Here is a 42,362-nt window from a genome sequence, read left to right on the forward strand (position 1 = left end):
ACACTGGTCGAATCCGTCTTCAATCAGGTGAAGAAGCGTGATCCATATCAGGCAGAGTTCCACCAGGCCGTTCAAGAGGTTCTGGCATCACTGGAACCGGCTATCGCTCGCCGCCCAGAATTCGCTGAGGCCGCCCTACTTGAGCGTATGGTCGAGCCGGAACGTACTGTCACCTTTCGCGTGCCGTGGGTCGACGACACAGGCCAGGTCCACGTCAACCGCGGTTTCAGGGTCCAGTTCAACTCGGCTCTAGGGCCATATAAGGGTGGTTTGCGATTCCACCCCACTGTCAATTTGGGCATTATCAAATTCCTTGGCTTTGAGCAGGTCTTCAAAAACTCGCTGACCACACTGGCCATGGGCGGTGGCAAAGGCGGCAGTGACTTTGACCCCCACGGTCGCTCAGACCTTGAGGTTATGCGCTTCTGCCAGTCCTTTATGACCGAGCTTTGGCGTCATATTGGACCCGAAACCGACGTGCCGGCTGGTGACATTGGTGTCGGTGCACGCGAGGTTGGTTACATGTTTGGCCAGTACAAGCGCCTGGTCAATCGCTTCCAGGCCGGTGTGCTGACCGGCAAAGGCCTGAACTGGGGCGGCTCGTTGGCGCGCAAGGAATCAACTGGCTACGGCACCGTTATCTTCGCCCAAGAGATGCTGCGTCAGCGCGGCGAATCGATGGATGGCCAGCGGGTGACCATATCCGGTTCAGGTAATGTCGCCATTTATGCCACCCAGAAGGCCCAAGCCCTAGGTGCCTTTGTCCAGGCCGTGTCTGATTCTTCTGGCTATGTCGTTGACACGGCCGGAATCGATGTTGAGCTCCTCCAACAGATTAAGGAAGTTGAGCGTCTGCGGGTTTCGGATTACGCCGAGCGGCGCGGAGGCTCGGCCACGTTTGTGGCCAAGGGCAACATTTGGGAGCTGGAGACCACAGTGGCGTTGCCTTGCGCCACTGAGAACGAGCTTCACACGGCCGATGCCGGTGCTCTAGTTAAAGGTGGCGTCAAGATTGTGGCTGAGGGAGCCAATATGCCTTGTACCCCTGGCGCCATCGCGGCCTTCCAGGAGGCCAAGGTTGGGTTTGGTCCGGGCAAGGCAGCCAACGCCGGCGGAGTGTCCACTTCAGGGCTGGAAATGCAGCAGAACGCTTCGCGCGATTCGTGGAGCTTCGAGAAAACCGAAGCCCGCTTGACCGAAATCATGGTCAACATTCACAACGCCTGCTTGGCTACTGCTGACGAATACGGCCATCCGGGCGACTACGTGGTTGGCGCCAACATCGCTGGTTTCCTAAAGGTGGCCGACACCATGATGGACCAGGGTTTGATCTAGTTTGCTCGGCTAGCTGCCAGCTCAAGGCGTCTGGGGCTGTGAGTCGGCTGTTGATGGGCGTGTCGCACGCCATTTTGTGGCCTGTGGTGCTAGCTTCGCCCCAGGCGTGAACCACATGCCTGGGCAGCTTCCCCCTGTTCCGGGTAGCTCCCCCCTATCTGGTGGATGGAGTTTGATTATGAAAAAGAGGCGTATTGCCGCAAGTCTTGGAGCCTTAGCTATTGGCCTTGCCGGAACCGCCGTTGTTGGCAGCGCAACCCATGCGGCGGGCCCAATTGGCACTTTCACGGCGGCTTGGTCCGCCGGCAACGTTGTACTAGGTGAGGAATTCAACGTGCTGGGTCAGTGCACAGCAAACGACCCGGCCCTCGACCCGGTTCAATTTGTGCAAATCGAGGTGTCGAATCTCAACTACCCGTGGGATCAATGGAAAGAGGTTGTCACCACGGACGCCGGCGGCTTCTGGGTTTCTTCTAGTTTGTCTAGTCCGGGCGAGGCGAGCTGGGATGGATGGGCCTTCTGCTACACCTACAACGGCTATGTCGAGGGCATCAGTCTTCCCAGTGTTGACGTGGTAGAGGTCTGGGCAACCGTCAACGGCTACAATCCCGCAACCGTGGCGGCTGGCTCCAGTGTGACGGTCCAAGGAGGTGGCTTCCTGCCGGGCGAGACGGTTGATGCCACGCTCAATTCGCAGCCCGTCTTCCTTGGCTCTGGTCCCGCACCCAATCCGAAGATGACTGTGACGATCCCGGCCAGCACCCCGCTGGGCGCGCACACCATTGTGCTCCAAGGTGCCAACTCAGGGCGGACAGCCAGCGTCAAGGTAAATGTAATTGCCGGCGGCAGGCTGCCGGTCATCGAGACTGGCATTGGACTGTAGATACCCAGAAGCCGGTGCTTGACACCAGTCAGGCCTAGATCGGTCAGAGATACAGGCGTAGCGGGCGCAAACGCGACCGGCTTTTGATGTGGCGGACACCTTGACGGACCAAGGTTTGATCTGATCTGCACCTATGGTGGTCGGCTCGAATCGATTGAGCCAAAGTCCTAATCTGCGTGGGCGAGTTGGTTCCCGTAGAAGGGCCGGAGATGCTAAATTCGTCTTTGGCATGGACCATACCACCATGAGTAGATGGAGAATGAGAATGATCAAGAGGCGCATCGCCGCGAGTCTTGGTGCCCTGGCCATTGGGTTGGCCGGAGCCGTTGCAGTTGGGAGCGCGGCCCAGGCGGCAGGCCCAATCCTCAGCTTCACGGCAGACGTCACCGCCACCAATGTCGCGACCTACGAGGACTTCGTAGTGTTTGGTGAATGCGTCGCGGCCGATCCGGTCAACGACCCGATTGTCAACGTTTATGTTGAGGTCTGGAACGTTGACGATCCAACCGACAATTACACCGCCGATCTGATGCCCGACGCTACCGGCTTCTGGGCGTCAGCCAATTTGTACTCCACCGGTCCGGCCGACTTCACCGGCTACGCCGTCTGTGTGACCTATTCGGGCTACTACGAGCCCATCTTCCTCCCAAATATCTCGGTGGTAGAGGTTTGGGCAACCGTCAATGGCTACAACCCGGTCACTGTAGTTGTCGGCTCCACCGTTGTCGTTGAGGGTGGCGGCTTCGTGCAGGGCGAAACCGTCGATGCCACGCTCAATTCGCAGCCCGTCTTCCTTGGTTCCGGCCCCGCGCCAAATCCGAAGATGACGGTCACCATTCCTGCCAGCACTCCGTTGGGCGCGCACACCATTGTGCTTCAAGGTGCCTTGTCGGGTCGGGCGGCTGTAGTCGATGTCAACGTGGTTGCGGGCGGCAGGCTGCCGGTCATTGAAACTGGCATCTAGTTAGTCGCGAAGAACCGGTGCTTGTCACCGGGCAGACGTGAATCGGTTGGGTTCCGCGGGCGCCAGCCCGCGCCAACCGCTCCCATAGATAAGAGTGCTCATGTCTGGATCACGGCGCCCAGCGGCGTGGGCGGTGGTGTGTGCCATCTCGGCCATCACCACCGCCGGCTTGCTGGGCGCTTCTGTATTTGCGGCATCGGGCGCAGACGTCTCCATGGCCTTGCCGCCGGCGAAGTCGTGGCCGGCGCCCACGCCCAGCCCCATACCCAGCCCCACCGCCGAGGTGGCCCAAGCCGAACCTACCCACGTAGCGATCCCCGCCATTGGCGTTGACGCCGATGTAAAGGAGTTCACGCTTGAGGACGCCGCCGGTTCTTCCTCCCGCCGGACCGGCACCTCCTGCTTGGTTGACGGCCTGATTATCTGCATTAATCCACCGCTGTTTGACCTGGCCTATTGGATGAGGGCCGGCGCGGGGGGCATAGCCTACGGCGACATGCCCGGCACAGAGGCGCAGGGCAACGTCTACCTGATTGCGCATGCCTCTCACCAAGTCGAGGCCGTCTTCACTGACCTCTACCAGCTTGCGGTGGGCGACGAGATCGCCGTTACCAACGAAAACGGCGAACTGACCTACCAGGTCCAAGAGGTGGTCCAGGTTGGTAAGGATTCCTTCACCACCATGCCCCAGGCGCTTGAGCAGGTCCCCGGCAGGCTGCTGCTGGTGACCTGCTACTACGGGCCGTCGGCGGAATTCCAGGGTGGCTCGGCCGCGGCCAACGTGGTAGTCGTGGCCCAGTTGACGGAAGGAAAACCGGTTGACTCCTGAGACCGAATCCACCCCTGAGGAGACCAAAGAGGCTGCGCCTAGGAAAGCGGGCCAGCTGTGGGCCCCAACCGAGGCTGCCCCTGTGCAGAACGACGAAACCTCTAAACCCGAAGAGACTGTAATCAATTCGGGACCCGAAGAAACCGAAAAGGGCTCTAGATCCGGGGAAGGCGACGAGGCTGACGAAGCCGACAAGACCAAGGAAGCCTCGAGAAGCGAAAATACCGACAAGACTGCCGACCCTGAGGAACCCACCGAAGGGCCGGAACCAGAGGAACCCAAGGAAGACTCAGAACCTGCAAAGACCGGCGACGACTCCGAAACTCAGGAGAAAGGCGAGGCTACCCCTGACCAGGGCGCCGGAGCCGCCCCGGCGAAAACAGATGAGCCTCCGAATGCTCCTTACGACTGCCGGCGCCCCCGCGCCAGCACTATGGCCAAGCGGCTGGTGGCAATGGCATCGCTGATCCCGGTGCTGCTGGCAGCGGACCTGTTGGCAATGGTCAATAGCATCGAGCGGCTCGACACCCCCAAGCCATTCACCCAGTCCCAATCCAAAACTTGGGTCATCATTGGCTCAGACGACCGGTCCTACCAGCCTGATGCCGGCGAGGGTCCTTCCTACATGCTTGGGCCTCGCGTTGGAGGGCAGCGGGCCGACGTGGTGATCGCAGTTCGCGTCGACCAGAACGGTGTGCGAGCCCTGTCGATTCCACGCGACCTGTTCTTGGAGCCAGCACCGGCCTATATGCCGCAGCGGCTGACAACTTTGCTGAATGAGGGCCCGGCGGCCGTGACCTCGGCCTTGTGCCTTGACCTGGGTATCCCGGCTGACCATCTGGTGATTGTCCGGCTCGAAGGCTTCGTCAAACTGATTGACCTGATTGGCGGCATCGACATCGAAGTGCCTTACCCGATCCGCGACGAAAACAGCGGCCTGGACATCGCTCAGTCCGGTCGGGTCCACCTTGACGGCCGGGCCGCCTTGGCCTTTGTCCGCTCCCGGCATGCGGAACAAAAGATCGACGGGGAGTGGGTCCAGGATGACGAGACAACCGGCGCCTCTCAGCGAGCCGCCTCGGCCGGCACGGTGTTAAGCGCGGCGGCCTCAAAGGCGGCCAGCATTCGCGATCCACTGGTACTCCACGCTCTGGCCAGGGAGGCGGCCAAGAGCACGGCGCTCGATTCGCGTACCTCGCTCTTCGACCTGCGTGACCTGACCATGCTGCGCGGCGTCAACATCCCGACCTTGCCGGTAGACACGGGTGACTCGGAGCTTCTCTTCAAGACCAACGACTCTACCTTCAACACTCTGACCAAGATGGGCTACCAGCGCGGCGGCTGCTCCATGACGGGGGTAGAACCGCCATCGACCGAACCACCACCCACCGAATCACCGGCCTTAGGGAATGAGTGACCTATCCCCAGCGGCTGCCAGAAATCGGCAGTCACTGCCTGGCAGCTGCCTAAGGCGGGTGCCGATTGCGCGCAGCCGCTGACAGACGCACACCCCCGGGGGAGCCTGGTTTGCCCCCAAACCCATTGCCTTAGATGCCTCGAGGCCAAATGCCCGCGACATCTCGCCGCGTTGCGGCCCCAGACAAATGAGGCAACAATTGAGCTTGGCTGCTTCGATGTGAGGCGCTGGGACCGGTAGGGGGATCGATGGCCACCTTCAAGAAGCCTTGTATACATTGCGGCACCTTGGTGGATGGCGATGCCAGGTACTGCCCAACATGCGCCTCGTCGACCCCATTCGCCCACCACTGTCCCTCCTGTCTCAGGGAAGTCACACCCGCCCAGGCGGTTTGCTCTGGTTGTGGCCGGCAGCTTCGTGTGGCCTGCCCGGCCTGTGGGGTGGCCACCTTTGTAGCTGAGGCCGCCTGCCAGTCTTGCGGCGCCACGCTGATGGTGACCTGCCCCAACCGCCGCTGCGGCCAACCGCAATTCTTCGAAAACACCAAATGCACCGCTTGCGGCAAGAAGATCAAACTGAAGTGAGGAGAGCGCCATGCTGAGGGCTTTTACCAGGAACTACGAGGACAACTCGACCGAGGCCGGCTTCGAGTTTACGTTCTACTGCGATAACTGCCACGACGGCTTCAAGTCAAGCTTCATCGAGTCGGAAACTGCCAAAAAGGGCAAGGGCCTGCGGGCTTTGACCCAGGGTGCTGGCATTGTTGGCAGTTTCCTCGGTGGCCGGGCCTCAAGCGCCGGCTGGGCGGCCGAGCGCGGTGGCTCGGTCCTATCCGAGCGCTTCAACGGCATGAGCCCTGAATGGCACAAGGAGCATGAGAACGCCTTTGGCATGGGCCAAAACGAGGCCCAGCAGCACTTCCACCGCTGCCACAACTGCAGCACCTATGTTTGCGACGCCTGCTACAACGAAGACGCTGGGCTCTGCATCAAATGTGCGCCGCGCCAAGAGGTTTATGTTGCTCAGGCCCACGCCGGTGCCATGAGGCGCAACATCGACCAGGCTGCCGAATCAGCCCAAGTCTGGTCCGGCACAATCGAATCGAAGACCACGGTTTGCCCCAGTTGCGGCAAGCCGGCCGGCAGTGGCAAGTTCTGCAACAACTGCGGAGCTTCGATGGCCCTGTCGAGCTGCCCCAAATGTGGAGCCGAAGTGGCCCTGGGCGTGGCTTTCTGCGGCTCATGCGGCACGTCTATGCAGCAGGCCGCCGCGCCGCCGGCGCCGCCGCCCGGCCAGTGCGGCAATTGCGGCCAGCAGAACCAGCCTGGTGGCCGCTTCTGTGGCGGCTGCGGTGCCCCACTGGCCGGCTAAGCCGCCTGGGAAGTTGAACCGACAGTCGGGCTAGTTGGACCAGGAGAACAGCGCAGATGACGATAGTTGTCGATGGCGAACCCATCGAATTGGACCAGGTAGCTACCGGAGCCAGCCTGTATGACGGCCGCAAGGACGTGGTGGTAGTTCGGGTCAACGGAGAGCTGAAGGATCTGGACCAACCCATCATTGACGGTTCGACCGTTGAGGCTGTCACCCTGGCCGAGCCGGACGGCCTTATGGTGCTGAGGCATTCCGCCGCCCACCTGCTGGCCCAAGCCGTCCAACAGATCAACCCCGAAGCCAACTTGGGTATTGGCCCGCCCATCACCGACGGTTTCTACTACGACTTCGAGGTCCAAGAACCGTTCACCCCTGAAGACCTCAAGCAGCTCGAGAAGGTCATGACCCGCCTGGCCGCCCAGGGGCAGACCTTTGCCCGCCGCGTCGTCAGCGACGACCAGGCCAAAGAAGAACTCTCTAACGAGCCCTACAAACTTGAGCTGATTGGTCTCAAAGGCGGCGCAGACCAGGGTGCCTCGCAGGAAGCCGCTGAAGGCGCCGCCGTCGAAGTGGGCGAAGGCGAGCTGACTATCTATGACAACGTTAATCGCCAGGGCCAAACCGTTTGGAAGGATCTGTGCCGCGGGCCGCACATCCCTACTAGCCAGCTGCTGAAAAAGGGCACTTTCAAGCTGATGCGGTCAGCTGCCGCCTACTGGCGCGGTTCGGAGGAAAACCCGCAGCTGCAGCGCATTTACGGCACGGCTTGGGCTAGCCAAGAAGACCTAAAGGCCCACACCGAACGCCTGGCGGAAGCCGAGCGCCGCGACCACAGGAAACTGGGCCAAGAGCTCGACTTATTCTCCTTCCCCGAAGAAATCGGTTCCGGCCTGCCCGTTTTCCATCCCAAAGGCGGCATCATCCGCCAGGAGATGGAGGACTACTCGCGCCGCCGCCACGTCGAAGCCAACTACGACTTTGTTTATACCCCACATATCACCAAACAGCGGCTGTTCCAGATCTCCGGGCACCTCGACTGGTTTGCCGACGGCATGTATCCGCCCATGCACTTGGACGAAGAACGCAACCAAGACGGCTCAATTCGCCGCCAGGGGCAGAACTATTACCTAAAACCGATGAACTGCCCCATGCACAACTTGATCTTCGCCTCGCGCGGCCGGTCCTACAGGGAGCTACCGCTCAGGCTGTTCGAGTTCGGCACGGTTTATCGCTACGAGAAATCCGGTGTGGTCCACGGGCTAACCAGGGCCCGCGGTTTTTCCCAAGATGACGCCCACATTTACTGCACTAAAGAACAAGCCCGCGACGAGCTGGCCTCGCTATTGACCTTCGTAATAGACCTGCTGGCGGACTACGGCCTAGACGACTTCTATCTGGAATTATCCTCACGCGACCCGGACCATTCGGTTGGCAGCGACGAGGTCTGGGACGAGGCCATGCAGACCCTGGAAGAAGTCGGCCGGGCCAGCGGGCTCGATCTAGTGCCGGATCCAGGCGGGGCGGCCTTCTACGGCCCCAAGATCTCCGTCCAAACCCGCGACGCCATTGGCCGGACCTGGCAAATCTCCACCATCCAACTCGACTTCAATATGCCGGAACTCTTTGGCCTGGAATACACCGCGGCCGACGGCTCACGCCAGCGTCCAGTCATGATCCACCGCGCCCTATTCGGCTCGATTGAGCGCTTCTTCGCCATTTTGACCGAGCACTACGCCGGCGCCTTCCCACCCTGGCTGGCCCCAGTCCAAGTCCGCGGCATCCCGGTGGCGGGCGAATTCGAACCCCACCTGGACCAGGTTCTGGACCAGCTCAAGCTGCGCGGTGTGCGCGTCGAAATGGATCGCTCCGATGACCGCTTCGGCAAGAAGATCCGCACCGCCGCCACCGAAAAGGTGCCGTTTGTCCTGATCGCCGGGGCCGATGACGTAGCCGCCAAAGCGGTTTCCTTCCGTTTCAGGGACGGCCGACAAGACAACCAAGTGCCGATCGATCAAGCCATTGAGCGGGTCTGCCAGGTTATCCAGAACCGAGAGCGTGATGCCTGAGACCGAGGACAGCGCCAAGTTTGCCGGCCAGGTCGACGGTTATGACCGGCTCTGGGTGCCGCATCGCATGACCTATGTGGCCGGTCCCAACCGGCCCAAGGACCAAGGCGAACATGACTGCCCGTTCTGCGCCGCGCCTGGTCAAGACGACGAGGTCGCCCTGGTGGTGGCCCGCGGCGAGCGTGTCTTCGCTTTGCTCAACCTTTACCCCTACAACTCCGGCCACGTCTTGATTTGCCCCTACCGCCATGTGCCGGACCTGACCGACTTGACCACCGACGAGGCCAACGAGCTAATGGCCTTTAGCCAACAGGCCGTCAAAGCCCTCCAAGCCACCCGTCAACCCCAAGGCTTCAACTTGGGACTCAACTTGGGGGCGGTGGCGGGGGCCGGCCTGGCCGCCCATTTGCATTTGCATGTGGTGCCACGCTGGCGTGGTGACGCCAATTTCATGCCGATCGTGGCCCAGGTCAGGGCGCTACCAGAACTGCTTGGCACCACCAGGGAAGCGCTGGCCCGTGAGTGGGGCGCTTGATGCTTGGGCTCAACGGCCGCCAGGTCGCCAAGGTAGTTTTCACCCCACCGGCAAAAGTTCTAGTCAAAGTGGGCATCACACCCAATTGGGTCACCGCCATTGGCACGCTGGCAACTTGCGGCGTGGCCCTGGGTCTCTACCCAACCGGCCACCTTTGGCTCGCTTCAGTCCTGCTGGGCGCGCTGATCTGCACCGACGCCCTGGACGGCACTATGGCCCGCCTAACCGGGACAACCTCCAAATGGGGCGCCTTCCTTGACTCGACCTTGGACCGGGTGGCCGATGCCGCCATTTTTGGCGGCCTGACTATCTATCTGGCTAGACAGGGTGACCTTTGGGGGACCGTGGCCGGGGTGGGCTGCCTGGCCCTGGGTGCGGTGGTGCCCTACGCCCGGGCCAAAGCCGAAGCGCTTGGCCTAAGCGCCGCCATCGGCCTAGCCGAACGGAGCGACCGGCTGATAGTCGCCCTGGTGACAGCCTTTATCACCGGGCTGGGCGCGCCCCGCCTAGTTCTGGTGATTGGTTTGGGTCTGCTCGCACTGGCCTCGGCCATTACCATTTGCCAGCGCGCCTGGGTGGTTTACGCCCAGGTCAAACGGGCCAGCGCCACGCCAGGCCAGAGCCAGGCGCCATGAACCTGACGGCCTTGGCATGGCGGGTGGTACCGCGCCTGCCCCAGCGTTTGGCCGCCGGGATCTTCAACCTGGCGGCCGATCTATCTTGGGCCGTCCGCTCCAAGAACTGCCGGCGACTGACCGCCAACCTGGCTCGGGTCAGGCCGGAAATGAACCACCGACAAATTAGGCGGCTGACCCGCCGGGGGCTGCGCCGCACTTTGAAGTACTACCGCGAGGCCTTTTGCCTAGGCAGGTACTCCCAGGGGCAAATCGACCGCCTGGTCCACCTCGAGGACCACGACCGGGTGGTCAAAATGCTGGGGCAGCCGCCGCAGGGCATTTTGGCCATGGGCCATATGGGCAACTGGGACGCCGCCGGCGCCTGGTCCGCCGTCAACCTGGCACCGGTCATCACCGTGGGCGAGCATGTCCAACCGGAGCGTCTGTTTCAAGAGTTTATGGCCATGCGGGCGCGGATCGGAATGACCGTCATCCCATTCGAAAAGGGCCAATCCGCCTACCACCAGCTACTGGCCAAAGCCCAGGTCGAAACCCCCTACATTATGCCGCTGCTGGCAGACCGCGACCTGTCCTCCTCTGGCGTCGAAGTCGACATGTTTGGCCGCAAGATGCTGGTCGGGGCTGGCCCGGCGGTTTTGGCAATTGACACCGGGCGGCCGTTGCTGCCGGTCTCAATGCACAGCCGGGGCCGCAACTACGTGCTGCGCATTCACCTGGCCATCGAACCCAAAGCCGGTCTCAGCCGCTCAGAACAGGTTCAATACCTGTCTCAGGCCTGGGCCAGTGTCCTGGCCAAAGAGATCTACGACCACCCGGCCGATTGGCATATGTACCAGAAGGTCTTCGTCGAGGATCTGGACCCGGCCCGCCTGGCCAAAGTCCGCCAGCTGGCGAGAGGTGTCAACGATGGCGGTGAACCAGCATGAGGATTGGACTGGTTTGCCCCTACTCCTTTGACGTGCCCGGTGGTGTCCAATTCCATATCCGCGACCTGGCCCAAGAGCTGATCGCCCGCCGCCATGAGGTCTCCGTCCTGGCCCCGGCCGAAGAAACCACCCCGGTGCCTGATTACGTCGTTCCAACCGGTCGCACGGTGCCGATCCACTACAACGGTTCGGTTGCTCGCCTCAGCTTTGGCCCGGTCACGGCCGCCCGGACCCGGCGCTGGGTGGCGGAAGGCAATTTCGACTTGCTCCATGTCCACGAACCGATCACGCCGTCGGTGTCAATGCTGGCGCTGATCAACGCCCAGGGTCCCATCGTGGCCACCTTCCATTCCTCCCAGCTGCGCTCACGCGCCCTCAAAGCGGCCTTTCCCCTGGTCCGGGCGGCCCTGGAAAAGCTGGTTGGCGTTATCGCGGTCAGCGAAGACGCCCGGCGCACGGTGGTCGACCATCTGGGCACCGATGCCATCATCATCCCCAACGGTGTCTACGTCGATCACTTCCAGGGCCCGGCCGACCCACGCTGGCAGGGCACCAAGGAACAGCCGGTGATCGCTTTCCTGGGCCGTCTCGATGAGCCGCGCAAGGGCCTAGCCGTGCTTGAAGGCGCTATTGGCCCTGTGCTTGAGACCTTCCCAGAGGCCCGCTTCGTCGTGGCTGGTAACGGTGACGCGGCGGCCTCAGCTGCGCGCCTGGGCGACCAGGCCCGGGCGGTCGAGTACCTCGGGCCCATCAGCGAGCCAGACAAGGTCGCGCTGCTGTCCCACTGCTCGGCCTATGTGGCGCCGCAGACCGGCGGGGAGTCCTTCGGCATTGTGTTGGTCGAGGCGATGAGCGCCGGTGCGCCGGTGGTGGCCTCCGACTTGGGCGCGTTTAGCCGCGTGGCCGATGCCGGCGCCTTGGCCCGCCTGTTCCCGGTCGGGGATTCGATCGGTTTAGCTGAGGCGCTAATCGACACTTTGACCCAGGTGGAGCAGACCGACGCTATGCGCCGGGCTGCTCAGGTCGCCGCCCACCGCTACGACTGGTCGGTTGTGACCGATTCAATTCTGACGCTTTACGATGTCGCCACTTCGTCTGGTGCCGGCGCGGTCAAGGCCGCGCCGCGGCGCGAGACCTGGGGGAGGATCTAGATGGGCCACGACATCACCGTGATTGTCTTGATTGTGCTGTTAGTGGGCGCCATCGGGGTGACCACCGTCTACTTCGCGGCTTCCCGCATTGACCGGCTGCACCGACGGCTGGACCGAGCCTGGGACACTATGGCGATCCAGCTGACTCGGCGGGCCTCAGTGGCAGCCCACTTGGCTCTGATTGGCATATGGGATCCGGTGACTTCAATTGTGGTGTCCGCCGCCGCCCAGGAGGCTCTGGAAGCGCCACCAGATGACACCGCCCATTCGGAGCTGTCAGCCGTCCTGCGCCAAGCCTTGGGCGAAGACGAGAATGTCAACCAGGACTTGTCGAACCGGGATAAGGCCGAATGGCTGTCACTGCTTTGGGGTGTTTGGTACCGCGCCCAGCTGGCCCGGCGCTTTTACAATGAGGCCGTCTCGATGACCGTGCGTCTACGCTCCCGCCGCGCCGCCCGGTTGTTTCACCTAGCTGGACGGGTGCCCATGCCAGTGACCTGCGATATCGATGACGCTGCTCCACCTGCCCTGGAACAAGCAGCCGCCTCCAACCCCTAACCACTCCCTGACTAGCCATTTTCCCGCCAGGTTGAGCTTTGGCATGACCCCAACAACCCCCAACACTCGCGAGGTCGAGCTTCGGCATAACCCCCAATACTCGCGAGGTCGAGCTTCGGCATAACCCCCAATACTCGCGAGGTCGAGCTTCGGCATAACCCCCAATACTCGCGAGGTTGGGCTTTGGCATGAAGGGCCGGGGCGGGTCTCGGCGCGGCTGTTTCGGCGCCGCGCCTTGGACGGGCCAGCGGCGCTTGGCAGCGGTGGCCTAAGATTGGACGGCCTGAAGTTGGAAGACGTCTAGGGGGTAGTTGAGCAATGTCGGGTCACTCGAAGTGGGCTACCACCAAGCACAAGAAGGCTGCGATTGACGCCAAGCGGGGCAAGCTGTTCGCCAAGCTGATCAAGAACGTTGAAGTGGCCGCTAGGACCGGTGGGGGCGATCCGGCCGCCAACCCGACTTTGTATGACGCTATCCAGAAGGCCAAGAAATCCTCGGTGCCGAATGACAATATTGACCGGGCTGTCAAACGCGGTTCGGGGGCAGAGGCCGGCGGGGCCGAATACGCCTCGATCATGTATGAGGGTTATGGCCCCGGGGGTGTGGCCGTACTGGTCGAAGCTTTGACTGACAACCGCAACCGGGCCAGTTCTGATATCCGCCTCGCCCTGAGCCGCAACGGCGGCTCACTGGCGAACCCAGGCTCGGTCAGTTATTTGTTCAGCCGCAAAGGTGTCATCGAGGTGCCACCGGCCGAGGGCCTAGATGAAGACACCGTCCTAGACGCCGTGCTAGACGCCGGCGCGGAGGAAGTCACCGCCGGCGAAGGCGGCTTTGAGATCGTCACCGCCCCGGAGGATTTGGTCACCGCCCGCCAGGCGCTGCTGCAAGCCGGCATTGACTACGACTCGGCCGAGGTTTCATTCGTACCCAGTGTCGAAGTCGCCCTCGAGCTCGAAGGCGTCAAGAAGATCCTGCGCCTGGTCGACACGCTGGAAGACAGCGATGACGTCCAAAACGTCTACACCAACTTCGACGCCAGCGACGAGGTGCTAGCCCAGGCCATGGAGGACTGAGATCCAAGGTGCGGGTGTTGGGGATCGATCCGGGTTTGACGCGCTGCGGTTATGGTGTGGTTGACGCCCTTCCAGGCCGCCGGCTAGCCCTGGTTGGTAGCGGCGTGGCCAGCACAGATGCCGCCGCGCCGCTGGACCGGCGGCTACTCGAAATGTCGAATCAGATCGAGGCCTGGCTAGAGAAGTACCAGCCGCAGGCGGTAGCGGTAGAGCGGGTTTTTGCCCAGCAAAACGTCCTAACCGTGATGACCACCGCCCAAGTGGCCGGCCTGGCCCTGGTGGCCGCGGCTCGGCGCGACATTGAGGTTGCCCTGCACACGCCAACCGAGGTCAAAGCCGCCGTCACCGGCACCGGCGCTGCGGCCAAAGGCCAAATTGGCCAGATGGTGGCCCGGCTATTGAATCTGCCCGGCCCGCCCAAACCTGCCGATGTGGCCGACGCCCTAGCCCTGGCCATTTGCCACGCCTGGCGACCGTCGACCCTGGCTCCAACCGGCCGGGCCGCCACGCCGGCCCAAAAGGCCTGGCTCGAAGCCGAGCGCGCCACCCGGCAAAGAGTAAAGCAATGATCGCCTCGCTAAATGGTCAGGTGCTGGCACTGAGCGCCACTTCAGCCGTAATCGAATGTGGCGGAGTTGGACTGAGCGTGACCTTGACTCCGGCCGCCCGCTCGTCCCTGCGGCCAGGCGAGTCTGCCTTGGTCCTGACCTATCTGGTGGTGCGGGAGGACGCCTTGTCGCTCTACGGTTTCGCGGACGATGCCGAACGGCAGGTTTTCGTCACCGTCCAGTCGGTCAGTGGTATCGGTCCGCGCATCGCGCTAGCTCTAGTCTCCACCATGACGCCCGAGGCGCTCAGCCGCGCAGTGGCCACTGGGGACGTGGCCGCCATTACTCGGGTGCCGGGCATCGGTAGGAAAGGCGCCCAAAAGCTGATCCTTGAGCTAGAAGGCAAACTGGGCCAGGCGGCATCGGACAGCTTGGCCGGCCTGCCCGCCGGCCAGGCCGCCGCCGAGGCCACCGACGCCTTAGTCTCGTTGGGTTGGCCCAGACCCAAAGCGCGGCAGGCGATGGACCGGGTGACGGCGGCGCCTGACGCGCCCAGCGAGGTGGGTGAGCTGCTCAAGGCGGCGCTGCGATTGTTAGGCGGTGGCCGTGGCTGAAGACCAGACCGACCGGGACAACGAACTGGCCGAGCGGCGCGAGGAACTCTACGGTGCGGCCACGCCAACCGAACGCGCCGTCGAAGCCGCGCTTAGGCCTAAGTCGTTGGCCGAGTTTGTGGGCCAAGGCGTGGTGCGCCAACAGCTGCGGTTGGTGCTGGACGCGGCCAAGGCCCGTGGGGCGGTGCCGGACCACGTTTTGCTTTCCGGCCCACCTGGACTAGGTAAGACCACTTTGTCGATGATCATCGCGGCGGAGTTGGGTGTGTCGATGCGGGTGACCTCCGGACCGGCCATCCAGCACGCCGGCGACCTGGCGGCGGTTTTGACCTCATTGGATGAGGCCGAGGTGCTGTTTGTCGATGAGATCCACCGCCTGGCCCGGCCGGTCGAGGAGCTGCTGTACGTGGCCATGGAGGACTTCCGGGTCGACGTGGTGGTGGGTAAAGGGCCTGGTGCCAACGCCATTCCTCTGACCCTGCCGCCTTTCACCGTGGTTGGGGCGACCACCCGGTCCGGGTTGTTACCGGCACCATTGCGCGACCGATTTGGCTTCACCGGCCAGCTGGACTACTACCAAGTTGATGAGCTCGAGCAGGTGGTGGTGCGCTCGGCCGCACTGCTTGACTTAGATGTCTCCGATAAGGCGGCTCTGGAAATCGCCTCGCGCTCGCGGGGCACGCCGCGCATCGCCAACCGACTGCTGCGCCGGGTACGGGATTGGGCTCAGGTCCATGGCACCGGGGTCGGTGACCACCGGGCGGCGTTGGCGGCGCTAGAGGTCTACCAGGTCGACGAACTGGGCCTTGACCGGCTGGACCGGGCCGTGCTTGAAGCTCTGACCGGCCCACATGCCGGGCTGCCGGTTGGGTTGAACACCTTGGCGGCCACTGTGGGCGAAGAGGCCGAGACCATCGAAACGGTGGTCGAACCGTTTTTGTTGCGCGAAGGGCTGATCACTCGAACGCCGCGCGGACGTGTCGCCACCGAGGCGGCTTACCTTCACCTGGGCCGCTGAGTATCGCCATCGGCGTCATGTGTTGGGTCCGCACGCCAATCTCCCCTAGACTCGCCCAGGACTGTTTAATCACCCGCAAACAGAGGAGCGTGCCCCCTTGGCCGAAATAGCTATGGTTTTGGCAGCCGATGACCCGCCGCCACCCAGCGGAGGCATGTTCGGCAGCAGCGGCTTCTTGCTGGTCATGCTGGTGGTTGTGGTTGGCATGTTTTACATGATGAGCCGCAGAAACAAAAAGCAGCAAAAGGAGCAGGGCGATTTCCGTTCCTCCCTGCAGGTGGGAAGCCGTGTCATGACAATAGGCGGCGTGATCGGCGTGATCACCTGCATCGAAGGCGATGTCGTTACGCTCAAATCATCCGGTGGCGATGAGACGCAGTTCATCAAGCGGGCCATCAAGGAATCCCTGAGCGACGAGGCTTGGGAATCTCTCATCATGCCTGATATGGACTTTGATGCACCGGATGAGGATGAGGATCAGGCCGAGGAAGCCGAACAGTCCGTTCAGGACCAGACAAATCGTGAAGATGACGGTATCGACAATGCACCGGACGCAGGAAAGTAGTTCCCCCCGGGGGAGAAAGTAGCGAGCCGTGGCAAAGAAAACCGAACGCCCGGTTAGGACCCTAGTGGCCCTGGCCGTGTTGATCGCGCTGGTTTACGGCGCGGTCACGGTCGGGGTGTTGACCAAGAAGAGTGACGACAACAAGGGCGCCTCGTTCGTACCAGAATTCGCCCTTGACCTGGCTGGCGGCACCGAAATGGTGCTAACACCGGTGATGGAGAACAACGCCAACGTCACCACCGATCAGATCGACCAGGCCATCAACATCATCCGTAGCCGGATCGACGCCTCTGGTGTGGCCGAGGCCGAGATTTCCCAGCAGGGCACCCAGAACATTGTGGTCGGCATCCCGGGCAATCCCTCGGCTGAGGATCTGGCCTTGGTGACCAGGTCAGCACATATGACCTTCCGCACGGTGCTCCAGACCGAACAAGGCGGCGAAACCTACGCCACTGAGTGGATGAACCGTCAATTTGACAATCCGAACTACTCACCTCCTCCCGAAGATCCAGCCGCCAGCCCCGATCCGGGCACCGAGGAGGAAAGCCCGCCGGCCGAGGATCCCGAGGCCAGCCCTGGCACAGAAGAGGCCACGGCCAGCCCTGACGCCACGGCCTCACCGTCACCTTCGCCGGGCGGGGACACCGGCGGAATTCCGGTACCGCCGGACCAGGCCTTCGCCGAGCGGCTCAAGGCTGGGCTGGACCAGGACGCGATTGTGACCGAGGACCGGACCCAGGAGTTGACCGAGCTCAACTGCCAGGTGGCCGGTAGCCAGGCCAGCGGCGCGGTATCCGACCCAGATGAGCCTTTGGTGACCTGTTCACAGGACGGCACCCAGAAGTACATTTTGGGTCCGGTCATGGTGGAGGGTTCAAACCTGGACGAGGCCAGCTCGGGCCAGGCCACCACTGCCCAAGGCGGCACCACTGGTCGTTGGGTTGTCAACATTGCCTTCAACTCTGACGGTGGCAAACAATTTGGCGCCGTCACCACCGAGCTCTATGCCCGCTGCCAAGGCGACGCCACCACGCCCACGCGCCAGTTCGCCATTGTGCTTGATGACTTGGTCATCTCCGCACCGGAGGTTTGCCAAACCGCGATCACTGACGGCCGGGCGGAAATCAGCGGTAACTTCACCCAGGCCAGCTCGAAGTCTTTGGCGGACCAGCTGGCTTTTGGCTCGCTGCCAATCAACTTCCAGGTTGAGTCGCAGCAGCAGGTCTCGGCCACGCTCGGTTCCTCGCAGCTGGAAAAGGGTCTATGGGCCGGGCTGGTCGGCTTGATCCTGGTGGCCATCTACTCCTTCTTCCAATACCGTGCCCTGGCCTTTGTGACAGTGTCATCGTTGGTGATTGCCACATCGATGACCTACGGCACCATTTTGTTGCTGTCCTGGTTGCAGGGCTACCGGCTGTCGCTGGCCGGTGTGGCTGGTGTGATTGTTTCGATTGGCATCACGGCTGACTCGTTCATTGTCTACTTCGAGCGAATAAAGGACGAGCTGCGCGTGGGCAGAGATCTGCCCACTGCCGTTGAGTTTGGCTGGTCGCGGGCCCGGCGAACCATCGTGGCCGGTGACTCGGTTAGCTTCATGGCGGCCATGGTGCTCTACTTCGTGGCCGTCGGTGGTGTTCGAGGCTTTGCCTTTACCTTGGGTCTGACCACGATTATCGACCTGGTGGTTGTCTTTGTCTTCACCCACCCGATTCTCTTGTTGCTGACCAGAACCCGGTTCTGGGGCCACGGTCACCCGTGGTCTGGCCTGGATCCACACCGCCTGGGGGCGCCTGGTTCGATCCACTACGCCGGGCGTGGCCAGGTCAAGCGGATCCCGGACAAGCCGAAAGAGGACAGGGCCAAACGGGAAAAGGCTAAGGCCAAAGTGTCGGTTGGGGCGGTGGCGCCGGCCGCCCCGGGCACCTCAATTGCTGAGCGGAAAAAGGCCGATGCCGAGGCGAAAGCTAGGGCTAAAGCTGAAGTTGACAGCGGGGTTGAGACCGAGGTCGAGACCAAGGACGAACCGGTCAAGACCGACAAGGCCGACAAAAAGTCTGAGGACAAGACCAAGGACAAGACGTCCAAGGACAAGACCAAGGACGAACCGGCCAAGAGGGACAAAGCCGACAAAAAGTCTGAGGACAAGACCAAAGACAAATCTGGCAAAGACGACTCAACCGAAGGGGATGAGAGCTGATGGCTTTCCAGTTTTCGCGTTGGGGTAATGACCTCTACACGGGCAAGCGGTCATACAAAGTAGTTCCGCGCTACCGGGTTTGGTTCATCGCCGCCGTTTGTGTGGCGATTGCCTGCGGCATCTTGCTATTTGCCCCGGGCCTGCGCTTGGGCATCGAATTTGCCGGCGGCAACGAATACCGGGTTTCGGGTATCGAGGGTTCAGTCAGCCAGCAGGTCGCAATTGACCAGGTGCAACGGATAGTCGGTGGCACCGAAGTGCCCAAGGTGACCAACCTTGGCGCCGATGGTGTCCGCGTCCAGACCTCGGCTCTTAGCCTTGAGGTGGCCGAGGAACTGCACCAGGCTTTGGCCGAGGCCTACGGCGTGCCACCGGAGTCAGTCTCGGTCCAAGAGGTCGGCGCCACCTGGGGCGCAGGGGTTTTCTCAAAGGCGGTGCGGGGATCGATCCTGTTCTTGGCCTTGGTGGCTGTGGCCATGATGCTGTATTTCCGCAACTGGGCCATGTCGGTCAGCGCCATTGTGGCTCTGCTTCACGACCTGGTGGTAACCGTGGGCATTTACGCGGCGGTTGGCTTCGAGGTGACACCGGCAACGTTGATTGGGTTCCTGACGGTTTTGGGCTACTCGATGTACGACACGGTGGTGGTGTTCGACAAGGTTCGCGAAAACACCGCCAATGTGCTGGACCAGTCTCAGTTCACCTACGGTGAGGCCGCCAACTTGGCGGTCAACCAGACCATGGTGCGTTCGATCAACACCTCAGTAGTGGCGATCCTGCCAGTGGCGTCGATTTTGTTTGTCGGTGCGTTCATGCTGGGAGCAGGCACACTGCAGGACATTTCGCTGGCGCTGTTTGTTGGAATGGCGATTGGCACCTATTCATCAATCTTCCTGGCCACACCGCTGGAAGTCTGGTTGCGGCATAGGGAACCGAAGATCTCAGCCCACACCAAGAAGGTCCTTGACTTGCGGGCGACTCGGATCGCCGCTGGCGATGGTGACGACACGGCCGCCGAGGCTCTGACCACCATTGGCGCTCTTAGGGCTGGGGGTCACCAAGGCCAGATCGCTCAACCGCGGCGTAAGCCGCGATCGGAGCGCTAGCACCGTGCTTGACGGCGCTCTGCCTCCGCCAAGCGCTGGGCTGGTGGACCGCGTTGGGGCGACCGGGCGCTTCGCGCCCAGCCGCCGCGACCAGGTTTGCGGGCGGATCAGCAACCCTCATTTGGAGCCATGCGCGACGCTTGATGGCCCAGGGTTGGTGGCTGCGTGCCTCAGGCCTGGCGCCCGCGTCACGGCGCGTTACCCTTCCGGAAGAACGCCGCTTTGGGTAGAGGCGGCCTGAGAGTGACCGTGCCAATTAGCCAGCTGATTGCCGACAATGTGCGCGACATCCCCGATTTCCCGCACGCCGGCGTGGTCTTCAAGGACATCACGCCGCTACTGGCCTCTCCGGCTGCTTTCGCCGCCACCATTGGCCACTTAAGCGACTGGATCAAGGCCTCCGGTGCCGAGCTAGTAGTCGGAATCGAGGCCCGTGGCTTTGTACTGGCCGCACCCGGAGCCATTGACGCCGGCTTGGGTTTTGTGCCACTGCGCAAACCGGGCAAACTGCCCGGCGCCACTCTCAGCCAGGCCTACGCCCTCGAATACGGCGAAGCAGCCTTGGAAATGCAACAAGACGCAATTCCACCGGGTACTGGCGTGGTTGTGGTCGACGACGTCCTAGCCACCGGCGGCACAGCGGTGGCCGCGGTCAAACTAATTGAGCGGGCCGGGGCCAAGGTGCTCGGCATAAGCTGCCTGATCGAGATCTCGGCTCTGGGCGGCCGAGCCCAGCTGGTCGGCTATCGCCTTGACACCATGCTGACTGTTTAGCCAACGTAACACCCACTACCAACCAACACCCACTGCCCATCCAGCCGCGAGGCTGAGCTTTGGCATGACTCTGTCCAAGGCCAGCCCAGAGGCGGACTTGGCCTGCCAGCCACGAAGGGGTTGTTGGACTACGCCCCTCGGTGCCGGGCCACGTGGAAGGGTGTGGCCAGGGCCATGCCTAAGCCAAGCACCAGACCGGCCAGTCCCACCGCGATGCCTGTAAGTGGGCGCGGGCCTGTCACTGGCAATTGCTGGCCGCCGGCGCCTGTCCCGGCTCCTGGGTTATTGGGCGAGGGGCCCGGGCCAGGGCCTGGACTGGTCTTGGGGCCCGGAAACACCCGGCCCATCCCCGCGACAATGATGGTCGACTGCGTCACCATCTGTGCGCCATCGGACAAAGAGATAGTGTGATCGCCCTGCGGCAGATCTGCCGGGATAGTCAAGGTGTAGGTGGCGAAACCGTCGGCGTTGAGGGTGACGGTGCCAACCTCGGTGTCGCCAATGAAAATGGTGTAGGTGGCATTGGGCACGCCGGTGATGTTCAGAACTAGCGAGCCGCCGGGCACAACGGCGGTCTCCGTCAGGCCAAGGTCATGAATGATAGTTGGGGGATGGTGCACCACAGTGGTCCAGCGCCCAAAAAGGCTGCGGGAATCGAGACTGGCGGCGACCTGGTCGGTGACCATCATGGTGCCGGCCTCGTCGGCAAACCAGCCCATAAAGTCGTGGTCGGCCCAAGTTGGCGGTGGGATTTGTTCGCCTGGCTTGGCCAGCGGGTCACAGATCCATTCGACCGGTGATTGGCCGTCGACACCGCCGTCAACAAGGAAAGTGATCCAGTCGGTTGGGTAGACATCAGCGTTGGCGCTGTCGAAAACCTCGCAGGTGCCTGAGGCAGCAACCATCGGCGCCGCGCCTACAGCAGCCGGCGGGCCGCCAGCGGCATAGGCTGCCGCGCCACCAATGGCGCCAGCGCCGCCCAGTGCGGCCACAGCCAAGCCAACCCCAATTGCCAGCGTGGGGCGAATTGAGCGAGTCCAAGGCATGCCGAATCCTTCCGTCACGCCAATGATTCCACCAAATCGACGTTGGTTGGGTGCAATTGGGGTGGCTGGTGGGTAATTGCGCTGAAGGCAGAGCCCCGGCCGGCCAGCGCCGGGGGAGTCTTTGGAGTCTGCTCCCAATCGTCTGGGCCCACAAACTAGACTGGCGATGTGAGTGAGGGCAGCACCGACACTGGACGGGTGGCTCCGCCAGAGCAGGTCCACCACACTGGGCCACTGTCTTGGCTGCCCGGGTTCCGCCCACATCCGGCCCCGCCGGCCGCGTTGGAGCCGGTGTTGGCCGGCCTGAAAGCTTCGCATCCCAAGGCCCAAACTGACGAAGTCGAAAAGGCCTACGCCGTGGCCGAACGGGTCCACCGAGGCCAGTTCCGGAAAAACGGCGAGCCGTACATCACCCATCCGGTGGCAGTGGCCACCATCCTGGCGGATTTGGGCATGACACCGTCAACCCTGGCCGCGGCCTTGTTGCATGACACCGTCGAAGACACCCCCTACACCTACGAACAGCTCGATGAAGAGTTTGGCCGGGAGATCGCCAACCTTGTCGACGGGGTGACCAAACTAGACAAGGTCAACTACGGCGAGGCCGCCCAAGCCGAGACTGTCCGCAAGATGGTCATTGCCACCGCCCGCGACATTCGTGTCCTGGTGATCAAGCTGGCGGACCGTCTGCACAACGCCCGGACCTGGAAGTACGTCCCGGCCGCCTCGGCTGAGCGCAAAGCCCGCGAAACACTGGAAATCTACGCCCCACTGGCCCACCGCCTGGGCATGAACACCATTAAGTGGGAACTCGAGGACCTGTCCTTCTTTACGCTTTATCCCAAGGTCTATGAAGAGATCGTCAGGGTCGTAACCGACAGGGCGCCGGCCCGGGCCGAATACCTCCGGGTGGTCTCCGAACAAGTCACCGCAGATATGAAGGCGCTCAAAATCAAGGGCACGGTCATGGGCCGGCCCAAGCACTACTACTCGATCTACCAAAAAATGATTGTGCGGGGGCGTGACTTCACCGACATCTACGACCTGATTGGTGTGCGCATCCTGGTCGACTCAGTGCGTGACTGTTACGGCGCCCTGGGTGCGGTGCATGCGCGCTGGAATCCGGTGCCAGGGCGGTTCAAGGACTACATCGCCATGCCCAAGTTCAATATGTACCAGTCGCTGCACACTACGGTAATTGGGCCGGGTGGCAAGCCTGTTGAAATACAGATCCGGACTAACGATATGCACCGCCGGGCCGAATACGGCGTGGCCGCCCACTGGAAATACAAAGAGGGCGATGGCAAAAACAAAGACACCACCGAAATGGAGTGGCTGCGCCAGCTCGTTAACTGGCAACGCGAAACCCAAGACCCGGGTGAATTCCTCGACTCGCTGCGTTTCGAAATAGGTGGCTCTGAGGTTTATGCTTTCACGCCCAAGGGCGATGTCATCGCCCTGCCGTCCGGCGCCACGCCGGTCGATTTCGCCTACTCGGTGCACACCGAAGTGGGCCACCGCACAGTTGGCGCGCGAGTCAACTCGAAACTGGTGTCGCTTGACACCGAGCTGCACACCGGTGACGTGGTCGAGATTTTCACTTCCAAAGGCGAAAGCGGGAGCCCGTCGCGTGACTGGCTGGCCTTTGTCCGCTCGCCCAGGGCCCGGAACAAGATCCGCCAATGGTTCACCAAGGAACGCCGGGAAGAGGCGATTGAACGAGGCAAGGACGCCATCGCCAAAGAGATGCGACGGCAGCACCTGCCGCTCCAGCGCCTGATGTCGCATGAAGCCCTGGTGGCCTTGGCCCATGAGCTGCGTTTTGCGGACGTTTCGGCGATGTACGCGGCCGTGGGCGAAGGGCGGTATTCGGCCCATTCGATGGTCGAAAAACTCCTAGCATCGCTCGGTGGCACGGCCTCAAACGAAGAAGACCTGGCCGAGGTCACCCGGCCTGGCCTGGAGGAGGGCAGGCGCCACGCCGCGCACCGGACCTCTGATCCGGGAGTCACCGTCCACGGTATGGACGACCTCTGGGTCAAACTGGCCCGCTGCTGCACCCCTGTTCCGGGCGACCAGATTGTTGGCTTTGTCACCCGCGGGTCAGGGGTTTCGGTCCACCGGGCGGACTGCCAGAACGTCTTGTCCTTGTCAAAAACACCCGAACGCATGGTCGATGTCGATTGGCGCGACAAGCGCCAAGGTGCCTATTTGGTACAGGTGCAAGTCGAAGCCCTTGACCGCCAGCGTCTACTGGGGGATGTCTCCAACACACTGTCAGAATCGGATGTCAACATTCTCTCGGCGCAAGTCACCACGACCAAGGACCGCGTCGCCATCAACCGATTTGTTTTCGAGATGGCCGAGCCCTCTCATCTTGAATCCGTCCTAGCTTCGATGAAGCGGGTCGACGGCGTGCTCGACGCCTATCGCATCACCGGCTCCGGCCAGCGCCACAGCTAGGGTTGTCCCACTACCGGCTCTGTTTGGCGCCAAAGCCGGGCATATGCTGGCCAACCGCCTGGGGCTCCGCCAAGCGCAACGCGCCGCAGTCCACCAGCCGCCGGGCCGGCATCGGCCAACGGCAAGACATCCAGGCGGCCGCAGCCTTTAGGCCCAACCCCGCTCAGCGGATTGCCGCAGGTGATCCAGCATAATCTCGCGCTGCTTGATGTCCTCTTGCAGCGCCGCGATGGCCGCCTCGTTGCCGGTCGCCTCGACTTTGACCAGTTTCCGCTTCAAGCCGTCAATCAGGGCTTCGAGCTGCTGGGTCATCGAATCGGCTCGGGCTTGGGTCTCTGGGTTGGTCTTGCGCCAGGCGGCTTCCTCGGCCGCGCGGACCTGGTCGGCAACGGCTTTCATCCGGCCTTCGACTCGGTCAATATCCTTTCGCGGCACATGCCCGATGCCGTCCCACTTGTCTTCGAGTTCCCGCAGCTTGGCCTTGGCTTTGGCCAGGTCCTCGACCGGCAGCAGTTTCTCGGCTTCTTCGATGACCTCCAGTTTGGCCTGAAGATTGCCTTCCCTCTCGGCGTCGTTGGCGGCGTGGTGGGCGTCCCTGGCCTGGAAGAACTGGTCCTGGGCGGCCCTGAACCGAGTCCACAGGGCGTCATCCTGTTTGCGGTTGGTGCGCCCGGCGGCCCGCCAGCGGTCCATCAGGTCTCTAAACGCGCGCGAGGTTTCGCCCCATTCGACTGAAGTGGCCAGCTTCTCAGCCTCGGCCACCAGGGCTTCTTTGGCCGCCTTGGCTGTGCCCTGACGCTTGTCTAGCTCGGCGAAAAAGGCCCGGCGCTTGCGGTCAAAGGTGGCCCGGGCGTGGGCGAAGCGTTTCCACAGTTCGTCCTCTACGCCACGGTCAATCCGCGGTCCAGTGCGCTGGGCCTGCTTCCAGTTTTCGAAGGTGTCGCGCAACATTTGGGAGGCTTGTTTCCAGTTGATCTGCTCGGCGTCCTGGTTGGCGACCTGCTCGATCTGCTCCACCATGGCGGTGCGGTCTTGCAGCGCCTTGTCCTTGGCTGCCAGCCGCTCGGCTTCGAGTCGCTGGCGCACTTGGGCGGCGTGGGCTTTGACGTCGCGGTAGGCCTGCTGCAACGCTGCCATGTCGCCCACGGCCGGGGGTTCGGCCAAATTGGTTTTCAAACTGGCCAGCGTGGTGTCGATTTCCTTCTGGGTCAGTTGGTCCATCCGCTGGTCGAACAGCTCGACCTGGGCTAGCAGGTCGAGGTAGCGGCGGGCGTAGAGGGCCAGTGCTTCGGCCGTAGGCACTCCTGGGAACTGGCCTACGGCCCGCTCAGCCTGACCTTCAGTGACAAAGACTGTCCCGTCGGGGTCGACCCGACCCCATTTAGAAGCTTCGGCGATCTGCTCATCGGAGTGGATATGGACCTGCGGCTGCGGTGGCCTGGCGGCCTGGCCTCCGGCCGGGCCCGGCCTGGGGCGAGCCTTGGCCACTGCGGCCGGGGTTGGCACCGGTGGCCGCGGTGCTGGTGCAGCCTCTGGCTCCGCTTTGGCCTCTGGCTCTGGGGCAGCTTCCGGTTCGGGTTGCTGCTTAGGCTCGGACTCGCCTTCAGAAGTGGCCGGCTCTGGTTCAACTGCCGGTTCGGCTACGGCCTCTGGTTCTGGGGCGGCTTCCGGTTCGGGTTGCTGCTTAGGCTCGGACTCGCCTTCAGAAGTGGCCGGCTCTGGTTCAACTGCCGGTTCGGCTACGGCCTCTGGTTTTGGGGCGGCTTCCGGTTCGGGTTGCTGCTCAGGCTCGGACTCGCCTTTAGAGGTGGCTGGCTCTGGTTCAACTGCCGGCTCGGCTGCGGCCTCTGGTTCTGGTGCAGCCGGTGGCTGCTCAGGCTCTGAGGCGGCCTCTGGTTCTGGGGCGGTTACCGGTCCGGGTTGCTGCTCAGGCTCGGACTCGCCTTCAGAGGTGGCTGGCTCTGGTTCAACTGCCGGTTCGGCAACGGCCTCTGGTTCAGTGGCAGTCTCTGGCTCTGGTTTGACTGCCGGTTCGGCTGCGGCCTCTGGTTCTGGGGCGGCTTCCGGTTCGGGTTGCTGCTCAGGCTCGGACTCGGCTTCAGAGGTGGCTGGCTCTGGTTCAACTGCCGGTTCGGGTTGCTGCTGTGCCTCGGACTCGGGGTTTGAGGTGGTTGGCTTTGGTTCTGATGGGGTGGGGACTGTTGAGGCCTCACCCGGTTCTTGGGCCGTGGGGGCCTTTGGATCTTGTTCGCTCACTGGACATCAATTCCCTGAATGATCATGGGTCTGTTGGGCCGCCCGTCAGTGGACTGGTCCTCAGTGCCGGCCAGGACAATGTTATCGATTACATCCATACCTTCGGTGACTGTTCCGAAGACGGTATAGCCGGGAGGCGGCAGACTCGAATCCTCATAGACAATGAAGAACTGGGCCCCCATTGAGTCTTCTGCTTGGCCTCGAGCCATGGCCAGAACAGCCCGGCCGTAGACGCCGTCAGCTGGCACGTTTTCGAGCGGTCCAAATTCGTAGCCAGGTCCGTCGGTTCCATCGCCGCTGCGCGAACCGCATTGGAGCACAAAAATGCCTTTGGTGGTCAGCCGGTGACAGGCAACGCCGGTGTAGTAGCCGGACTCGATCAAAGTGACGAAGTTGGCCACCGCCTGCGGGGCGGCCGCACCGTCAAGATCAAACGAAAATGCGCCGTAGTCAGTGTCGGCGATGCCTTGCCAAGTCCGGTCTTCTGCGATTGCCGGATCGGGCACTTGGCCGTCGGTCGGCTGCATTGGTTCGAGGACTTCGGGAGTTGGGAACGGGTCTTCGGTCGACAGGGCATCGTCCGTCGGCGCGGCAGTCGGCTCGGCCTCATAGGTGGGACGATCCCAACTCTGAGCCCAGGTCACGAGCCCGGCAACGCCACCGATCCCGAGGGCAGCGGCCACAACGCCGGCAATAATCTGGTTGCGCTTGGATTTGGCTTGTTTGGCTCTGATTCTGTCTTGGTAGGCGAGGGCGCGCCGTCGTTCGCGCTCGCGCTGTACATTCCGCTTGGCCACGGGACTCTCCTGGGTGTTGGGACACTAGGAGGGAAGTTTAGTAGCTGGCGGTCAATTGGCTAAACCCCGGCTTGCTTCGGTGCGAATGAGTGGCACGTTCACCAGGTCGGATCCGAAACGGTGTCACAGTTCCCAGGTACGTCAAGACAAAACCGCAGGTCGGTTTTCCGGGGGGACCTGGCCAGCGTGACAATAATCGAGAAACAATCTGGCCGGCACTGGGACTCACTGTCAAAGACGGTTAGTCAGCTGGACACTAGAGTTCTTGGTGTGCCGGAACTACCCGAGGTCGAAACAGTTCGCCGAGGCCTGGACCAGCTGGTGGTGGGGCGCCGCATCGGTGGCTTCGAGGTGCTAGAAGCCAAGACCTTCAGGATCGAGCCGCCACTGACAACAGAACGAGGCCTAGTGGGGGCCACGGTTCTGGCCGCGCGGCGGCGTGGCAAGGTTCTGGTTCTGGACTTAAGTGGCCAGGTCAGCCTGGTTGGCCACCTCAAGATGACCGGCCAAATGGTGGTAGTTGGGCCAAAACAAGCAGACCAATCTGGCCAAAGATGGGGGGCGGGCCATCCGACTGACTCGCTGATTGGCCAAATGCCAGATAGATCGACCAGATTGATCATCACCTTTGACGACGGCACCAAGCTCTACTTCAACGACCAGCGGAAATTCGGTTGGCTCCACCTCATGCCAACTAACCAAGTCGAAGCGCTGGACCTGATCGCCAAGATGGGACCAGAACCACTTGAGGGTGAGCCATGGCCGGAATTTGCCAGCCGCGCCAGGCGCCACAAGTCCACCACCGTCAAAGCCGTGCTGCTAAACCAAGAGGTGGTGGCCGGCATCGGCAATATCTATGCCGACGAGGCCTGCTGGATCGCCAGGGTTCACCCAGCCACCCCGGTCCAACGCCTCTCCGACCGCAAGCTAAAGGCGCTGCTGGAAGGCGCTATCGCCTCGATGCAGCAGTCGCTGGAGCTAGGTGGGTCAACCGACCGTAACTACGTCGATGCCCAGGGCCGGCGCGGCTCCTACCTGGCCTTCGCCAAGGTTTTCCGCAAGGATGGCCAGCCCTGTGAACGCTGTGGCGCCACCTTGGCCAAGACCAGGGTGGCCGGTCGCGGTACCCACTTTTGTCCGCGCTGCCAACGACTGCCCAAGTAGCGGCGTCGGCTGGCTCTCCAAGTCGCCGCCCGGCCAACGCCCGCCGGCTGAACCCAGGCTCGCCGGTCACATCTTGGACAACCCGTTCCATTAGGCGAGATTTCCCCTAATATGGGCCAGCGAGTCTGAACCAGACTCGGCAAACCGGCTTCTTAACAAGCGAGGTAATGACGTGAATAAGACTTCCCGCTCCCTATCCGCAGTGGCAATCGCCCTAACCGCTGGCTTGGCCTTGGCCGCCTGCGGTTCCGGCTCTGATGACTCAAAAGACGGCGCTAAGGGCGCCGATGACGGCAAAACCTACAAAATTGGCATCACCAAATTTGTCGCTCACCCGTCGCTTGACGCCGTTGAGGAAGGCTTCAAAGCCGCCCTCGAGGCGAAGGGCGTCAAAGTCGATGTCACCCCAGATGACGCCCAAGCCGAAATCGCCAACACCACCACTATTGCCAGCAAATTCGCTGGTAGTGACCTGGATTTGATCCTGGCGATTGCGACTCCCTCGGCCCAGGCCATGGTCAACCAGATTCCCGACACCCCGATCCTGTTCGCGGCCGTGACCGACCCGGTAGGGGCGGGCCTGGTGCCCAGTTGGGAGCCCAGCGGCACCAACGTCTCTGGCACATCCGACCTCAACCCCGAAGGCAAGCCAGCCCATTTGGTCCAAGAGGTTCTGCCGGACACTAAGACCATCGGCTTTGTCTACTCCCTCGGTGAGCAGAACTCAGTGGTCCAGTTGAAGGACCTGCAGGCCGAGGCCGAGGAACTGGGTATGACGGTCAAAGAGGCCGGCATCACCAACGCCTCGGAATTGGGCACCGCCGTTCAGACCCTCAAGGGTGTCGATGTCATCTACGTTGGCACCGATAACACCGTGGTTGACGCTCTGGTAACAGTGGTCGACTTTGCCATCGCCAACCAGGTGCCGCTGTTTGTGGCGGACAAAGCCTCGGCTGAAAAGGGCGGCGCCGTCGCCCGCGGCATCGACTATTACGAAATGGGCCTGCGCACCGGTGAAATGGCCTACCAGATTCTGGTCGAAGGCGTTGACGTGGGCACGCTGGCCCCGCTGCAGGTTGTCGACACCGAGATTGTCATCAACCCGACCTCCGCCGAGGCGCAAGGCCTGGTGATTCCACCTGCCATTGCCGATGCCGCCACCGTGGTGGAGACCAAGCAATAGGGCCCTTTCAATAGCGCCCGGGAAGGCCCGGGCCGGGTCCACCGCTCAAAAGACTAGTAATATGCGTCCCGCCGGTCATGACCGGTCCTGGCCCCGCGCGGTGCCAGGCCGGATCAGGCCGGCGGCGCTATGTCCGTTTCAAGTCAACCTAGCTAACCGCCGGAAGGAAGCCAGCCGTGCTTAACGTGGTGGCCCAGGGCCTGATCTTTGGCCTGGTGGCGCTCGGCGTCTTCTTGACCTACAAGGTCCTGGCTTTTGCCGACCTGACGGTTGATGGCTCGTTCACCTGCGGTGCGGCTACTGCGGCTATGGCGATTTACGTCCTCGACCTGCCGCCATTGCTAGCCACGGGCATGGGGGTGGTAGCCGGGGCCTTGGCCGGCCTGCTAACTGGCCTGTTGCACACCGGCCTGAAAATCGATCCGCTGCTGGCCTCGATCCTGGTCATGATTGGGTTGTATTCAATCAACCTGCGCATCATGGGCAGTCCCAACATCCAGCTAAACCTGCGTGAGGGCGAGCGCGTCACCACCCTGTTCAGCTACTTCAAAAACAACCAGCTCTGGGACTCTTGGCAGCTGGTCGCTGTCACCGCAGTGGTGGCCCTGGTTTTGAAGTTCTTTGTCGACTGGTATTTGGCCACCGACTTTGGCCTGACAGTCCAGGCCACAGGTGACAACGCGACGATGGCCTCGGCTCAGGGTGTGTCAACCAACGCCACCAAAATCATCACATTGATGGTGTCAAATGGCTTAGTCGGCTTGGGCGGCGGGTTGTATGCCCAGTTCAACGGTTCGGCTGACGCCCAAATGGGTGTAGGCATGATTCTGGTAGGCCTGGCCAGTGTCATTATTGGCAGCGCCGTTTTCCCCAGCCGCCGGGTGGTCTGGGCCACCTTGGGTGTGGTGGTTGGCTCCGTGCTCTACCGCCTGGTCATCTACTGGGCCCTGCTACTGCCGGGTTTCAGGGCCCAGGACATGAAGGTGATTAGTGCCGTTCTGGTGGTTCTCGCCCTGATTTTCTCCCAGAACAAGGCTTTGAGATCATCGTTTGCCAAACTGTCGCCGCACCGGCAGCGGGCCAAGCGTGCCCAGTCCGATGCCGGCTCCCGTCCCACGCAGGAGGTCGGTGCCTGATGTTGGACTTGCGTGGGGTGTCAAAAACGTTCTTCCCCGGGACGGCCAACGAGCGCCGGGCTTTGCGGGACATCAGCTTGCATCTAGATGAAGGTGATTTCGTCACCATCATCGGTTCGAATGGGGCTGGCAAGTCGACACTGCTCAACGTCATTTCCGGCACCCTGAGGTGCGACCCGCCCGGGTTGAGCCGGCCCGGCGCTCTAGGTGGAACCGTCACGATTGACGGCCGCGATGTCTCCAAGCAGCCTGAGCACCGCCGGGCGGCTTTGATCAGCCGAGTTTTCCAGGATCCGGCGGCCGGCACATCACCGCACCTAACGATCGAACAGAATATGGCCATTGCGCTGACCCGGGGCCACCCGCGGCGACTGGGGCGTGGGGTCACGGCCAAACGGCGGGCCCGCTTCAGCCAGGAGCTGGAGGTTTTGGGCCTTGGTCTAGAAAACCGCTTGCGCACCAGGGTGGGTATGCTGTCCGGCGGACAGCGCCAGGCGCTGTCGCTGCTGATGGCTTCCTTCACCCATCCGTCAATCCTCTTGCTGGATGAGCACACCGCTGCCCTTGACCCCCAGCGGGCTGAATTGGTCACCCAGCTGACCATCAAAGTGGTGGCCGAGGCCAAGCTAACCGCTCTGATGGTGACCCACAATATGGCCCAAGCTTTGCGCGTGGGTAACCGGCTGCTGATGATGCATGAAGGCGAAATCATCCTGCAGCTGGACGCTTCTCAGAAGAAGCGCACTACGGTGGCTGACCTAATGGAGCGTTTCGTCGCGGTCAAAGGCCAAATGGCTGACCGGACTCTGCTGTCCTAACCAGCCGTTACACCGCGAGGTCGAGCTTTTGCAGAGCAGGTAGTCTGGACGGGTCGGAGCCAGGCACCCCGGTGGCCTTTGACCGATTTACCGCCAGCTAGGAGCCAAATGTGAATCAGCCAACTGTGGCCCAAGCCGTTAGCGTGCTCGAAGAACTCTTTCCGCCCCGGTTGGCGGAAAGCTGGGACCGGGTTGGGCTGGTTTGCGGCGACCCCAAGGCCCCGGTGACCAAGATCGCCCTCGCGGTTGACCCGACTCTGCGGGCGACGACACAAGCCATCGAATGGGGCGCTGATCTGCTAGTAGTGCACCACCCGCTGTTGCTCCGGCCGGTCAGCTCGGTGGCGGCAGTCAGTTTTAAGGGCGCCATTGTGCATCGCCTGATCCAGGCCGGCTGCGCCCTGTACACGGCGCATACCAATGCCGATGCGGCCATCGGCGGAGTGGCAGACGCTTTTGCGGAGCTGATTGGCTTAACTGAGGTCGCGCCCTTGGTGCCAGATGAAGCTGAAGCCAGGGCCGGCATCGGGCGAATTGGCCGCCTGCCCGCCAAGGTGAGCCTGCAGCAACTAGGGCAGATGCTGGCCCAGGCGCTGCCCGCAACGCATCACGGGGTGCGGCTGGCCGGGCCGCCGGATGACCAAGTGAGCCTGGTGGCGGTGGTTGGCGGCGCCGGTGATTCGCTGTTTGACCAGGTGCGCGAGTCAGGCGCGGAGGCCTACATCACGGCTGATCTAAGGCACCACCCGGCGCTGGAGGCACGCCAGGCAGCCGAATTCGCCGGTGGCGGCAAGCCCTATCTGGTTGACGTGTCCCACGCCGCCAGTGAGTGGGCCTGGTTGGAGGCGGCCGGGCGAGCCTTAGCCACCCAGTTGTCCGGCCAGGGCGCTAGGGTGGAAACCTGGGTCAATCCCGAGGTGGCTGACCCGTGGACCATGCGAATTGGAGGCGATCAGCTGTGAAGGCAGCCGCGGCCTTGCAGGGGCGATTGTTAGTGGTGCAAGGCCACGACACCGCCCTGCGGCAATTGGACCACAAACTCCAGACCATGCCGGCCAAAGCTGAGCTGGCATCGAGCCAGGTGGCGGTAGTCGAGGCGGCCGAGGCCGTGGCCGGGGCCAAGGTCCGGGTCAGCGACATTCAGCGCGAGCTGACCGCCGTAGAAGACGAGGTCACCAAAGTTGAACAGCGCCGCCGGCGAGACACTGATCGACTCGAATCCGGCGGCGGCACCTCACGCGAGATTCAGGCCCTAGTGGCAGAGGTCGAAGCCCTAGAACGGCGCCGTGACGTGCTGGAAGAGGCCCAGCTTGAGGTCATGGAACGGCTGGAAGAGGCCGGCATTGCCTTGGGCCAGCTTGAACAGGCCCTGGCGCAAAACCAGGCCAAGGTGGCAGAGCTGATAGAGGTGGTAGCGGCCGAATCAGCCCAAATCGAGGCCGAACAGGCCGAACAGCGCACTGCCCGGGACCAGGCCGCTCTCGGCCTGGGTGAGGACCTGATGGCCTTGTATGAACGGCTGCGTGAACGTCAAAACGGAGTTGGCGCGGCCGCCCTGATCCAGCGACGCTGCGACGGCTGCCGGCTCGAGGTGACCCCGGCACATCTGGCGGAGATCCGCGCCGCGGCCGAGGACGATGTGGTGCGTTGTGAGGAGTGCGGTCGAATTCTGGTCAGGGGCGAGGACAGCGGCCAGTGAGCCGCGAGCTAATTATCGAGGCCGATGGCGGGTCGCGCGGCAATCCTGGGCCAGCTGGGTTTGGCGCCTTGGTCCGCGACGGGAAAACTGGCGCTGTGCTGTGTGAAGAGGCCGGCTTCATAGGACACGCCACCAACAATGTGGCCGAATACCGCGGACTGATTGCCGGCATCGAGGCGGCCCGGCAAATCGACGCCACGGCCCGCCTCGACATCCGGCTGGACTCGAAGCTGCTGGTCAACCAGATGTCGGGGCAATGGAAGCTGAAGTCACCGGAATTGAAGGTGTTGGCAAAAGAGGCCAAGGCGGCGCTGGGGGAAGCCGAGGCCAGTTTCCGCTGGGTGCCGCGGGAGGACAACACCAGAGCAGACGCGCTGGCCAACGAGGCGATGGACAGGGAGTCGGGTTTGTCCCATGTCACCGGCGCCGGGTTAGTTGAGCCGACCCAGGCCACAGACGGCAATTCGCTATTCGAATCGCATCAGGCAGACGCTTTGCCCCTGCCTGAACTAAGGCAACCGGAAAGCGCCCCTTTTGAGCCGACTGTCGTAATGGGCGACTTTTCAGCCGACGTTGGGGATTTGGCAAGCGGGGTGCGTCTAGCCCAAATGACTACATCGGGCACCCAGAGGCGGTTGGGCACACCGGGTGAACCAACTACGGTGATTCTGGTACGTCATGGCATGACTGAGGTGACAGCTTCGGACGCCTTTGCCGGGGCAGCTATCCCGGGAGCCAGCTTGTCCCAAGAAGGCCGGGCCCAGGCGGCGGCCGCGGCCGAAGAACTCAAACGGATGCTGGCGGTGCCCTGGGTGTTTGTGCCCAGGCCAACGGTGGCTTTCACCTCGCCCACGGCGCGGACAGTCGAGACGGCGCAACTGGTGGCCCCGGCCATTGGGCTTGAGGCCAAACAGGATCGAACCTGGATTGAAGAAGACTTTGGCCAATGGGATTCGCTCACCAAAGTCCAAACCAATCAGCGCTGGCCTAATGGCCTGGACCAGTGGTACCAGGATCCCGAATACGCACCGCCGGGTGGTGAATCCAGGGCCCAGGTGGGCCGCCGGATCTGGCAGGCACTCAACCAACTGGTGGCTAATCATCCTGGTCAAAGCGTCCTATTGGTGACGCATGGCATGGCGATCCGGGCGGCGCTGGGCGCGGCGCTGGGCGCGCCGCCGGCGGCCTGGTTTGCCTTCAGAGTGGCGCCAGCCTCGATCACGGTGCTGCGTTTGTGGCCAGGTGGCCTCAGCGAGGTTGTTTGCACCAACCGGACCGTGGCGGCCAACTGAAGACGTGACCGTGGCTGGCGGCAGGTAGGCTTGGCTGCGCGGATGAGTCGGCCGGACGGCCGCGGCCGCGGGCTAGGCGCGAACCTACCGGCGGTCGAGGAAAGTCCGGGCTCCCAAGAGCAAGGTGGTGGGTAACGCCCACCCGGGGTGACCCGCGGGACAGTGCCACAGAAAACAGACCGCCGCCAGCCGGGCGCTAGACCCGGCCAGCGGTAAGGGTGAAACGGTGGTGTAAGAGACCACCAGCACCCACGGCGACGTGGGTGGCTAGGTAAACCCCACCTGGAGCAAGGCCAGACAGGAAGCGCCCTAGGGCTGCTCGCCCAAGCTTCCGGGTAGGCCGCATGAGGCCGGTGGCAACACCGGTCCTAGATGGATGGCCGTCCACGACAGAACCCGGCTTACAGGCCGGCTCATCCGCCCAACCGGCTGGCTGTGCGCCCAAGGTACGGTCTGGTGAAGTAGACCAGCCAGCCAGGGGCGGCTAGAAGGCCCCGGCGGCCAAAGCCGCCGCACCGGCAATGCCAGCGGCGTTGCGTAACTGTGCCGGAATAATTGGCACCCTCAGCTCCAATAGCGGCAGGAACTTGGCGTGGTGGCGCGAAACACCACCGCCCACCACAAACAGATCAGGGTGCAACAGCCGGTCAATCTCGCGGAAGTATCGCTGGAGGCGTTTGGCCCAACGCGCGTAGTCCAGATTGTCGCGGTCCTTGGCTGAAGAAGCCGCCCAAGTCTCAGCATCGCGACCTTTGATAATGATGTGGCCCAGCTCGGAGTTGGGCCACAGCCTCCCACCGACCACCAAGGCGGTGCCTATGCCGGTGCCTAAAGTCATCACGGCCACCGTGCCGGGGTGGTCTTTGGCAGCACCGTATTTGACTTCGGCGAAACCGGCTGCGTCGGCGTCGTTGACCACGGTGACCTGGCGCCCGGTGCTTTTCTTGACGAGCTGGCCCAGGTCAGCCCCGACCCAGGACTGATCCAAATTGGCCACCGAGGGGATTATGCCGCCAAAAATCGGAGCCGGAAAGGCCAGGCCAATGGGGATATCGGCGGGCAAATCGAAATGGTCGAACAACTCCCCAATCACCGCCACAACGGCCTGCGGCGTGGACGGTTTGGGGGTCAGGATCTTGTAGCGGGCGTCCGCCAGGGCGCCGGTCGTCAAGTCGACCGGTGCGCCTTTGATGCCACTGCCGCCAATGTCAATGCCAAAGGCCACACCGTCAACGCTGCTCACACTTGCTCCCTTTGGTGCCAACTGAGTCCAAACCGAATCATTCCATATCAGGCTAGGCCCGCCACACGTGATGTGACCGGGTCAGCTAGCCGTCGCGGCCGGCCTCGAACTGGGTGATCAGGTCGATGCGATGGCCGTGACGGGCCTCGCCGCTGAACGGTTCCGCTACAAAGGCGTCGACCAGCGCCAAAGCCTCATCAATGGTGTGTTCACGCGCCCCAAGGCCCATGACGTTGGCGTCATTGTGTTGGCGGGCCAGGCGGGCGGTGCGCTCCGACCAGACCAAGGCCGCCCTGATGCCGGCGACCTTGTTGGCCGCGATTTGCTCGCCGTTGCCGGAGCCGCCAATGACCACGCCCAAAGAACCGGGCTCGGCCACCACCGCCCTGGCTGCCTCGATGCAGAATGGCGGGTAGTCATCGGCTGGGTCAAAGGCGAAGGCGCCGTGGTCAACCGGTTCGTGCCCGGCGGCCTTGAGATGGTCCTTGACCGCCTGGGCCAATTCGAAACCGGCGTGATCGCTGGCCACATGAATCCGCATGGCAGCCATTGTGCCAGGCAAAGGCACCGGCTGGACGGCTGTTGGCCGGGTGGCGCCTGATCGGTGCCTTGACGCCAAAGCCCATTGGGCCATTGCTAACCAACCCCACCCAAACGCGCCGCAAAGTCAACGGCGAGGGCCGGCATCGGAGGCTGAACGGCAGGCGGCCAAGGCGATGCCGCTCATCGGCGTAGGGTTGGCTCATGTCAGTTTCTGGAATCGACCTGAGCTATGTCAAAGCCTCGGTCCGCCCGCAAGACGACTTGTTTGAACACATCAACGGCCAGTGGTTGGACAGCTTTGACATCCCGCCGGACCGCGGCTGGGATGGCATCTTCCGCGAGCTGCGCGACCAATCCGAGCTTGACGTGCGGCGGATCGTCGAGGAGCTGGCAGCCGGCGAACTGCCAGACGGCGCCGATCCCCACACCGCCCAACTGGTGGCCGCGATCTACACCGCCTTCATGGACACCGAGCGGATCGAGTCTGCGGGCCTGGCCCCGCTATTGCCAGACCTCCAAGCGGTCGAGGCGGCCCCAAATGTCGATGCCTTGGCCCAGGTGATGGGCCAATTGGGGCGGGGCGGCGTGGGCGAAGCCATCGCCACTTGGGTCGATACCGATCCGGACAACCCGAACCGCTATGTCATCAACTTGGCCCAGTCTGGCTTGGGACTGCCGGATGAGGCCTACTACCGCGACACCCAGTACGAGCCGGTCTGCCAGGCCTACCGCCAGCATTTGGCCCGTTTGTTTGGGCTGGTCCAGACCGGTTTGTCCGATGCCGGCCGGCAACTTGGCCTGCTCGCGACGGTTGGCCATGAGGAGGCCTCAGCCAGGATCTACGCCTTGGAAGAACGCTTGGCAGCGGCCCACTGGGACGTGGTCAAAAACCGGGATGCCTCGGCCACCCACAACCCGATGCGCCTAGCTGACCTGGAGGAGTTGGCGCCAGGCTTCCCGTGGCAGGGCTGGACGGCGGCTCTGGGTGGCAGCCGTTCAACCTGGAACGACTTGGTGGTGGCCGAGCCATCCTTCTTCGAAGCCCTGAGCCAAGCCTGGCGCCAGGTCGATTTGGCTGATTGGCAATTGTGGGCTGCCGCTCGGGTGATCTCGGCCCGGGCACCGTTGCTGACCGAGGCGTTGGTTCAGGCCAACTTCGACTTCAATGGCAAGGTCCTTGAAGGCAGCGAGGTCATTAGAGAACGTTGGAAGCGGGGCGTGTCCCTAGTTGAAGGCATCTTGGGCGAGGCCGTGGGCCAGATCTACACCGCCCGCCACTTCCCTGCGGCCAATAAGGCTCGGATGAGTCAACTGGTTGCCAACCTGGTCGAGGCCTATCGCCAGTCCATCAGTTCACTGGACTGGATGGGCCTGGAAACCAAGGCCAAGGCTCTGGCCAAACTTGACGCCTTCACGCCCAAGATTGGCTATCCGGACAAATGGCGTGATTATTCAGCCTTGACCTTGGATCCGGCCGATCTGGTTGGCAACGTCAGGGCGGCCTCGGCTTTTGAGACCGACCGCGAACTGGGCAAAATTGGCCGGCCGGTCGACCGCGACGAATGGTTCATGACGCCGCAAACGGTCAACGCCTACTACAACCCTGGGATGAACGAGATTGTCTTCCCGGCCGCGATATTGCAGCCGCCCTTCTTCAATATGGAGGCCGATGACGCCGCCAACTACGGCGGCATAGGAGCGGTCATTGGACACGAAATTGGCCACGGTTTCGATGACCAGGGTTCGAAATATGACGGTTCCGGGGCCCTGGTTGATTGGTGGACCGAAGATGACAGGGTCGCCTTCGACCAGCGCACCAAGGCGCTGATCGAGCAGTACAACGCCTTTGTGGTGGAACTGCCGGCCGGCCCAATGCATGTCAACGGTGCGTTGACGATCGGTGAGAATATCGGGGACCTCGGTGGACTGGACATTGCCTGGAAGGCTTATCTCCTGGCACTTGACGGGGCCGCCCCACCGAGTATCGACGGCCTGGATGCGGCCAAGCGCTTTTTCTTCGGCTGGGCTGGTTGCTGGCGGGCCAAGATCCGGCCGGAGCTGACCGAGCTGCGCCTATCGACCGATCCGCATTCGCCAGATCGCTTCCGCTGCAACGGTGCCTCGCGCAACTTGGACCTCTTCTACCAGGCCTTCGAGGTGGGTCCAGGAGACGGGATGTATCTTGCGCCCAAGGACCGGGTCTCGATCTGGTGACCGGGGTTTGGGGCGCGCCTGGCGGCTCGCCCCAAACCAGGACAGGGCTTGTTGGCCGCGTTTCCTTTGGTCCGCGCTTCGCGCTGACCACGTCAACACGGGCGGAGCCTGTCTGGCGACAGGCTCCTGGAAAGTGTCTGGCAACACTTCCCAGGAGCGACAACAGGGCTTGTTTGCCGCGTTTCCTTTGGTCAGCGTTTCACGCTGCCCACGTCAACACGGGTCAGATCCAGAGTGCTGGGTCTTCGAGTATGCCCGGGGCAACGCCTTGGCGGACGCGGCGGACCTTTCCAGGTACGCCAACTACGACATCGCCAGGCGCGACATCTTTAACCACCACCGAGTTGGCGCCAATTCGAACGCCGTCCCCGATGTTCAAAGGTCCTAGCACCTTGGCGCCGGCCCCAACAGTGACATGGTTACCCAAAGTGGGATGCCGCTTGCCCTTGACCATAGAGCGGCCACCCAAGGTGACGCCATGGAACAACAACACATCGTCACCCACCTCGGTGGTTTCGCCGATTACCACGCCCATACCGTGGTCAATGAACAACCGGCGGCCCAGGGTGGCGCCCGGGTGGATTTCGACTCCTGTCAGTGCCCTGATTAGCTGGCTGATGAGCCGGGCCGGGAGTTTGAGCTGCGGGCGTTGCCACATCCAATGGGTCAGCCGGTGGGCCCAAAGGGCGTGGACCCCTGGATAACCCAACAGAACCTCGATCTTGGTCCGGGCGGCCGGGTCCAAGCGTTGGGCGGTCGCCAGGTCTTCCCGGATGATCCTGTGGAAGTGGCGCAGGGAGCTGAGCTGTTCGCTCAGGGCCGGTCGGGTCGATTGTGCACTGGTCATGGCTATTCCATCAGGTCGTTGTACAGGACAGTTGAAAGATACCGTTCGCCCAGGTCCGGGATCATCACCACGATGGTCTGACCGGCTGACTCGGGCCGGGCGGCAAGATCGAGCGCGGCGGCCAGGGCGGCGCCAGAGCTGATCCCCACCATCAGGCCTTCTTTGCGCGCGGCTGCCCGGGCCATTGCGATGGCGGTGTCGCCTGGCACGTCGATGACTTCGTCATAAACGCTGGTATCCAGCACTTCTGGCACAAAGTTGGCGCCAATGCCCTGGATTTTGTGCGGGCCGGCCTGGCCGCCTTTCAAAGTTGGGGACTCGGCCGGTTCCACACCGACCACTTTGAGACCGGGTTTGTGCTGTTTGAGAACCTGGCCCACACCGGTGATGGTGCCGCCGGTGCCAACACCGGCCACGAAAACGTCAACCGCACCGTCGGTGTCATCCCAAATCTCTGCCGCCGTGGTCAGGCGGTGGATTTCTGGATTGGCCTGGTTGGAAAACTGGTCGGCCAAGATGGCGCCCGGGGTGCTGGCGGCGATTCGCTCGGCGGCTTCAACCGCGCCGGACATGCCTTCCGCTGCGGGGGTCAAAACCAGTTCGGCACCAAAGGCCCTAAACATGGCGCGGCGCTCAATTGACATTGACTCCGGCATGGTCAAGATGACCCGGTAGCCGCGGACGGCGCCAACAAAGGCCAAGGCAATGCCGGTATTGCCGCTGGTGCCTTCGACAATGGTGCCTCCTGGCCGCAGCGCTCCGGCCCTTTCAGCCGCTTTGACAATGGCCACTCCAACTCGGTCTTTGACCGAATTGGCCGGGTTGTAATACTCGAGTTTGGCCAGCACCTGCGTGCCTGGGGCAGCGGCCTTGGCCAACCGGTTTATGCGGACTAGCGGTGTGCGGCCAACAAGGGCGGCCGCGTCGCTGTAGATTCTTGCCATGAATACACTCCTGACCTGAGAGCTTAGCTAGTTGGGAGGCGCTGGGCTTGGGCCAGGGCAAACTGTCTCGCTCCGGTGCGCGCCACGTCACCGGCTTCCTGGCGCTGGGTGGGCCTGGGTCAACAACAGCCGGTCAGTTGCAGGAGATCGAGCGGCTGGCTACGCATAGCGGCTCTCCTCCCGACCAGTGATCCCGGCCCAAGGCGGCCGGAGCGACAGCCAGAAGCCTACGCAAAGCCCGGGTCAAGGCGCAAACCACCGGTGAGTATCGCCATCGGCGGCCCTAGAAAAGAGTTCAAGCGCCGCCACCGGGCTTACCCAAGGCGGCCAAATGGGCGCCTAATAGGGATTCCTATCACCATTTGCCGGCGTACCGGCCCCAATACCTCTAGGCTGGTACCTGCTCTACCGGTTGGTGTGGTTATGTCAACCGCTTGAAGTGTCCATGTGGTCCGGAATACAAGGAGGGATCCCAGGCGATGGCTAAGCGATACTGGGGTTTCTGGCGTGTGCCGCTAATCGTGGCGGTGGTGGCCCTTGGCGGTGGCACGGCCGCCTGGGCAGTGCTGTCGCCAACCGGTGGCGACGAATTGAGCGGCGCCAGTGGCGTATTGACCGCGGGTTTCCCAGGGCAGATGCCGGCTCCGGCCGACCCAGCAGCGCCCACCGTTCGGCTCCAGCCTGAGGCTTTTGCGCTGGCCGAGGAGCCCGCTGTGGACTGCGACAAGGTCAACTGTGTGGCCCTGACCTTCGATGATGGTCCAGGTGAATACGGTGACGCCTTGCTGGACCTGCTGGCGGAGAAAAACGCCAGGGCCACGTTCTTCTACCTGGGGCCACCGACAATAACCCACGCCGAGATGGTCAACCGGGCGGCTGCCGATGGCCACGCCATTGGCAGTCATGCCGCCAGGCACGTTCAGATGACTGAACAAGGTCCGGCTGGGGCCTGCGAAAACGCGGCCACCGGAGGGCAAGCGATTGAGGCTATCGGGCTGCCAGCGCCCGTCTTGTTGCGGCCGCCCTACGGTGCCATCAACGGCGCGATCGTGGCGGCTTGCCCGCAATGGAGCTTTGTACTGTGGAATGTTGACACCATGGATTGGTCGACCAAGGACGCTGTTCAGATCATGGAGCGCGTTCGCTTGGACACCAAACCCGGGTCGATCATCTTGATGCACGAGACGGTCGAGGCTGAACTTACCGCCGTCCCCTTGGCCATTGACTGGCTGCGCGCCAATGGCTTTGTTCTGGTGACAGTGCCGGAGCTGTTTGGCGGCCAGGCGCCAGCTGGGGAGCGGGTCTATGGTGGCCCGGCACCGACCGTGCCTGAGGTGACGCCGGGCCAGGCGACTGTTCCGGTCATAGCGGGCAGTCGACTTCCTCCTGATACTGGCGAGGTTCCTGCGGCCGCAGGCTAGTGGCCTGCTAATGAACCAACAACCGGCCCGTTGCCTTTTGGGCTGTGTTGTGCCGCCTCTCAGTTGCGGCATATAGGATTACCTAGCCCGTGTTTGGCCGGGCACGCGGGCGTAGCTCAATGGTAGAGTCCTAGCCTTCCAAGCTAGCTACGCGGGTTCGATTCCCGTCGCCCGCTCGCTGTCGCCCGCTCAGTGCGAATTTCGGGTCATTGTTGACTTTGCGTCCTCCAACATTGGCCAGCCTGGCGCCCGGCTCCGGGTCCGGCTGCGTCACGGTGGGTTGGGCCAGATCGACCTGAACGGCCGAGTGACTGGACCAGATCGACCTGAACAGCCGAGTGACTGGACCAGATCGACCTGAACAGCTGAGTGACTGGACCAGATCGACCTGAACAGCCGAGTGACTGGACCAGATCGACCTGAACGGCTGAGTGATTGGGCCAGATCGACCTGAACGGCCCGATGATTGGCCCTTTACGTTTCCCCAGGTGGGCCCAATCCACCTTGATTGGATTGGTCAAGTCGATTCGGGACCATCATCGAGGCGTTCATGTCGATCGGTCAGTGTCACCGAAATGTTCATGTCGATGGCTGACTCGAGTAAACTCGGACGGCCAAGGTTCACTAACCTTCGGGATGTATGACTACATCCCCTCAGATCGCTCACCTTGTCCGTCTCGAGTAAACTCGGACGGCCAAGGTTCACTAACCTTCGGGATGT

Annotated in this window: 38 protein-coding genes, 1 tRNA gene and 1 other RNA gene; 33 read left to right on the forward strand and 7 right to left on the reverse strand. The window is 62.6% G+C overall.

What is annotated here, in order from left to right; genetic code table 11:
- Positions 1-3: 3 nt before the first annotated feature.
- The 21 genes from gdhA to FWD29_04630 all read left to right on the forward strand — a co-directional run bounded on the left by gdhA (position 4) and on the right by FWD29_04630 (position 20,575).
- Positions 4-1,335: an NADP-specific glutamate dehydrogenase gene (gene gdhA, locus FWD29_04530; GenBank protein ID MCL2803201.1), complete on the forward strand. Its 1,332-nt coding sequence runs from the start codon at positions 4-6 to the stop codon at positions 1,333-1,335.
- 178 nt (positions 1,336-1,513) lie between these two features.
- Positions 1,514-2,218 (forward strand): hypothetical protein, encoded by a 705-nt coding sequence (locus FWD29_04535; protein MCL2803202.1) that lies wholly within the window; start codon positions 1,514-1,516, stop codon positions 2,216-2,218.
- Between the two features lie 244 nt (positions 2,219-2,462).
- Positions 2,463-3,182: a hypothetical protein gene (locus FWD29_04540; protein ID MCL2803203.1), complete on the forward strand. Its 720-nt coding sequence runs from the start codon at positions 2,463-2,465 to the stop codon at positions 3,180-3,182.
- A gap of 100 nt (positions 3,183-3,282) precedes the next feature.
- A complete protein-coding gene (locus FWD29_04545; GenBank protein MCL2803204.1) occupies positions 3,283-4,011 on the forward strand; it encodes a class F sortase in 729 nt (242 codons plus the stop codon).
- An 82-nt stretch (positions 4,012-4,093) separates the two neighbouring features.
- Complete coding sequence (locus FWD29_04550) at positions 4,094-5,428, forward strand: LCP family protein (protein MCL2803205.1); 1,335 nt, start codon at positions 4,094-4,096, stop codon at positions 5,426-5,428.
- Between the two features lie 440 nt (positions 5,429-5,868).
- Positions 5,869-6,012: a hypothetical protein gene (locus FWD29_04555; GenBank protein MCL2803206.1), complete on the forward strand. Its 144-nt coding sequence runs from the start codon at positions 5,869-5,871 to the stop codon at positions 6,010-6,012.
- A 10-nt stretch (positions 6,013-6,022) separates the two neighbouring features.
- A complete protein-coding gene (locus FWD29_04560) occupies positions 6,023-6,799 on the forward strand; it encodes a zinc ribbon domain-containing protein (protein ID MCL2803207.1) in 777 nt (258 codons plus the stop codon).
- Positions 6,800-6,855: 56 nt separating this feature from the next.
- Positions 6,856-8,868: a threonine--tRNA ligase gene (gene thrS, locus FWD29_04565; protein ID MCL2803208.1), complete on the forward strand. Its 2,013-nt coding sequence runs from the start codon at positions 6,856-6,858 to the stop codon at positions 8,866-8,868.
- On the forward strand, positions 8,861-9,403 hold the full coding sequence (locus FWD29_04570) for an HIT domain-containing protein (GenBank protein ID MCL2803209.1): 543 nt from the start codon (positions 8,861-8,863) through the stop codon (positions 9,401-9,403). The genes thrS and FWD29_04570 overlap by 8 nt, the downstream gene beginning before the upstream one ends.
- A complete protein-coding gene (locus tag FWD29_04575) occupies positions 9,403-10,038 on the forward strand; it encodes a CDP-alcohol phosphatidyltransferase family protein (protein ID MCL2803210.1) in 636 nt (211 codons plus the stop codon). The genes FWD29_04570 and FWD29_04575 overlap by 1 nt, the downstream gene beginning before the upstream one ends.
- Complete coding sequence (locus FWD29_04580; GenBank protein ID MCL2803211.1) at positions 10,035-10,967, forward strand: phosphatidylinositol mannoside acyltransferase; 933 nt, start codon at positions 10,035-10,037, stop codon at positions 10,965-10,967. The genes FWD29_04575 and FWD29_04580 overlap by 4 nt, the downstream gene beginning before the upstream one ends.
- A complete protein-coding gene (locus FWD29_04585) occupies positions 10,964-12,118 on the forward strand; it encodes a glycosyltransferase family 4 protein (GenBank protein MCL2803212.1) in 1,155 nt (384 codons plus the stop codon). Before FWD29_04580 ends, FWD29_04585 begins: the two co-directional genes overlap by 4 nt.
- Positions 12,119-12,676: a hypothetical protein gene (locus tag FWD29_04590; protein ID MCL2803213.1), complete on the forward strand. Its 558-nt coding sequence runs from the start codon at positions 12,119-12,121 to the stop codon at positions 12,674-12,676.
- 318 nt (positions 12,677-12,994) lie between these two features.
- Positions 12,995-13,753: a YebC/PmpR family DNA-binding transcriptional regulator gene (locus FWD29_04595; protein MCL2803214.1), complete on the forward strand. Its 759-nt coding sequence runs from the start codon at positions 12,995-12,997 to the stop codon at positions 13,751-13,753.
- An 8-nt stretch (positions 13,754-13,761) separates the two neighbouring features.
- Positions 13,762-14,322 carry a crossover junction endodeoxyribonuclease RuvC gene (ruvC, locus tag FWD29_04600; protein ID MCL2803215.1) on the forward strand — a complete coding sequence of 187 codons (561 nt, stop codon included), beginning with the start codon at positions 13,762-13,764 and terminating at the stop codon, positions 14,320-14,322.
- Positions 14,319-14,915, forward strand: a complete 597-nt coding sequence (ruvA, locus tag FWD29_04605) for a Holliday junction branch migration protein RuvA (GenBank protein MCL2803216.1) — start codon at positions 14,319-14,321, stop codon at positions 14,913-14,915. The genes ruvC and ruvA overlap by 4 nt, the downstream gene beginning before the upstream one ends.
- A gap of 25 nt (positions 14,916-14,940) precedes the next feature.
- The gene (gene ruvB / locus FWD29_04610) at positions 14,941-15,933 is read left to right on the forward strand and encodes a Holliday junction branch migration DNA helicase RuvB (protein ID MCL2803217.1); all 993 of its coding nucleotides are present in this window, start codon (positions 14,941-14,943) and stop codon (positions 15,931-15,933) included.
- A 97-nt stretch (positions 15,934-16,030) separates the two neighbouring features.
- The gene (gene yajC / locus FWD29_04615) at positions 16,031-16,498 is read left to right on the forward strand and encodes a preprotein translocase subunit YajC (GenBank protein ID MCL2803218.1); all 468 of its coding nucleotides are present in this window, start codon (positions 16,031-16,033) and stop codon (positions 16,496-16,498) included.
- 28 nt (positions 16,499-16,526) lie between these two features.
- Entirely contained in the window at positions 16,527-18,695 is a 2,169-nt protein-coding gene (gene secD / locus FWD29_04620) for a protein translocase subunit SecD (GenBank protein MCL2803219.1), read from the forward strand.
- Complete coding sequence (gene secF / locus FWD29_04625; GenBank protein ID MCL2803220.1) at positions 18,695-19,801, forward strand: protein translocase subunit SecF; 1,107 nt, start codon at positions 18,695-18,697, stop codon at positions 19,799-19,801. Before secD ends, secF begins: the two co-directional genes overlap by 1 nt.
- A gap of 243 nt (positions 19,802-20,044) precedes the next feature.
- Positions 20,045-20,575 (forward strand): adenine phosphoribosyltransferase, encoded by a 531-nt coding sequence (locus FWD29_04630; protein MCL2803221.1) that lies wholly within the window; start codon positions 20,045-20,047, stop codon positions 20,573-20,575.
- A gap of 128 nt (positions 20,576-20,703) precedes the next feature.
- On the opposite strand, the gene FWD29_04635 is transcribed toward FWD29_04630, so the two are convergent.
- Positions 20,704-21,621 carry a hypothetical protein gene (locus tag FWD29_04635; GenBank protein MCL2803222.1) on the reverse strand — a complete coding sequence of 306 codons (918 nt, stop codon included), beginning with the start codon at positions 21,619-21,621 and terminating at the stop codon, positions 20,704-20,706.
- 168 nt (positions 21,622-21,789) lie between these two features.
- Between FWD29_04635 and FWD29_04640 the strand changes: the two genes are divergently transcribed.
- Entirely contained in the window at positions 21,790-24,084 is a 2,295-nt protein-coding gene (locus tag FWD29_04640) for a bifunctional (p)ppGpp synthetase/guanosine-3',5'-bis(diphosphate) 3'-pyrophosphohydrolase (protein ID MCL2803223.1), read from the forward strand.
- A 147-nt stretch (positions 24,085-24,231) separates the two neighbouring features.
- Here FWD29_04640 and FWD29_04645 read toward each other — a convergent pair whose 3' ends face one another.
- Both FWD29_04645 and FWD29_04650 read right to left on the reverse strand, forming a co-directional pair.
- Complete coding sequence (locus tag FWD29_04645) at positions 24,232-26,340, reverse strand: DUF349 domain-containing protein (GenBank protein ID MCL2803224.1); 2,109 nt, start codon at positions 26,338-26,340, stop codon at positions 24,232-24,234.
- On the reverse strand, positions 26,337-27,137 hold the full coding sequence (locus FWD29_04650; GenBank protein ID MCL2803225.1) for a peptidylprolyl isomerase: 801 nt from the start codon (positions 27,135-27,137) through the stop codon (positions 26,337-26,339). Before FWD29_04650 ends, FWD29_04645 begins: the two co-directional genes overlap by 4 nt.
- 186 nt (positions 27,138-27,323) lie before the next feature.
- Between FWD29_04650 and mutM the strand changes: the two genes are divergently transcribed.
- The 8 genes from mutM (at position 27,324) to rnpB (ending at position 34,849) form a co-directional block, all read left to right on the forward strand.
- Positions 27,324-28,301: a bifunctional DNA-formamidopyrimidine glycosylase/DNA-(apurinic or apyrimidinic site) lyase gene (mutM, locus tag FWD29_04655; GenBank protein MCL2803226.1), complete on the forward strand. Its 978-nt coding sequence runs from the start codon at positions 27,324-27,326 to the stop codon at positions 28,299-28,301.
- Positions 28,302-28,473: 172 nt separating this feature from the next.
- Positions 28,474-29,484, forward strand: a complete 1,011-nt coding sequence (locus FWD29_04660; protein MCL2803227.1) for an ABC transporter substrate-binding protein — start codon at positions 28,474-28,476, stop codon at positions 29,482-29,484.
- A 176-nt stretch (positions 29,485-29,660) separates the two neighbouring features.
- The gene (locus FWD29_04665; GenBank protein ID MCL2803228.1) at positions 29,661-30,620 is read left to right on the forward strand and encodes an ABC transporter permease; all 960 of its coding nucleotides are present in this window, start codon (positions 29,661-29,663) and stop codon (positions 30,618-30,620) included.
- Positions 30,620-31,438 (forward strand): ATP-binding cassette domain-containing protein, encoded by an 819-nt coding sequence (locus FWD29_04670; GenBank protein MCL2803229.1) that lies wholly within the window; start codon positions 30,620-30,622, stop codon positions 31,436-31,438. The genes FWD29_04665 and FWD29_04670 overlap by 1 nt, the downstream gene beginning before the upstream one ends.
- A gap of 110 nt (positions 31,439-31,548) precedes the next feature.
- Entirely contained in the window at positions 31,549-32,400 is an 852-nt protein-coding gene (locus tag FWD29_04675) for a Nif3-like dinuclear metal center hexameric protein (GenBank protein MCL2803230.1), read from the forward strand.
- The gene (locus FWD29_04680) at positions 32,397-33,137 is read left to right on the forward strand and encodes a C4-type zinc ribbon domain-containing protein (GenBank protein ID MCL2803231.1); all 741 of its coding nucleotides are present in this window, start codon (positions 32,397-32,399) and stop codon (positions 33,135-33,137) included. The genes FWD29_04675 and FWD29_04680 overlap by 4 nt, the downstream gene beginning before the upstream one ends.
- Positions 33,134-34,429, forward strand: a complete 1,296-nt coding sequence (locus FWD29_04685; protein MCL2803232.1) for a bifunctional RNase H/acid phosphatase — start codon at positions 33,134-33,136, stop codon at positions 34,427-34,429. Before FWD29_04680 ends, FWD29_04685 begins: the two co-directional genes overlap by 4 nt.
- Positions 34,430-34,472: 43 nt before the next feature.
- Positions 34,473-34,849, forward strand: an RNA gene (gene rnpB, locus FWD29_04690) — RNase P RNA component class A.
- A gap of 64 nt (positions 34,850-34,913) precedes the next feature.
- Here the strand turns inward: rnpB and FWD29_04695 are convergent.
- Positions 34,914-35,672, reverse strand: a complete 759-nt coding sequence (locus FWD29_04695; GenBank protein ID MCL2803233.1) for an ROK family protein — start codon at positions 35,670-35,672, stop codon at positions 34,914-34,916.
- An 85-nt stretch (positions 35,673-35,757) separates the two neighbouring features.
- Positions 35,758-36,213: a ribose-5-phosphate isomerase gene (locus FWD29_04700; GenBank protein ID MCL2803234.1), complete on the reverse strand. Its 456-nt coding sequence runs from the start codon at positions 36,211-36,213 to the stop codon at positions 35,758-35,760.
- A gap of 203 nt (positions 36,214-36,416) precedes the next feature.
- Between FWD29_04700 and FWD29_04705 the strand changes: the two genes are divergently transcribed.
- Positions 36,417-38,429 (forward strand): peptidase M13, encoded by a 2,013-nt coding sequence (locus tag FWD29_04705; protein MCL2803235.1) that lies wholly within the window; start codon positions 36,417-36,419, stop codon positions 38,427-38,429.
- A 223-nt stretch (positions 38,430-38,652) separates the two neighbouring features.
- Here the strand turns inward: FWD29_04705 and cysE are convergent, their stop codons facing one another.
- Complete coding sequence (gene cysE / locus FWD29_04710) at positions 38,653-39,276, reverse strand: serine O-acetyltransferase (GenBank protein MCL2803236.1); 624 nt, start codon at positions 39,274-39,276, stop codon at positions 38,653-38,655.
- Positions 39,277-39,278: 2 nt separating this feature from the next.
- Entirely contained in the window at positions 39,279-40,220 is a 942-nt protein-coding gene (gene cysK / locus FWD29_04715) for a cysteine synthase A (GenBank protein MCL2803237.1), read from the reverse strand.
- Between the two features lie 479 nt (positions 40,221-40,699).
- Between cysK and FWD29_04720 the strand changes: the two genes are divergently transcribed.
- Both FWD29_04720 and FWD29_04725 read left to right on the forward strand, forming a co-directional pair.
- Positions 40,700-41,641, forward strand: a complete 942-nt coding sequence (locus FWD29_04720) for a polysaccharide deacetylase family protein (GenBank protein ID MCL2803238.1) — start codon at positions 40,700-40,702, stop codon at positions 41,639-41,641.
- Positions 41,642-41,746: 105 nt separating this feature from the next.
- Positions 41,747-41,817, forward strand: a tRNA-Gly gene (locus FWD29_04725).
- Positions 41,818-42,362: the final 545 nt, after the last annotated feature.

This window comes from Micrococcales bacterium, from assembly GCA_009784895.1.
Taxonomy (GTDB): domain Bacteria; phylum Actinomycetota; class Actinomycetes; order Actinomycetales; family WQXJ01; genus WQXJ01.

Bases quoted from the DNA above. Each gene is read 5' to 3' on its own strand.
- thrS (MCL2803208.1), top strand. From the start codon at position 6,856: ATGACGATAGTTGTCGATGGCGAACCCATCGAATTGGACCAGGTAGCT.
- FWD29_04705 (MCL2803235.1), top strand. From the start codon at position 36,417: ATGTCAGTTTCTGGAATCGACCTGAGCTATGTCAAAGCCTCGGTCCGC.
- ruvA (MCL2803216.1), top strand. From the start codon at position 14,319: ATGATCGCCTCGCTAAATGGTCAGGTGCTGGCACTGAGCGCCACTTCA.
- FWD29_04720 (MCL2803238.1), top strand. From the start codon at position 40,700: ATGGCTAAGCGATACTGGGGTTTCTGGCGTGTGCCGCTAATCGTGGCG.
- FWD29_04570 (MCL2803209.1), top strand. From the start codon at position 8,861: ATGCCTGAGACCGAGGACAGCGCCAAGTTTGCCGGCCAGGTCGACGGT.
- FWD29_04670 (MCL2803229.1), top strand. From the start codon at position 30,620: ATGTTGGACTTGCGTGGGGTGTCAAAAACGTTCTTCCCCGGGACGGCC.
- FWD29_04545 (MCL2803204.1), top strand. From the start codon at position 3,283: ATGTCTGGATCACGGCGCCCAGCGGCGTGGGCGGTGGTGTGTGCCATC.
- cysE (MCL2803236.1), bottom strand. From the start codon at position 39,276: ATGACCAGTGCACAATCGACCCGACCGGCCCTGAGCGAACAGCTCAGC.
- FWD29_04560 (MCL2803207.1), top strand. From the start codon at position 6,023: ATGCTGAGGGCTTTTACCAGGAACTACGAGGACAACTCGACCGAGGCC.
- FWD29_04590 (MCL2803213.1), top strand. From the start codon at position 12,119: ATGGGCCACGACATCACCGTGATTGTCTTGATTGTGCTGTTAGTGGGC.
- FWD29_04535 (MCL2803202.1), top strand. From the start codon at position 1,514: ATGAAAAAGAGGCGTATTGCCGCAAGTCTTGGAGCCTTAGCTATTGGC.
- FWD29_04595 (MCL2803214.1), top strand. From the start codon at position 12,995: ATGTCGGGTCACTCGAAGTGGGCTACCACCAAGCACAAGAAGGCTGCG.
- FWD29_04575 (MCL2803210.1), top strand. From the start codon at position 9,403: ATGCTTGGGCTCAACGGCCGCCAGGTCGCCAAGGTAGTTTTCACCCCA.
- FWD29_04580 (MCL2803211.1), top strand. From the start codon at position 10,035: ATGAACCTGACGGCCTTGGCATGGCGGGTGGTACCGCGCCTGCCCCAG.
- FWD29_04700 (MCL2803234.1), bottom strand. From the start codon at position 36,213: ATGCGGATTCATGTGGCCAGCGATCACGCCGGTTTCGAATTGGCCCAG.
- secF (MCL2803220.1), top strand. From the start codon at position 18,695: ATGGCTTTCCAGTTTTCGCGTTGGGGTAATGACCTCTACACGGGCAAG.
- FWD29_04585 (MCL2803212.1), top strand. From the start codon at position 10,964: ATGAGGATTGGACTGGTTTGCCCCTACTCCTTTGACGTGCCCGGTGGT.
- cysK (MCL2803237.1), bottom strand. From the start codon at position 40,220: ATGGCAAGAATCTACAGCGACGCGGCCGCCCTTGTTGGCCGCACACCG.
- FWD29_04635 (MCL2803222.1), bottom strand. From the start codon at position 21,621: ATGCCTTGGACTCGCTCAATTCGCCCCACGCTGGCAATTGGGGTTGGC.
- FWD29_04540 (MCL2803203.1), top strand. From the start codon at position 2,463: ATGAGTAGATGGAGAATGAGAATGATCAAGAGGCGCATCGCCGCGAGT.